Here is a 57,671-nt window from a genome sequence, read left to right on the forward strand (position 1 = left end):
ATCGCCGATCGCGCCTATGACAGTGACAAGCTGAGAAGCAACCTGCTGGCTAAGGGCTGGGACCTGGTCTGCCCTCATCGCCGAGGTCGTACGAAACCGAACACGCAAGACGGCCGAAAACTGCGACGATATCGTCGCCGCTGGAAGATCGAACGCACCATCGCCTGGCTGCACAACTTCCGCAGACTCGTCGTCCGCTACGAATACTACAGCAACGTCTACCAAGCCTTTATCCTCTTAGCCTGCATCACTATCTGTCTACGTAGGTTTTGAAACCGGCTCTAAGCAAGCGCTGCCAGGCGATGGATGTCCTGCGGTAACTCCCATGTCCCAGATGGAGAATGTGGCGACGCACGACCTCATGGGTGGTTAACACTTCTTCATATATCGCTAAATATGCATATTTAATGATTTCGGGAACGTTATAAAGTGTTACGTTGACACCAGACGGCCTTTCAGCGATCCTAAAATCGCTCTCCGCGTCGGCTGATCGGGGCAGGTCAGCCGATTGCGTCATGTCGGAGCATGACGTCGGAGGATTGTCGAGGGGGCTCGCGATGAACGCCGGTTTTTCCGTGGCGGTAGAGTCCTGCGAAAGTTTAGACGCACTGGTCGTTGCGGCGCAAGCCGGCTGCGAGAAGGCGCTGGACTTGCTGATCGAAGCGCTGTCCGCATCGCTGTGGGATGAGTTTCGCGCGCAGCGAAATGGGTTTGCCGTGAGTGCTTCACGCGGCCGGTCCGATTTAATTCAAGACACACTGGTCACGGCGCGCGAGCATTTCGGCCGTTTCGATCGATTGTCGTTCACGGCCTTTCGCCGCTGGGCGCGAACGATTTTGCGCAATCGGCGGCTGGAATGCGCACGAAATCATCGCTGCCGAAACAACCGTCCGCTATACGAAAAGTTATGGCGAAATATTTGCCAGCGTGTGGAAGCGGCGCCCCATCGGGCAACGCCGGACGACGCGCTGGAATGGAAACAAAACGTTGCGCGCATCGCCGAGCTGTACGAATTGCTACGCGTCGACGAGCGATTCATCATCAAGCTGCGGCTCTTCAAAACCCTTTCCTATCCCCAGATCGCGGCGTTGACCGGCTTTGCGCCCGACGCGATCCGCAAGTCGTACGACCGGGCAATTGCGCGGCTTGGCGACCGATTCTTTGCCGATGGTAAGCCGACAGCCTGACGACTCATCTCCGGACGAAGGGGACGCGGCCGAGGCGCTGCGCTTGTTGATCTGGCTGAGCCAATTGGCGCGCGACGTCCACCGGCGCGATGCGGTCGCGTGTGGGTTGCCTGAATTGCTCGATCCTCCGCGCACGATCGGCCGTTACCGGCTCGAGGCGTTGCTGGGAACGGGGGGCTTTGGCGCCGTGTTCCGCGCGTTCGACACGCATTTGACCAGGGTGGTGGCGCTGAAGCTCGCGTGGCCCAGCGTGCTGATGGACCCCGAGGCCAGCCGACGCTTCGTCGACGAGCCGCGGACAATGGCTTCGCTGCATCATCCAGGCATCGTCGAAATTTACGATTCAGGCGACTTCGATGTTGGTTGCTATATCGCGTTGGAACTGATCCACGGTCCGACCCTCGCGCAGTGGCTGCACGGGCATGGCCGCGCACCGTGCCGGCTGGCCGCGGGCATCATGAGTCGCGTTGCCAAAAGCGTACAGGCCGCGCACGCGCACGGCGTGCTGCACCGCGATCTGAAACCGAGCAATATCCTCCTGCGGCCGCGCGATGGCGAGCCGGAATTCGGCTACGAGCCGGTGGTGACCGACTTTGGCCTGGCGGCCCGGACAAGAGGGGCCGAGGCTTCGTTCGTCACTCACACAGGCACCGCGTTCGGCACCGAGTTCTACATGTCGCCCGAGCAAGCGGCCGGCAAGATGGAAGACGTCAAAGAACCCTCGGACGTTTTTTCGCTGGGCGTAATTCTTTATGAGCTGATCACCGGGCGGCGGCCGTTCGAAGGCGAGACCGCGGACCAGACGCGCCAGATGATTGTGAACAACGAGCCGAGAGCGATACGCAGTATTCGACCTGACGTGCCGAGTGACTTGGAAACGATTGTTCTCAAGTGCCTGGAGAAATCGCTGGGCGACCGCTATGGGTCGGCGCAGGCGCTCGCGGCCGACCTGGACCGATTCCTCGGCAACGAGCCGATCGAAGCGTCGCGGGCTTCGCTGCTTCGCCACGGCGTTAAGTACGCGCAGCGAAAACCGCAGACCGTGGCGCTGTTGCTTTCGACGGTTTTGGGGAGCCTGGCGCTGGCCGCGATCGTTGTCGCCTGGACATTGGATCGCGTCGAGGCTGGCAAGCGGTTGGCCGCCAGCGAAGCCGCCGCGGCCGTGGCTGAAACAATGGAGCGCGAGCATGAGTACGCCGCGAATATCCAACAAGCGGCCGCCGCATTGCACCGCTCGGGACGGCGCGAAGTGATGGCGTTGTTGGACGAATGCCAGACGATTGCACGCCCACCGCTGCGCTGCGGCGTGGAGTGGGACTTCCTGCGTACCGAGGCGGATCGCGCCGACGTGACCCGGCACGCCCACCCGACGGGTGTGCATTCGGTGCGCTTCTCGCCCGCCGGTGACATGGTGGCGTCGGGGGGCAAAGATGGCCGTGTTTGCTTGTGGGAGACAGAAGGTTGGGCCAAGAAAAGTGAACTACGCTTCGCGGACAATGACGAAGTCTCGGCGCTGGAATTCTCAGCCGATGGTTCGCTGCTGGCCGTGGCGGGTGAAACGGGGCGACTGGCCGTTTACCAATTATCGGACGCGAGCGTTGTTTTCGACAAGCCTCTCAACGAGGGGCGCATCTTTGCTTTGGCATGGATCGGGACCGGTCATGAAATCGCGCTCGGGGGTGACACAGGCGTGCTATCGATTGTCGACATCGACACCGGAGCCTGCCGCCGCCAACCGCTCTTGCCATCCGAGACGGGACTCCAGGCGGCCCCTGGCCATCCGGTCGAGATCGTTGAACTGACGTATGTCGCGGCCGATCAAAAGCTGGCGGTGTTTCTCGATCCTCCCTCGACCTTCCTGGTTGACCCTGCCACGCTCGACGAACAGCGGCTGTGGAACGATGGTCAAACGTCGATTCGCAATCGCTGCTACGTACCGATGGGACAGGGGTATGTGGCGTCGATCGATACGCAAGAAGGATTGCGGTTGCGTAACGTCTCGGATGGGTCGCTGGCCGGTTCCGGTCATCTTCCCGCCGGAGTCCGCTCGCTGCGTTATTCGCCGACCGGCGCGCTTTTGGCTACAGGCCGAGACGGCGCGGTGTACGTGTACCGGGTCGACGATCTGCTGCAGGCCCGGCCCAATAAAATTCGGAGGCTGCTGGGACACGTGGGGCAGACGGTCGACGTGGACACATCACCGGATGGTCGATGGCTCTGTTCCGGAGGCGTCGATGGAGATATCAAGATCTGGCGAGCGCCGCTGGATTACGATTTTTGCGATGCGCCGCTGGCCGCCGAGCCGGTTTTGACGAGGTTCTCGCCGTGTGGACGCTGGCTGGCCGTCGTCCAGGCGCTGGACGAGACGACCGGGCGATTGGACTTGGTCGATGCGCACACGGGACATTTACGATGGCGTAAGGAAATCACGCTCATCGAAGAAATCGAGGCCCTCACGGATCCCGCCTACTATTGCGCATTCGACCCGAACGGCAACGAATTCGCGGTTTTCGAGAATGGCCACACGGTCCGTCTGTTCTCGACCAGCGACGGCCAGAAGCAACGCGTTATATCCGACAATTTCGGCAATCGCGTCGCGGCCTTGCAGTTCTCGGCCGACGGCCAGTGGCTGATTCTGCGCCGCGCTTACGATAACGCGCTGGTACTGGATCCACAGTCCGGAAAGGTCGTCCAGGAGGTCACGGTAGGGCATCTAGCTGTTCTGCACACCTGGGCCGGTGATCTCTGGTTCGAACTGACCCCCGAGCGCCGACCATTGCTACATGGACTGCACGGTGAGCCCCCGGTCCTCGTGCTCGATCAATTGCCCGAGCGCGTCAGGGTCATTACCGCATCGCCGGATGGTCGCTACCTGGCGATGGCCGGAGCGGAGTCGATCGTTTACCTGGCCGATTTACGCAATCCCGGGCCGCTGGCGAAGCTCGTCGGGCACGAGGGGGCCGCCAGCGAATGTTGCTTTTCGTCCGATTCACGCACCTTGATCAGCCTTGGAGATGACGGCACCGTGCGGTTCTGGCATATTCCGACGCGCTCTGAACTTTTGAAGATCGGCTCGCCCGACATGCGCGCGTTGACGATGGGCTTTCACCCGTCCGGCAAACTGTTAGTCGTGGGGGTCGAGCATGAAGGACGCTATGGCCTGCAAATCTTTCGACTCGACGCCGAGCGCAGCTTGCTCAAGGATTTCGACCCCGCGTCACTCGACGCCGGATGAATCGCCGGTTTTGTCGAGTCGACGGGAATCGGGGATACTTAAGGAGGAACGATACTTACGAGTGCCCCAGCACGGGATGCGGCTGGTAAGGCTCGGCGAGTGCTTTCAATTCTTCAGCGTCGAGCTTTACGCCCAGCGCCGCCACGGCGTCTTCGAGGTGCTGCATTTTGCTGGCGCCGATGATCGGCGCCGTGACGCCCGGCTGGGCGAGCAACCAGGCCAGCGCAACTTGCGCATTAGGAATTCCGCGCCGGGCCGCGATCTCGCTTACCCGCTCGACTACCTGGAAATCAGAAGGGCGATAATACAGCTTGTGGCCGTAATCGTCGGTTTTGGCACGTAATGTTTCGCCGTAATCTTCCGGGCGACGATTTCCGGTCAGAAAGCCGCGCGCGAGTGGGCTCCAGGGAATGACGCCGATCCCCTCTTCACGGCAGAGCGGCAGCATTTCGCGCTCTTCCTCGCGGTAAATCAAATTGTAATGGTTCTGCATCGCGACAAACCGCGTCAGGCCAAGCTGTCGCGCGATGTACAGCATCTTGGCAAACTGCCAGGCGAACATCGATGAAGCGCCGACGTACAGCGCTTTGCCCGCCTTGACGACGTCATCCAGCGCACGGAGCGTCTCTTCGATCGGCGCCTCGTAATCGAAGCGGTGAATTTGATAAAGGTCGACGTGATCCCGTCCCAGACGACGCAAGCTGGCGTCGATCGAATGCATGATATGCTTACGTGAGAGTCCGCGATCGTTCGGAGCGTCGCTCATGGCATTGAAGACTTTGGTCGCCACGACGACTTTGTCGCGCGCCGGTCCGAAATCGCGCAGGGCACGGCCCAGGATCTCTTCGCTCACGCCCAGCGAGTACATATCGGCGGTGTCGAAGAAGTTGATTCCCAGCTCGAGGGCGCGGCGAATGAAGGGGCGCCCTTCCTCTTCCTCGAGCACCCACGGCCGCCAGCTTTTCGCGCCGTAGGTCATCGTCCCCAGGCACAACCGCGAGACGGTCAGCCCGCTCGTGCCGAGTCGTGTGAATTCCATGACGAAAAATCCTGCGAAAGTTCGCCGTCGTGATCTACAGCACGCGACAGATGAAGCACTTCAAGTATTCGCTTTCCAGGCAGGTGGCGCTGATGGGATGGTCGGGCGCGGCGCCGCGCTGGTCGAGGACCTGGATCTCGCGCCCCAACTGCTGCGCGACACCGGCCAGCATGTGCAAGAAGTCTTCGCGCATAACATTGCCCGAGCAACTGCACGTGACCAGGATTCCGCCCGGGGGCAACAGCGAAGCGGCCAGCCGGTTGATGCGATGATAGGCTCGCAGTGCGTCGTCGAGCGATTTGCGCGTGCGGGTGAATTTCGGCGGGTCGAGAATGACCATATCGAAGCGTTCGCGCCGACTGACCAGGGCATCGAGCGCATCGAACCCGTCGGAAACCTCGAAACGGACGCTGGCGAGCGAGTTCAACTCGGCGCCTGCCCGGGCGAGGGCGACGGCCTTTTCGCTCGAATCGATGCCGATGACTTCGGAGGCGCCGCCGAGCTTCGACGCGGCGAGGCTGAATCCGCCGGTGTAGCAGAATAGGTCGAGCACCCGCGCGCCGCGCGCGTATGCCGCGGCCGCTTTACGATTCTCGCGCTGATCGAGATAAAAGCCAGTCTTTTGGCCCAACCCCAGCTCGACGCCGTAGCGGATGCCATGTTCGGCGATGAACGTCGCGCCGTCGGGTAACTCGCCCCAGGTGCGCTCCTCGTCGACGGTCAGCCCTTCGAGCCGTGCCAGCGATCGATCGGCGCGGACCACGATGCCGCGCGCGCCCGAGGCCTCGGCCAGGATCGGCAACAGCTCGTCGATCCGTTTCTGCATGGCGAGCGCCGTCGCTTGAGCAACGAGGTAGGGGCCATATCGATCGACGACCAGCCCGCTCAGCCCGTCCGCTTCGCTGTAGATCAGCCGCGCGGCGCCGTTCTTATCGTCATAGCCCAGCCGGCGGCGATGCTCGACGGCGCGCTCGATGCGCGTTTGCCAGAAACTGGCGTCCAACCGATCTGCCGGTGACCAGGAATAGAGCCGGACGCGAATGCGGCTTTGCGAGTTGTACAAACCTCGGGCGACGAATTTGCCGTTGTCGGCCAACAGATCGACGACCGCGCCGTCGGCGGGTTGCCCTTCGACATGATCGACGGCCGAGTCGAGAACCCACGGATGGCGACCGAAAAATGGTCGTGCCTTGCGCGGTTTCAGAATGACTTGCGCTTCGGCCACTCCGGATGGGTCGGGGGTCGTGGAAAGTTCGCTATCCATATGATTTACCTGAATTTACTTGTTGGCGCCTTTGAGATGTTCGTCGTACCAGGCGAGCGCTTCTTGTTGCGCTTGCTTCTTTGCCTGCGTGTAGACGCCGTAATGCGTGATATTGGGAATCGTGACCAGTTTTTTCGGCCCAGTGGCCCGCTCGTAAGCCTTCAGCCCATGGTCCCGATTGTCGAAGAGTTCTTCTTTTTCGGCCAGTATGAACAGCATAGCGCAGTGCGGCGCCCGGGCGGCGTCCTCAACCGCGGCATATTGCATCAGCTTCTCTCGGATCGGCGCGCCGCGCAAATTGCCAACAACGCGCGCGCCGGGGGGCGGATAACCAAGCTCGCCGTGGGTGCGGGCCGAAGCTTCGCTGAATGTCTTAGCCGCTTCGTCCCCTAACAGCACAAAGCGCGAGTCGAAGGCCGGCACCTGGCTCACGGTGGCTTTGATGCGCGGATCGCGCGCGGCGACATAGACGACGTGGCCACCCGAATAGCTGCTTCCCCACAGGCCGAGGCGTTCGCGATCGCATTGCGGCTCGCCATAGATCCAACTGACGGCATTCGCCAGGTCCGTGGTCTGATCGATTGGATCAACGACCTCGCGAACTTCCTGCACTTCGGCCTTAAAGCGGAGGTCTTTGTTACGCGCGGGCGCGGGGCCGGTGAGGATTACGCGCGAATCGCTGGTCCCCCAGCCCCGATAGTCGAACGTCAGCACCAGGTAGCCTGCGCGAGCGAAGACCACGGCATCGCCGCGCAACTGCGCCGCCACTCCACCCCACCCGTGAGAAAGAACGATCGTGGGCAGCTTTTCTGTCGCCGGTGCTTTCGGTGCGAAAAGTTCCGCGGCCATGCGCGTGCCTTCGCTATAGATCGTGGCCGTGCGAAACGTGATGTCGTCCGGCGGCGAGAACTTTGTCCCGCTGTCCTGCGCAGCGGCAACCTGCACGAAGAGCGCGAACAGTAAGACGACTTGGCACAATAAATGACGATGAAGCCCCGGCATAGCGCACCTCGGCGATCGAACGAACGAGAAAAGGACAAACGAAATCGCGAGCGGCTATTGCAACTGCTTTCGCGAGCAGCAGCGGCGACACCCATAACAGACGACACGCCGCCTGTCTGACGAAATTCAAAAACTGCCTGCTGCCCTCTGCCGACTTATTTGGGCACGCCGAAGAAGCGGAAGCGAATGTGCTCGGCCAGAACGCGGCGGTATTCCTCGATGTCGACGTCGCGCTCGCTACAGACTAGGAACAGGTTGCCGTCGTCGCGGAAGTTGTCGTCCCAGGCCATCACTTCGTCATCGGTCCACAGTTGGTCGTACTCGCGCAACCGGTCGTCCGACATGCGGCTGAAATAGCTCCGCAAGTTGACGTCGGTCTCGTCCATTGCCATGCCGGCCGGCAGAACTTCGTAATTGATGTCTTTATCGGTCATGGAAACCTCGCTGAAACGTGGCAATGGACGATGCGTGGGTGATGTGATGACTGGCCCAGGGGCCTGCGGCCAGGCGCTGCATTCTACTCTGCCCGGGGACCGCACAATAGCGACCGTGGAATTGGTCGTGGGTCGGCTTAGTTACGAGGCATTCTGATGGACTGCCCGCCTCCTTGAGCGGCGTTTTAGGTCACTCCTCCAACCGGGTATTATGGGGTGATGAACGCGATACTGGCCCTCGCCATTTTCATTGTCCTGGTGGGCGTTCCTGCAGCTCTATTCTGGGTTTGCAAACGTGTTCCCAGCCCCTATCGGTGGGCACTGTTTGCTTTATTACTGACTCTTCGGTGGGGGATCTCGATCTTGCCGGCCGTATTGGAACTGCCAGATCTGATTGGGAGGATCGAGCAGAACAGCGCTGAACTTTTGGAAGGACATACCAGCGCGGCGCTGCCCGATTAGACCGATCCACGACCAGTTTTATGGCGGGTTCTCTCTTGTGTGGCATGAGGAAGCAATGAACCAAAAATCCATCTATTCCTGCAATTCGATTCTGAGTGACGGTGAACAGTTTTTTGAATGGGAATTGATGATTTCTGCCGTGAGCTGTGCTGAAGCAGCGGCGATTGCAGAACGCCACGTGACAGACCGTCGACCCGGCGCAGTGATTATTGAAATGGACCTCCAGCGACAGAGAATCGCGGAACATTACGATCCGGCCATCCGGTTCGAACAAGAACCTTTCGAGGTACGCAAAGTTATGGCTGACCCAAAACCGTTTTTTCTGCGGTGGCTTGATGCACTTCGCGGAGAGGCGCACTAACTGCTTTCAGACCCTTCGACACTGCTCCGTTGCTGAAAGATTCTTCCAGTCGTACTATTCCGCCCCTTCGGCCGTCTTGCCCCCGACGCAGTACAGCGCCTTGGTCGAGCGGATCAGTAGCTTTCCCTGGCAGGGAACGATCGCGGCGCGGAACAACTCGTCCCCTTCGGATGTCAGTTTGCTCTTGGCAACCGTCTTGATCGAGTCGCCCGCTTCGACGACCACGGTTTCGCCGGCGTCGTTCTGGAAGTAGGCGTGCCCTTCGGCCACCAGCGGTGTCGACGAATAGTTCGCCGCCAGGCGTTCCTTCCACAGTTCCTGCCCTGTTTGGCAGTCGTAGCAAAACAGGATGCCTGGCATGCTGATGGCCAGCATGTAGTTGCCGATCACAACGGGGGAAGGCAGGTCGCGGCCGCCGCGGCGCGGCGTGTGCCAGACGCGATGCGTTTCAGTTACATTGCCGTCGCCGCCGGGACGGACGGAATAGACGTCCCCGGCCAGGCCATTCACGACGTACAAATTGCCGTGCGCAAAGGCCGGCACCGGCTCGCCGCGGCCAGCAAACCCTTTGCAGAACCACAGTTCACGGCCCGTGGCGGGATCGTAACCGCGGACCCCCTTCTCGCCATTGAGCACGAGCTCGTCGCGCCCAGCCGTGTGAATCAACAGGGGTGTGCTCCAGCCGCGCACCGCTTCGCGCGGCGTGTTCCAAATGGTTTCGCCAGTGCGCGAATCGAAGGCCGCGATCGATGACTCTTTCGACTCGCTGTCACAGTTCTGTATGACTGTGTCGCCGTAAAACACGGGGCTAGCGGCCGTGCCCCAGGGGCCGTCGAACTGTCCCAAGTCGCGCGACCAGAGATGCTTTCCATCGAGCGAATAGCCGTGCAGGCCGCCGCGGCCGAAAAAGGCGATAACCACTTTGCCATTCGTGGCGCACGTGGCCGAGGCCCAGCCATTCATGCGGTGCGTTTCTTCCGGCTCGCCGGTCCAGGCCGTCTGCTCCCAAAGGATCTGGCCATCACGCCGATCAAGCGCCATGACGACCCGGCGATGTCCGTCCTCGGGCGCGGTGGTGAGAAAAATCTGGTCGCCCCAGATGGCCGGGCTCGACTGCCCCTCGCCTACGAGGGGCGTCTTCCAGATGATGTCGTCATCGCTCCAATTCAGGGGCAGTCCGGTTTCGGAAGTGTGATGGGTGCCTGTGGGACCGCCCCAGCCGGGCCAATTTGTTTCGCCGAATGCGGTCCGAACGCTGCCGAACATGACAATCGCGGTGATCAACCAGAGGGCGATCCGGCATGCACTTGCCTGGCCCCGCAGATCGGGACAAGCAGCCAACAGGGAGTTCGAGCTGCGAAGCATTCTCGATCGCATGCGAGAGTCTCCAAGAACGAAGGGGCGGCGGGTCAATTCCGTGGCGGGCGTGGGATGAAATTGCCGTTTGCGAGTTTCGCGACACGCTGCCGGGCGGGTTAAATTTCGCGGCGGGATAATACGGGGAAGCGGTGCGGCTGATTCTACCACGCACCTGGGCAGCATGCCTGCTAGCGGCGACGGCATTAAGCATTTGTAGTCATTGAGCTCCATCGGCACGGAAGGCAGCGCAGGCGACCTGGAATCGACCCTGCCTTAGAGCACTTGATTCGAACGTGACCGGCGTCTCGCTCATTTTTCTTGGCGCGATGTGATTTCCCACCTAGGATCGGACCGGGCGGCGATGGCATGCCGCCGATCCTTGACGACTGCGAGAAGGAAGCTGAGATGGCCAGGCGAGGCATTTGTTTCACGGGGGCCGCGAAACATTACTCTGCGATTGTCGAATTATGCCCTGGGCTCGTGAAAACCAATCGGCTTCGCGTCGTCCTTTGCCCCGTCGAGTAGCGCTACGTAAACTGTGCGTCGAACCGCTCGAGAGTCGACGTCTGCTCGCGGTCTTCAACGTGACGCCGGGCGTCGCCGATGGCGCGGCCGGCAGTCTTCGCGCGGCGCTTGTGCAGGCTGACGCCAACGCCGATACCTCGAACACGATCAACCTGGCGGCCGGCACCTACGCGCTCACCGACAGCGCGGACGGCAACCTGCTGATTCAAAACGCCGGGTCGGCGACGAAAACGTTTATCCTGGCCGGGGCCGGGCAATCGACCACGATCATCAGCGGTGGCGATTCGTGGAATGATCGCATCTTGCAGATTATCAGTGCGCCAACGGCGGGCGTCGCCGTGACGCTCAAGAATCTGACGGTCCAAGGAGGGAATGCCTTTACCGCAGGCGCCGTGGCCGGCACGGCGGCGCTGGGGGGCGGGCTACTCGTTGATGGCGGACAGGTCACCCTTAGCCATGTCAGCCTGAATAGCAATCACGCCTGGGGTACGACCGGCGCGGTGGGGGGCGCAGGCGGGATTGGCGCGGTAGGGAATGTCGGCGGTGCCGGAGGACGCGCCAGCGGCGGCGCGCTCTATCTCGCGGCAGGATCGTTGAGCATCCTGCACAGCAGCTTTAACAACAACTATGCCTTCGGCGGCGTCGGAGGTGTCGGCGGCGCTGGAGGCAACGCGGCAAATACCTCGTCGCCTCACGGAGCGCATGGCGCCACGGGCGGCGCCGGTGCAGCAGGTACTACTCCCGCCACGCCCGGCGCTAAAGGGGGCGCAGGAGGCGTCGGCGGCGCGGGGCACGTCGGCGGCAACGGCTCGAATGCCAATGCCCATGCGGGGCGCGGCGGCAACGGTGGCCAAGGGGGCGATGGTTCCGGGGGCGCGATCTATGTTGCCGCCGGACAGCTCACGTTGAGTGATACAACGCTTTTGAGCAACTCAGCCTACGGTGGAACCGGCGGGGCCGCAGGCGTGGGGGGCGCCGGGCGCGCGCTCATCGGTGGCTTCGGCGGCACTGGTGGCGCGGGAGGTATCGGCGGCGTCGGCGGACGCGGTGGACCAGCAATCGGCGGCGGCGTCGCACTGCACGGCGGCGGTGGCGGCGGAGACGGCGGCGCTGGCGGCGCGGGAGCGAACGGTGCTATCGGCGGCAATGGAGCCGTGGGCGCCGATGGTGGAGTCGGAGGCGCTGGGGGCAATGGATACGGCGGAGCCCTGTTCGTGGCGTCGGGCACCGTCGTTGCGCAGACCGCGACGTTGACCACGAATCAAGCGGTCGGTGGCGCCGGCGGCCGGGGCGGGGATGCCGGTCGCGGCGGCAACGGCGGTGATGGCGGCGCCGGAGGCAATGGTGGCCGGGGCGGTTCTGGCGGTCGTGGCGGCGGAGATCTCGGTACGAATGTCGGGAGCGGTGGACTAGGGCACGCCGGCGCAGCCGCAGGGCTTGGTGCCGCCGCAGGCATCGGAGGCAAGGGCGGTGTCGGCGGTGCAGGAGGCAATGGCGGCACCGGCGCTGGTGCGGGTGTGTATCTGTCGGCTGGATCGCTCTCCGTCTCGAGTTCGACTGTCAGTTCGAATGCTGCTTATGGCGGCAACGCCGGTGTCGGGGGCAATGGCGGAACCGGCGGTGCAGGAGGGAGTGGCGGAATCGGTGGAGATGGCGGCGGAGGCGGGCGTGGTGGCGCGGGCGCAAATAATGCCGTCGGCGTTGTGGGCGGCGTTGGAGGCAAAGGCGGCGCTGGTGCGGTGGGCGCTAACGGCGCGGCAGGCGCGCGTGGCGGCAACGCCGGAGTTGGTGGCGTTGGCGGGAACGGCGGTGACGCGTTCGGCGGTGGCATATCACTCAATGGAGGTAGCGCGACGCTGACGGCCGTATTGATGTCGAGCAATGCCGCGTACGGCGCGACCGGCTCGCCCGGCGGCGAAGGAGGCTTTGGCGGTGGCGGCGGCGCCGGAGGCCAAGGCGGACAAGGGGGCGCGGGCGGCGATGGTGGTTCCGCCGGCGCGAACGCCCAACTGCAATTGTTGCCCACCGGCGGCGATGCCGGCGCCGGGGGCAAAGGTGGGAATGGCGGTGCGGGAGGCGCAGGGGGAAATGGTGGAGTTGGCGGAAACGGCGGCGGCGGCGGGGACGCCGAAGGGGGCAGCCTGTTCCTCAATGGCGCGAGTCTCAGGCTCGGCGCGGGGACGACTTACCCCGGTACCGTCCTCGCTGGCGGAGGTGCGAGTGGCGGCAACGTCGGGCTGGCCGGAGCTGGCGGATTGGGCGGCAGCGCGGGTCCAGGGGGCGCTGGCGGACATGGCGGCGCAGGACTCACACATGTTGGCGCGAATGGCGCAGGGGGCGCGAGTGGCGGAGCAGGCGTCGCCGGTGGTAATGGCACCAGCGGCGGCTTTGGTCAATTCGGACCCATCGGCGTTGCGAAGGGAAGCGGCATTTACGTTGCGAGTGGCACCGTGACCACGGCCATGCCGGCGACGCACACGGCCGTGGTCGTTCAACCGCCGACGAGCGTGGCGGTCGTGACGCCGTTCTCGATCGAGGTCGACGCCTTGGACGCAAACGGCGATGTCGATCCTACCTACAACGGTCTGATCACTGTGTCGCTTGGCAATAATCCAGGGGGCGGTGCGCTCGCCGGCACGCTTGCGCTTACTGCCGTGCATGGTGTGGCGACATTTACGAATCTCGAATTGTTCAAGCCGGGCACCGGTTACGCGCTGCATGTCGCCGGCGCGGGATTGACGACAACGACAAGCAGCGTGTTTAACGTAACGGGTGCGACGAACATCCCGCCCAAGGTGATTCAAGTCGTGGTTGGCGGCACCGGATGGACGAGCAGCTATCGCAACGCTCTGGTGCTTGCCGGCCAGGGAAGCGGTGTCGGCTACAACATGCCGAGCGGTCCGGCAGAATTGAACACGCTACCTTGGAGCGGCATCAACCAGATTCAGATTGCGTTTAGCGAAGGAGTCACTGTCACGCAAGCAAGCCTGACGCTGACGGGCTTGGGGGGAACGTATGCGACCAGTGGCTTCAGCTATAACGCGTCGACCTTTACGGCGACGTGGACCTTGGCGCAGCCGATCGGCGCCGACAAGTTAAATCTCGTTTTGCACTCCACGGGCGCAAGCGCCGTTAAGGATGCGGCCGGCAATGCGCTCGACGGCGAGTGGACCAGCGGCACCAGCACCTACCCCTCGGGGAATGGAACGGCCGGCGGCGATTTCAATTTCGCGTTCCGCACGCTGCCGGGAGATGCCAATCGAGATGGCATTATCAATGGCCAGGATCTGGCGCTGGTATCTTCGGGCTGGTTAAGCTCGAGCCTTACTGGCGACGTTAACGCCGACGGCATTATCAATGGGCAGGATCTGGCCCTGGTTTCATCGCAGTGGCTGGCAACTTTACCAGCGGGGGGTAGCCAAGCCACCGCAATGGCGCTGACGACGCAAACTAACTCCGTGATCGTCAGCGCCGCGGTGCCGCCGGCATTCTTGCTTGGACCCAGGGCGTCTATGGTCGGGGCGACTTCGGTCGATTTCGACAGAGTGGCGACGTCTATTTCCACCGTTGCTGCATTCGGAAACACGACTGCTAATGAAGTTCGTAACGAGCGATTACACAAGGGATTTAACAACGCTACCAATTGGTTGTCAGCGCTGACCCCCCCGAATGCGCCCGGGATCGGACGCAAATCCGTCATCGATTTCGGTTCTCTCGGTGAACTCGAAAGTCGCTGGATTGATGAGCCGCTGGTTGCCCAATTGGCATCCGCGCGACCTTACGGACGGCGCTAGTGCGCGTTCCGTGCGGCGCACGCAGACCAGTTCCGATGATGTGCATCTGCCAGCATCGGCGCGGGCAACTCCTTATTTCTTGCATTCGGTTCGGCTGCCACGTACTATCGCAGCACGAGTTGCGCCTGGCCGGCATCGCTGCCCCCGATTGCGTCGTCAGCCGCACACGCTCCTGAGTTGAGTTAGCTCTCCAGCCGCGAGTGCCCCTGTTCATGCCGCTTCCCCAGCGAATCCGCCGCTTCATCTCCCGCCGCTTGGACCGTCGACGTCACGATCGGTGCGACACGACTTCCCGCCTGCACTTCGAGCCGCTCGAAGCACGCCGTCTGCTCGCCGTGTTCAATGCCAGCGACGTCGCGGGTTTGCTTGCCGCGGTTAACGCGGCGAACACTAACGGCGATACATCCAACACGATCAACTTGGCCGCCGGGACGTACGCCCTTAGTTCCTCGAGCGGCGAACTGCTCGTCCAGGATCAGAACAGCGCGATCGCCGGCAAGACGCTGGCGATCGTCGGCGCTAGTCAATCGGCGACGACCATCGACGGTGCGAATGTCACGCGTGTCTTCGAAGTCGTAAGCGCCACGAACGCCTCGATTAGTGTGAGCATCGACCACCTGACGATCGCGCATGGGAACGCGACCAATGGCAGCCTTTTCGGCGGAAACGACGCCATCGGCGGCGGTCTGCTGGTCGACGGTGGCGCGGTTACGGTCAGCGACGTGGCCTTCAAAAGCGATCGGGCCAATGGCGTCAACGGATCATCGGGCGCTGCGGGATTCATCGGCGGCACGGGCGGCACAGGCCGCAACGCCAGCGGCGGCGCGATCTACCTGAACGCCGGTTCGTTGAACCTCATTAATTCGAGCGTCGTTAACGCCGCCGCTTACGCGGGGCTCGGTGGTAAAGGGGGGAACGGAGTTATCACGGGACCTTCGGCCGCCAATGGTTTGCCGGGTAACCCGGGACTGAACGGCTCAAACGGCGCGATCGCCGGCGGCAACGGTCAGCGCGGGCAGAACGGCCTGCCTGGCACGGCGGGCAAGAACGGTACGCGCGGCTCGAACGCCTTTGCGAACGCCGGCCGTGGAGGTCTTGGCGGCGATGGTGGCGATGCCAAGGGGGGCGCCGTCTTTGTCGCCGGTGGTCAACTCGTCATACAGAACACGACGTTTCAAGCCGACGCCGTATTCGGCGGTAATGGCGGCGCCGGAGGTGCGGGCGGTAAGGGAACCAAACTTGACGGCGGTGACGGCGGCGCCGGAGGACTCGGCGGTCGCGGCGGTAACGGCGGCCGTGGCGGACCGAATATCGGCGCAAACGCGGCCGGCAACGGCGGCAGCGGGGCAGCAGGCGCCAACGGCGGCGCGGGAGCGATTGGTGGCGTCGGGGCCGTGGGAGGGAATGGCGGTTTCGGCGGCGACGGCGGCGGCGCTGCCGGCGGCGCGGTATACGTCGCCGGGGGCACCGTGACGATGCAAACCGGCGCGATTCAAGCGAACTACGCTTGGGGTGGTCGCGGCGGACCGGGCGGCGCTGGAGGTGGCGGCGGCTCTGGCGGCAATGGCGGCAACGGTGCGGCAGGCGGGCGCGGCGGCGCTGGCGGAGACGGCGGCGGCGTTGCTACGCACGGCGCAGCGGTAGGTGGTAACGGCGCTGCGGCCGGCAATGGCGGGGTCGGCGCCAATGGTGCGCGCGGTGCCTCGGCTGGCAATGGCGGCCTGGGAGGCAACGCGGGCACCGCAGCGGGCGGCGGTCTGTTTGTGGCAGGCGGAACCGTCACGATCACCAGTGTTGCGATCACGGCGAATCAGGCCGCCGGCGGCATCGGTGGCGTGGGCGGCGCTGGCGGAGCAGGCGGACATGGCGGCAACGGCGGCAACGGCGGCCGCGGTGGTTTCGGCGGATCGGGAGGAAGTGGCGGCCTGGTCTACAACAACCCGGCCCTGAATCAAAACGGTGGCCTCGGCGCCGCGGGCGGTCTCGGGCGACGTGGCGGCGCTGCTGGAGCAGGGGGCAACGGTGGCAATGGCGGCGCCGGCGGGGCGGGGAACAGCGCATTCGGGGCGGGTGTGGCGATCATTGCCGGTTCGCTGGAACTGGATGCCGTCGTGCTAGTGACGAATAGTGAATACGGTGGCGCTGGGGGACCGGCCGGCAATGGCGGCGCTGCAGGCGCCGCAGGTCATGGCGGCGCTGGCGGCGCGGGAGGATCGGGAGGGGCCGGCGGCGATGCCGGAACGACCCGGAACGGGAATTTGGTGGGGAGTGGCGGCGCCGGAGGTAATGGCGCCCTCGGCGGTAATGGCGGAAATGGTGCGGCAGGAGGCAACGGCGGATCGTCGGGCATCTCGGGCGCGGGAGGCAACGCGCTCGGAGGCAGCATCTTTGTCGGCGGCGGCAGCCTGCATTTGGGATTGGGTACCACATACGCAGGCAGCCAAGTTGCCGCGAGCGGCGGAGTGATCGGCGTCAAGGGAGCCGCAGGTTCAGGAGGCGCCGGGGGAAATGCCGGCGCCGGTGGACATGGCGGCATCGGAGGCATCGGCGGACGTGGTGTGCGGCCAGCTCAGGGCACGCGCGCGGCCAACGGAACTGACGCCATTGCCGGCGTGCCAGGTACGACGGGCGCTAATGGCGCTGCAGGAAACGTCGGGGTCATAGGCCCGGCGGGCATCGCGCAGGGGAGCGGCATCTATGTACAGAGCGGTACGGTAACGACCGACACCCCGGCCAATCACGTGGCCGTACTCACGCAACCGCCCGCAGGCATACACGCTGGTGTTCCGTTTACGCTGAAAGTCGAAGCCGAGAACAGCAACGGCAACACGGATCCGACTTACAACGGACCGCTGACTGTTTCGATTTCGACCAATCCCGGCGGAGGAGTCCTCGCAGGCACATTGACAGTGAACGCCGTTAACGGCGTAGCGCTGTTTAATAACCTTTTGATCTCCGCCGCTGGCGTCGGATATAAACTGAGCATCAGCGCCACCGGGCTGGCATCGGCGACGACCGCGGCGTTCAATGTCGCGCCCAGCGCAACTCAGGATGTGGCACCCACCGTCACGCATGTTTACGTGGCGGGTACGAGCTGGACAGGCAGCTTTCTCACTCAGTTGGCCGGTGTCGGCGAAGGAAGCGGAGCTGGGTACGCCATTCCCACTGGCGGGAAGCAATTGAATGCCCTGCCTTGGGGAAATGTCAACGAGATACTGGTCACCTTTAGTAAAGGGGTGATCGTTTCGCAGGCGAGTCTGAGCGTCGCCGGGCTGAGCGGAACGGTTCCCACGACGGGTTTCAGTTACGACCCTAATACGTTCACCGCGACCTGGACGCTGGCCAATCCGCTAGGCGCTAATCGTGTGAACTTAAACCTCTCATCGAGTGGCGCAAACGCCGTACAGGATATCGCCGGCAGTCCGCTAGACGGCGAGTGGACCAATGGTGTCACGGCCTTCCCCTCGGGCAATGGCACCGCGGGGGGTGATTTTAATTTTGCCATTCACGTTTTGCCAGCTGACGCCAACGGCGATGGCATCGTGAACGGGCAGGACCTGGCGCTCGCGTCGTCAGGATGGCTTACCGCGGGTCGTTCGGGCGATGTCAATGCCGACGGCATCGTCAACGGGCAAGATCTGGCGCTGATTTCGTCGCAGTGGCTGGCCACGCTGCCTGTCGGCGGACTGCAGGCGAATTCTCAGCAACAGATCGCGATTCCCACGGTGGATAGCAAAGTTGCCGCGCCTGCCGTGGGCGGAAGTGTCGTGACGCCTACCGTGGAACTTGGCGGAGTCGTGTCCGCCGCAACGGTGAAGGCCGCCGTGACCGCGTGGGGGCCTTTACAGCCGTCGGCGCCCTTTGGGGCGACTGGCGTGGCCAATCAATCGGCAATCATTGTTTCGACTTTAAGCGCCGTCTTAGGAACGGGCTCTTCGAAGTCTACGGGAGTCGTAGGTTCTGCCGGTCGGACAATTAGCACCGCAACAACGGTCACGCCAACCGAAGTGGCGACCAGGCTGGTTGATTTTGGCACGGTGAAGCTAGCCCGATTTGACCAAACGGCGTTTGACGTCGACGGTCTGACAGACGTTCACGCTTCGTTACTGGACGACGATTTGCTGGACGCACTGGCCGCCGCACGCCGCACGTAGTAGCCACGCGCTTCTATCCGACGTCGTTGCGCCGCCGCGCATCGTGCGATCAACACCCGGGCGATCGTCACGCGCTGAACTCGGCGGGTTCGCGCCGCTATACTCCTTGCACTCCGTGATTGCCATAATGCTGCGCCGACCGGCAGTGGCCCAAGGATTTGTTTTCGAAACTAGGCTTCGGCAGCAGGAACGCCTCGAACCATGACTACGCATGCAGACAAAGTTGCAATTGTCACGGGCAGCACGCAAGGACTGGGCGAGGCGGTCGCCCGGCGATTGATCACCGAGCAGATGATTGGAGGACTCGTGATCTGTGGACGCAACGAGGCCAATGGTACCCGATTGGCCAGCGAATGGACAAAGGCCGGCTGCCGCACCGAATTCGTGCGGGCCGATCTGGGTAAGGTCGACGATTGCCACGCCGTGGTCGCGGCGGCGCGAAGAACTTTCGGCCATGTCGATTATCTGGTGAATAGCGCCGCGATTACCGATCGCGGTACGATTCTCGATTCTTCGCCCGAGTTGTACGATCGCATCATGGCCGTCAACGTACGGGCACCGTTCTTCTTGATGCAGGAATCGTTGAAATTGATGATCGAGACCGGCATCCAGGGCTCGGTCGTGAACATCATCAGCATGTCGAGCCACGGCGGGCAGCCCTTCTTGTGCCCTTATTCAGTATCCAAGGGAGCGCTTGCCACGTTAACGAAAAACGTCGCCTTATCAGTGGTGAAACAGCGCATTCGCGTCAATGGTCTGAACATCGGCTGGATGGACACGCCGGGCGAGCACGCGATCCAGAAGAATTTTCACAACGCGGAGAGCGATTGGCTCGAACATGCCGAGGCAAGGCAGCCGTTTGGCCGGCTGCTGAAAGCGCCCGAGGTTGCCCAGGTGACGGCCTTCTTGCTTTCGGACCGCGCGGGCTTGATGACCGGCTCGATCATCGATTTCGATCAAACGATCGTCGGGACGCACGAGTAGGAGGTTTAAATAGTACACGAAGTCCGCATGTTTGATGCTCGATATGGCTGCGATGCCGTGCGAACATAAGTGGCATTTGCCGATTTGCGAACAAATCATTCGTCGTGGTCAAGGCTATTGTCGTTGCGTACAGCACTGCTTCGTAAAAAATGGCGCCGACCTCTTGGCGTTATGAGCCAAGTGGTATATCTCTGGCGATAGTTCGGCGTAATTTGGCGTTCCTCCGCCTGCAACTCAACAAATTCAAATGCAAGAAACTGCAATTTTATTTTCTCGAAGCTCGCGTCGGTGAGATGGTATGTTGACGAATTCATGGTTGATGTGAGTTCGCTAAATTCTCCCTTCGCGACATTGGTCAGTAAATTGCGGATGCGCGCTTCGCTGCATGGCGTAAAAATATCCTTAGCGATACCAAAGAATAATGCGTCCCACGTCGGGGATACGGTCGTGTCAACGGCATTATTTTCGCCTTGATTCACGACTAACTCGACATCGACGATGTCTTGTCCTGTGGAGAGGCCGCGTATAGCGTCGTCCGTATTTTGTAGTGACTGTTGGAGTCGAGCATTCTCAGCTGCCATATTGTCAAATCGCAGCTGCAGATCCGCTAAGCGCTTAAGAAGGTCCTGGTTATCGACTCCGTCGGCTCGGACCCATCCAACTCCCGGGTTCTCGGCGATCTCTGCGGTCAAGCCGACGATGGCGTGCATTTTCAACTCTTCAGTCGTTCTCCAGTACTTACAGTGGTGTTGCTCGACTTTCTGTCGAAACTTGACCAATCGATCGCGAGCGTTCTCATATAGCTCCGATTTCCCGACGGGAATGTTATCGGGATCGGCGTGAAGGAATGCGAGTACTGGTTTTCCAATCGAAACGGCGTAGTCATACTCCTTTTCGGTGTAGCTAATCCCGTCTGCATCAACCGAGCCATACTTTCCGCCGATTATCAGAAGGTAATAGTCAGACTCGCGAATTACGCGTTCGATGATGGCCCACGGTGTCGCGTCCGATGCGGGGAATACTTCCATTCCAGCGGGGAAATGATTGAGCCGCAGAACTGAGTCGAGAACTGCCTGCCGCTCCTCTTGAAGATCACGAAATGTCGAACTGACAAAAACTTGATACCGAGGCTGCGTCATTGCGGTGCAATCTTCCTGCCAGCCCTCTACTTCGCTTCGAGGCAATACAGATTCATCTTGCCGCGCAGGAAGAGTTGGCGGCCGACGATGGCGGGCGAGGCGTCGAAGCCGTCCTCGAGTGTGTTGGTGGTTAGCACTTCCAACTGTCGTCCATGCTTGAGCACCATCACGACGCCGTCGCGGCCGGCGATATAGATCCGCTCGGCGGCGCCGACGGGCGAGGCGTAGATGTTCTTCAATCCTTGCAGGCGCTGCCGCTCGAAGACCTCGTCGCCAGTCTTGGCGTCGAGGCAGGAAAGGATCGCGGCGTTTGAGCCGGTGAAGTAAAGCAGGTCGCCATACAGCAGTGGCGACGGCACGTAGGGTGTCCCTTGATGCTTGTGCCACGCGACGTGTTCGCTGTCCGTGATATCGCCGTGTGCGCTGAGCGGAATCGCGTACAGCGCGCTGCCGCGAAAGCCGGTCATGCAATAAACCAGTCCGTCGTAAGTGACCGGGCAGGGAATCGCGGCCGAAACCTGGCCGCCGCATTCCCAGATGACTTCGCCGGTTTTCAGGTCGTAGCTGCGAACCCGTTTCGTCCCGTTGACGATCAATTGAGTGCGCCCTTCGTACTCGACCACCAGCGGCGTGGCCCAACTGGTCACTGGTTCTCGGTCGACTTTCCAGCGCGTTTCGCCGGTCCGCGCGTCGAGCACGATCAGAAATGACTCGCCCTGATGGTCCCAGTTGACGATCAGCGAGTCGTTGTGGATGACTGGCGACGTCCCCTCGCCAAAGCTGGCATAGGTTTCCATGTCTCCCAGGTCCCGGTTCCAGACCTGACGCCCGCCGAGGTCGTAGCAGAAGATGCCACGCGAGCCGAACGACACGTACAGATGCTGGCCGTCGGTCGTGGGCGAGAACGACGCATAACCGTGGTCAGGATGATGACCCTCGTGCGGCACCTGCTCGGTGGCGACATGCTGCCAGAGGGTATTGCCGGTCGCACGGTCGAGGCACAACACGACAAACTGGTGAACGTTGCTGGGCCGCTTGGCCCGGCGCGGCGCCGGCGCACCGGGGACCGAGGGAACGACGGGCTTCTCGGGCTCGGCTGGCAATTCCACTTCGCGGTCGGTGGGGATCGCGGTGAGCAGAAAGATTTTGTCGTCCCAGATGATCGGCGTCGAACTTCCTTCGCCTGGCGGCGTTACCTTCCAGCGGACATTCGTGTTCTCGTCCCACGTGGTAGGAGGATCGCCTTGCGGGGCGATGCCGTTGGACAGCGGACCGCGCCACTGATGCCAGTTGGCCATTTGCGAATTGGCAAAGCCGGCCGCCGCGGAATCGTCCGCGTGGCAGATTCGAGCGGGTGAAGTGAGGCAACCGATCAGGCAGAACAAGACCGCCAGTTTCTCCAATCGCATCGTCGGCTCCTGCAAAAATATTTGAGTTGAGCTTTTGACGTGGTGCGGTTGGCTTGCATCCTTACCACACGACGCCCACGGGCCCCACGCCGAAGCCCATCATGCCGGGGATGCCGAAGCCGCCCGGATCCCGGTTATGCGGGGCATAATCGCGTGCGGGTTGAAAGTCGTTTTCCGCCTTCGAGCTGACCACGCCCGGAGCGCGGCCGCGCCGCTCGACGCTGCGGACGTGCGCATCTTGTCGCTGCTGCAGGCGAGCCTGGTTGGCGACCACGCGCTCTTGCCGGCTGTCGTCAAAACGCTGTTGCAAATCGCGGCGGCTCTGCCGGTGCGCCGCCAGGGCCACTAACTGCTGATTGATCTGCGCTGCACTGGCCGTTAATACGTCCGGCATCTTGTCGCGGATTCGTTTCATATATGCCGCCGAGGCCACGGCCGCTTTTTCCATCAGATACGTTTCCGCATCCTGGGCCAGGGTGCTGTACAGAATTTCGAGTTTGTTCTGCAGCCCGACCATGAACGTTTGCAATTGCTCGGCGGACATGCGTTCGACGCCGACGGCAAAGCGGGCCCGGGTTTCGGCGGTGCGCTGTTCGTCGTAAAACATTTGCGTATTCAGCCACTGATCGAAATCGCTGGCCGTCGTTTTCCATTCCTCGGTCGCCAAGAACTGCTGCTGAGCGAGGGTGTCGATCCGCGGGCGCGCCGGAGCGGGCGCTTTCGCGCCGCTGTTGCCGGGTGTCGCCTCTTTCGTCGCGCGGGACGAACTTTGCGCTGCATTCCCGCCGGGCTGCGCCTTCTTGGCTTGCAGCGCCACGGAAGGACCAGTCAAGGCAAATGCCAGCAGCAGGCAAGCCAGGGCCGCGGCCGCAATAGTGCGTCGCGAAGGCCAAGAAGACTTCGAATGTTGGAGAACGTTTTGTCGGGACACGACGCGGATCCTTTCTGCTCGCAAGAGATCTGCCCGCAGGGCGCGGTCTAACGCGACAATTGTTTTCGGGTGACGCGCAGATTGATTTCCGGCGCCGGCTGACCGTCGATATCGTCTTCGAGGGATTCGATGGTCCAGTTGTTTTCGTCAATGCGGCTGTACAACATCGTGGCTTCGCTACGATGACCGTCACGCATGATGCCCTTGGTGTGAACGACCCAGGCATCCTCTTCGTTCGTCCATTTTCCTTCGTTAAAGCCGCCGCGCGAGTCGAACAGGAACGAGCGCACCTTTTCCTGCACCGGGTCCCAGCCGATCCACTGCGTGGCCGAGATTGGTGTGCCGCTCTTGGGTTTCAGCGTGATTTGCCGCAGCAAGTAAGTCTTGTTCGGCCCCCAGGTGCAGGAAATATCGGCCGATTCCTCGGCGCCGGTGGCGATCCATTCGCCAACCATCCAGGCCAACTGCGGCAACGGATCGTCGACGACTTCGGCACGCACCGGCGATTCACGCTCGCCGTCGAGCAGCCATTTGCCGTCGCGCTTGACCCACACGGCCGTGTAGCGCCCCTCGTGCGATTCGTCCGGCCCGGCGCCGCTGCGTTCGAACGCGCCGTCTTCGAGCGCGACGTCGGGCGTGATGAAGCGGATCGACAGGGTCTCGCTCTTTCGCTGCGGCTGCGGAATGTTGCCGCCGTCGCTTAACGTTTGTCGGGCGCGTTCCAGCACGGCTTGCACCTTGTAGGCGTGGCCCGACTGGTCGACCAAGTCCGCATTTTTGGTCCAGAACGCAGCCACCGCTTCGACGTCCCCTTTGGCGAACGCGGCGCGATAGGCTTCGCCGGCGGCGCGAATCGCTTGTTCGTCCGCCGACATCGGGGCCGTGGCACCGGCCGGGGATTCCTCGGCCCTGGCATCGGTCGACTGCGTCATGAGGACCGCGGCGCAAACGAGAGCGCAAATCGCGAAACAGGAACGCATGAAAGGCACCTCACACGTTGAAACGATCCGTCGGGAAATAGGTCATCATTGTAGCCAGCGTGGGCGGCTGGCCACCAGTGCGGAGGCCTTCGTTGCGGCCATAAGGACGCTTTCCCACGGCGCGTCCGGTCGGACGGAAACGGTTTTGCAAGTCATACCGCGCGCGACGTGCAATTCATTTGCTTTTCGACGGCCTACCGCTCAAGATGGGCGGATCAATATTTCTGGCTTCCTCGGCGGCAGTGGGTGCCCGCCGACGGGAAATGCCGGGGCGATTCTATCCCGCCAGGCCTTGTCTCGCGGTTTCCGACGAGTTCGCCCGGCGATCGAGATTTCAAGGAGACGACGAATGTCTAGGCTCGTTTGGGCCGGAGCTGCGCTGGCGGCGCTTGTGCCGATCGTGGCAGTCGGGCAATGGTTCGCGCCGTATGGAGCTTCCACGGCTGCAGAAAGCTATCAGCGCGGCTTTGCCGACGTTGTACGCTCGACGGGGCAGGCGAACCTGATGGATTCCATGGCCGCGCAGAACTACGAGCAAGCGCGCTCGATGGACATCCAGAACCGGGTGCAGTGGACGCAGTCGTACTACCAGATGCGGCAGGAGAATCGCGCCTATCGGGCTGCGAAGCAGGGGCCGCGTATGACGCCCGAGCAAATCGCCCGCTTCGCCCGGGTGGGTATGCCCGATCGATTGACGTCCACGCAACTCGACCCGATCACGGGTCAGCTCAACTGGCCCATTATTCTGCGTGAGAAGCAGTACGACCCCGAGCGGAGGGAACTGGACAAGCTGTTCGAGCAGCGGGCGGCGGCCAGTTCGCTGGCTCCGAATCTGTATCGCGACGTGCAGCGCTACACGGGGGATTTGCTGACGGCGCTGAAGAAGAACATCAAAGAGTACCAGTCCAACGACTGGATAGCGGCCAAAAAGTTCGTCGAAAATCTGGCGTTTGACGTGAAATTTCCGGCCGGCTGACGACGCGGATCTTCCGCAATCGCCGCATCAACTCGCAAGCCTTGATCCTTTACGAGATGCTTTCCATGCGATTCAGGTTTTTTATCGTGGGCATGTTAGCGCCGCTCGCCGCCTTGGGCTGTGGGGCGCAGAAGACTGACCCGGCGCTTAAGGCGAACAGCGAGATCTTGAACAAAGATCCGCAAATCGCGATCGACTCGATCGACGCTGTGGCCGATTCCGGCGCCGCCGGTGCGACGGCCGTACCGGCGCTCATCAAGGCGCTCGCCAGCGACAACAAAGACGTGCGTTGGCGCGCGGCTCGAGCGCTCGAGAATATCGGGCCAAAGGCTTCGTTGTCCACCGCGGCATTGATTAAGACTCTGGGGGATGACGCCCCGGATGTCCGCGCTCACGCGGCGCGGGCACTAGGCGCATTGGGAGACAAAAACACGGCGACGATCGATGCGCTGGCGGCGCTCGTGACCGACAAGCACGCACGAGTGCGTCGCGCCGTGATTGGCGCAATCACGCAATTGAATCCCGGGCCCGAGGTAACCATTCCGCTGATGGTGAATGTGCTCGAGGATGCCGATCCGTCGGTGGTCGTGCCGGCCTTACAGACACTGGCCGAGCGAGGTCCCGAGGCGGTTCCCGGTTTGATCGAAGCGTTATCGCATCCGAAGGGGCGTTATTGGGCAACGCTGGTGTTGGCCGAAATGGGCCCGGCGGCGAAGAGCGCCGTGCCGGCGCTCGGCGGGCTACTCGACGATCCTGATCCGGAAGTTCGCATGCAGTCGGCCCTTGCGCTGGGGGAAATGGGGATCGATGCCGCGGCGGCCGAGGCCAGGCTGGTGAAGGGCCTGAGCGACAAGGCCGACGCCGTGCGATACGCCTGCACCTTTGCGCTGGGCAAGGTTGGCGCGACTGGCGCGATTGCGGAGTTGGAAAAGAGCGAGGCCGACAAAGATCCGTTCCTGGCCATGCTTTCGGCCTGGGCGGTTGCCAAGCTGAAGCCAGACGATCAGGCGGCAGTGAACAAGGCTGTCGAGCTGATCGTCGCGGCGCTGAAGAGCGAGAATGCCAACGTGCGGCACGGCGCGGCGAAGGCACTTATTGAGCTTAACGCACCTCGCGAGATAGTCGGGCCGCCGCTGGTTGCGGCGCTCGATGATTCCGATCCCGAAGTGCAGGAAAACATTTACGGCGCGCTGGCCTCGATGGGCGAAGCAATCTTGCCTCGCGTCGTCGAGCGGCTGCGCGATCCGGCCACGCGCGATAAGGCGCTGCACGTCTTGAGCCGGATGGGGCCGGCGGCGGCGGGGGGCGTGCCGGTCATTGTTGAATTGCTCGACAGTGTCGAGCCAGCACAGCGCCGCGAGATGCTATTTGCCTTGGCGAATGTAGGTCCGGCCGCGGCCGAGGCGACCGCCGCCTTGGTGAAGGCTCTCGATGATCCGGACGAAGACGTGCGCGTTGCCGCGGGTATTGCCTTGGGAGCTATCGGACCGGGGGCAACCGGCGCGGTCGAGGCATTGCAGAAAAACTTGAAATCGACCGACGAAGTACTGCGCCTGATCAGCGTCGAGGCGCTGCTGCACATTCAGCCCGACGATTCGCAGATCACCGGCAGCGCGATCCCGGTGCTGAGCGATCTATTGAAAGACGGTAAGACCGACGTCACCCGGATCGAGGCTGCCACGGCACTGGGCGATCTGGGCGCGAAGGCCAAGGGGGGCGTCCCGGCGCTTGAACGTGCGCTCAAGGACGAAGATCCGGCCGTGCGCGACGCGGCGACCGAAGCACTGAAAAAGATTCGCGGCTAAATACTTTCCTTTTGCGGATCGCTGCGCGCGGCAGGCTGATGGGTTTTGCAATGAGTTGGCCTGTCGCCGTCCGGATGCTGTGCCGTGCCTGGAAGCCGCTCGTGTTGTACGAGTTGGCCATGTCGCTGATCTCGGCCGCGGTGCTTGGCCCACTGGTGGCCAGCTGCACGTATCACGTTATCGGTCTGTCGGGCGAAGCGGTTCTGGGCAACTTCGAACTGTTCTCGTTTCTCATGTCGCCGCTGGGAGTGATGGCGCTCGTGCTCTTCTTGAGCATTAGCTTCGCGCTGTTACTGCTCGAATACGCCGGCTTGATAGTCTTGGCCGACGCGGCGCTTGCAGGCACCGCGGTGCCTACTTGGACGCTGGTTGGCTGCCTGTCTCGATCGCTGCCACGGCTGTTTCTGCTGGCGCTTGTGCAGACATTGTTTGCGCTGTTGGCGGCGTTGCCGTTCCTGGGTTTGGGCGCGCTCGCGTACTGGTTTTTGCTGAGCGATGCCGACATCAATTATTTCCTGGCCGAGCGGCCTCCCCGTTTCTGGGCTGCCGTGGCGATCGCCGTCGTACTGGGTCTAGGATTTGGATTGGTGTCCCTGTGGTTTTTTGCCCGTTGGGCGCTGGCCGTGCCGATTTGCGTGCTCGAGAAGCATTCCATCGCAGCGACCTTGCGCGCCAGCACGCGCCTGATGCATGGGCGAATCAGAAATCTGCTGCTTGCGGTTGGCGCGTGGCAATTGACGAAGTACATCGTGTTCCTCTTCGTCGTTGCGGTGCTGGACCTGAGCAACGTCCTGGCGCTCGGCAGGCTCGAATGGGGATTAACGACGCTGGTTTGGTTGACGGCGATCGTGCTGGTCGTCGACACGTTAATTCTGCAACTGTTGGCGGCGGTTTTCGCCATCGTTCTCGCCAGCCTGTTGGCGTATCAGTATCGACAGGGACGCGAGTCGATCGACGAACCGGGAAAACTCGCGTGGCAAAATTTCCGAACTAACTTGGCGACGCGGCCAGCCTGGCATGGGCGAGCGCCCTTGATCGCGCTTGTTTGTGCGGGGCCGCTGCTGTCGATCGGCTATGCCCTGTGGCTCGAGCGAGAGTTCATCGACCATCGACCCACGCTGGTTACGGCGCACCGCGCCGGGCCAAAGGCGGCGCCCGAGAATGGATTGTCGGCACTGGCGCTTTCGATCGATGCCGGCGCCGACTTCGCTGAAATCGATGTGCAGCAAACGGCCGACGGACACGTGATCCTGATGCATGATAGCGATCTCCGCCGCATGACGGGGGATCTTCGCAATGTGAAGGACGTCACCCTGGCCGACCTGGCGGACTTGCGTTTGAGAAACAACGGAGCGCCGACGGATGACGTGGTTCCCACACTCTCGCAATTCCTGGAGGCAAGTGCCGGCCATATCCGCTTGAACGTGGAGATCAAGGATTACGGCAGCGGTGCGAGCCTGGTGCCCGCCGTGCTCAAGGAGTTGCGCGCTCACGACTTTACAGGGCAGGCGATCATCTCTTCGTTGAAGCTTGCGCCGCTTGAACAGGCGCGACGCGAAGCCCCGGACGTTCCGGTAGGGATCATCCTCTCGGTCAGCAAAGGCGATCTGACGCGGCTGCCGGTCGGTTTTCTCAGTCTGCATCATCGTCTCGCAACGGCCAGCCTGGTGCGACGCGCCCATCGCCGTGACATGCAGGTCCACGTCTGGACAGTGTCCGATCGGGAGACCGTCTTACGGATGCTCGACCATGGTTGCGACAATCTGATCACCGATAATCCGGCGCTAGTGCGCGAAGTGGTCGATTGGTACGCTAACCTGGGCGATGTCGAGCGGATGCTGCTGCGAATGCGCCGCTGGATGCGCGAGTAGCCGTTGTTCCTGATGATTTACTTCCAGATTTGTGGGGCTTCCGCGGGAAGTCTCTCGAGAAATGTCTGCTTAGGCTGCCACTCAAAACCAACATTTCAGAAATAACTTCGAGGTGAAACGATGTCGAAACGATCATGGGGCGTGGCGAGTGTTTGCATCATTTGTGGCTGGTTGGTGAGCCAGGTGAATTCGCCTTTGTGGGGGCAGCAGGATGCCAAGCCGGTCATCGCGAACCCGGCCGAGGCGGCCCAGCAGGAAAAGGAACTCGACATTCGCGTCGCCGAGGCTTACTTGAATTTGATGGAAGCGACGCTGCGAAAGTATGAGGACACGAATCGGCGTGCGCCGAACACGATTCGGCCGACGATCATTCAGGGCGTTCAGGATGCGGTGCGCAAAGCACGCGAGCGCGTGCAATTGGCGCAAGGGGACGACATTAACGACTCGCAGATTTATGTATCGAGCGCCGAGGGCGATTTGCGCCTGGCCGAAGATGCTCTGAGCAAGGCCGAGGCGGCCAATCGGCGGCTGTCCGGCGCGATCAGCCAGGGAGAGGTCGACCGCCTGCGTGCCCAGCGTGACCTGGCCAAGGTCAAGATCGAAAAGGCAAAGCACCTGGCGGCCGAATCCCCGCTGTCGAATGTGCGCTTCGAGCTGGAACAACTTCGCGAAGAAGTGCAGGAATTGCGGCTGTTCGTAGCGCTGCTAAGGTTTAGAAACTAACGTCTTCGTGACATTCTCCGGAGGTTTACGTAAACCTCTAGATATCTTCGACGCGATTAAATTGCAGTGGCGCGCTTGCCAACCGGCTTTCGTTAGCCGAGACTGAGCGCATCTCCCGGCGCCGACCTGAGTTCGGCAGGCCAAACTGGGACGCGTGCGCTTGAACAGCGAAGTTGGCGGCAATTCTTGCGATACAAATGGTCGCGATCGCAATTCTCGGCCTTGGGGTGCCTGGTTATGCGCTCGCTCGCGCGCTGCGGGCGCCCTATGCCTGGGCCGCGGCGTTCCCGCTCTCGGCGTTATTGCTGGGCGAGATTGTTATTGCCTGCGCAATAACCGGCGCCTCTGTTCGCTTCGTAACCGTGCTTAGTGCTCTCGCCGTAATGACACTGCTTGCGCTGTTGATTGCCGCGCGATACGGGTCAGCGGAAGGTGGTGACGCAACCCCGGCCACGGCCGTGCCAGTTGCACGAACGACGATGTGGTGGCTCGCTTTGCCTGTCGCGGTCGTCGTGCTGCTGGTGCTGACCGGCATGGTCGTTCGCAGCAGTTTATCTCCGTTGAGCGGTGCCGATACGGCGTTCCGCTGGGAAGCCTTGGCGCGACAGATGCTTGCCGAGCAGAGCCTGGCGTTCTACCCACCGGTAAGTGATGCCGATTTCTCGCACTACACGTATCCGGACGGCTTTGTGCCGCTTGTATCGAGTGCATATTGGTGGTTGTACGCTAGCGTCGAAGAACCACGCCCCGCGACAACATCTGTGCTGATCGCCCTGCAGGCCGCGAGTTGTCTGGCATTGGTGTTTTACACGGCGCGGTCTTTGTTCGGCGTCACAGGCGGGCTCTTAGCGCTCTCGGCCCTGGCGAGCACGGCGCTGTTTAACACCGGGGTCGCGATCGGGCAGGAAACGGGTTACACGGCGCTTTCCTGTGCCGGGCAACTGGCATTTGCCTTTGCCACGCTGCGACAGCCACGGCTTAGTTGCGCGGTGATGGCCGGCATGTTCGCCGGGCTGGGGGCCATATCACGCGAGTATGGTCCTCTGTTGGCGGCGTGTGGATTCGTCGTGCTCGTCAGTGATCGAGCTACGCGCCGATACGTGTTCCCATTTTGCGCCGTGGCGATCGCGATCGGGGCGCCTTGGTATGTGCGTAACTGGATTCGCTCCGGTAATCCCTTGTACTCGATCGATATCGCCGGATTTCCTGTGAACGAGGGACACGCCCAGATCATGGCTTTCTATCAGGAAAGTCTCGGACTGCGGACCTTTTCCGCCGAGAAATGGGCGCAGATCGCCGACCAGTTGCGTGCTGGTGCGACGCTCGTCTTGTTCGCGGGGCTGACGGGTATCGCGCTCTCGCGCGAATATTGCCGCACGCTGGGGCCGCTAGCGCTCGGCGCTATTGGTCTGTGGCTGTGGTCGATTCCGTACACCTTAGGCGGAGTTACTTACAGCTTGCGCGTACTCACGCCGGCCTGGGTGGTACTAGCGATTGGCGCCGGCGCCTGGGGGCCCATGGTCAGCGAATGGCAAAAGCGCCGGCCGGTGCTGGTTCGCTGCGCCGTGTTGATTCCGATCCTGTGGTGCGGCGCCTCGGCAGTCGCCGCCATTTGGGCGCATCCGCGCGACGCGTCCGAAGTATGCACCGCGATGTTCAGCCGGCAATCGCACGAAGGCGGACTCATGAAGCAGTCGCTGATCACGGCCCGACTCTTGGAGGAGTCCGGCCTGCCGGTGGCTGGGGTGCTGACCGACGACTGTTATTTAGCCGTATCGCTGTTAGCGAATTCGCAGTTTCGACCGGTGATGGTCTGGAGCCCGCAGGTTGCTTTCGTCTTTGATCCGAAGTTGGATCAGGCGGCCGTGCATAGGCGCCTGCGCGAAGCAGGGATTTCGTACGCGTCGTTCCTGCCTGCCCATGATGAGTTCTGGGCGAAATACCCGTATTTCTTGATTGATGGTGATCATGGCTTTGTCGTTCCGGGCACGGCGCCCGACCAGCCGGTGCTGATCTTGCCCGCGGAGTTGCCGTGAAACCTGGGCAGCGAGATCGTAGAATGCGATCGAAGTCCCGGATGTAAGATGGCTCCATGACACGAGAACGCGAAGAGACCACGTCAACACCGGCTCGAGACGCGCCACCGTATGTAGTGGCGGCAGGCTGCCTGGGCATTGCCTTCGTGATTGCCGTGGTGACGTTGGTGCGCTTTTCGCCGCGCTATTCGGAATGGCGAGGATTGCTTGTGTCGCAGGAGTACAGCTTGTGTGATTGTTATCGCGCGTTTGATTCTCTGCAGCAATTGCGCGAACCGTGGGCCGAGATCGAGAATCCGACAAACCAGGTGATTGCCTGGCGGCTGCTGTTTCCCCTCGTTTGGCACTATGGCGATTTGCCGACGCCGCTATACATGGCCATGCCCTGGCTAGGGTGCCTGCTGACGTTATGGCTAGTCTCTTGGTGCAATTATCGGCGTTTGCACGATTGGTTCGAAACCTGCCTGGCCGCGATGGTGTTCGCGACGCTGCCGTGGTTTTTTGTATCAGCTGGCTGGCTGACGTATTTCGATTCGTGGCTCATGCTAGGGCTACTGGCGTTGGCGTTTGCCGAGTCGCGACTAGTGATCGCTCTGGTTTGCCTGGCGATACCCTGGATCGACGAACGCTTCGTCCTGGCGCTACCGCTGACGCTGTTGGTGCGCGCGATAGTCTTTCGCAATGCGGCACAACGTCAGCGAAACGACCTGGTGGTCGACTTGGCCGTGGCGCTCGCGGCCAGCGTGCCATACTTGGCCGTACGCGCAATCGCCTGGTTGGTGGGCGATCCCGAGACAACGGATTACGTGCAGCGGCACGGGAAAGAGGTGCTGCAGGTTCCCGTCGAATATTTTGCGATCGGTCTCTGGAGTGGATTTCGCGCTGCCTGGATACTGGTCGGCGCAGCGGTGTGGTTTACCTGGCGAAGCGTAGGCCGCAGCTGGGGAATATTGCTGGGGCTGGCGGTGTTCACTGCGTCCGTAGCGGCGCTTGTGGTGGCGAGAGATATGTCGCGGACGTTCATGATCCTGGCACCGGTCTTAATTATGGGCATCTGGCAATGGCACGATTACGCGCGTCCCAGCTTTAAAGCGGTCTTAGCATCTATCGCCGCGGCACAGCTTATTTTGCCGGCCTACCACGCGACCTGGTCATTCCCTGTGCCGATTCGCAGTGTGTATCGCGAGATCGAGGAATTCAATCATCCCCGCGATCCGCTGCAGCCGCGTTACTATGTGAACATGTCGATCGCGAGTGAACAGGGTCAGGATCGAACTCTAGCGTACTGGAGTTGCGACGCCGCCCTGAGATTGGATGAGCAGTTCGCGCCAGCCTACGGGCAGCGCGCCTATCTGCGCTTGCGGGACGGGGACCTCGACGCGGCGCTGGCCGACGCGGGCGAGGCGTTACGACTCGATCCGACGCAACCCGAGGCGTTGCTAGTGCGAGGCCAGGTGCACGCTGTGGGCGGCGCACTCGCGCAGTCTGCGGACGACGTGCGACAGGCCTTGATGACCGCACCCAGCGAGTGGCCGCACCGCCCCGAGGCGGAGCAACTCTTGAAACGCATCGAAGGGTCTTCCGCGGGCCACGAATAATTACCTCGAGCTTCATTTCACGTCGGCACGGATGCCGCGCTTTGATTCATGGGTCGAGGGGGTCATGCCGAACGACCTTCTTATCTCACGCCGTCCGCGGCTGGCAGATTGATTTCGCCGCTTCGTTGGCGTCGGCCGAACGAATGTAAGTTACCTGAGTTCACATTTCAAAACTGACAGAAGTTACATCCACCCCCCCGAATGTTTAATTAAAAATTTGCTGGAAAACGTCTCCGAACACCCCATAATGACGGTTCGGCGGCGCGCTTCATATTCTTGGTCCGTGCGCTCGCTGGGGAACAGGAGGGCGGAGATGGTTAGGTCGGTGCGCTGTTACGCCGGGCTGCGCGGATTCGTGCCCGCCACGGCTTTTCTTGCGACGTGTTTCCTGGCGATGCCCACCGCGTTATGGGCCGATCCACCGGCGGCGGCAGACCCAGCGTCCACGCAGCCGGCCACAGCACATTCAACTCCGGCGGCTGAGAAAACGCCACCGGTAGAGACGCCATCGTCAGATTCCGTCGCGCCGCTTTCTCTGAAATACCTTCCTGCCGACACGGTGGCATTGTTTGCGCTACGGCCGATTGGCTTCTTTAAACGCGATCAGTTGAAGGTGCTCGACCGACTGCTGAACATCAACGGTTCTGATTTTCGCAATCCGATTCCGGTTACGAAGATCGAGCAGTTGACGATGATCATGGTGCGCCCCGACCCCGAGCGGCCGGCACTTGAGAACGGGCAGCAGTTGATTTTCGACCTGGTGCATGTGCGCTCGACCGAGCCGGTCGATTGGGATAAGAAGCGCGCGGCGTTCCCCTACGAAATGCAAGTCGTTGAACATGCAGGCAAGCGTTATTACAAGATTCCCGAGCAACCCAATATTTGCTTCTTCCCGGCCGATGATCGTAACTACCTCGTCGGCGACGAGTGGAATCTGAAGCATGTCGTCGAGCAAGCGCCGGGCGACCCGGCCCAGCTGGCATGGGGCGATGTCTGGTCGCAGGTCGAGAACAGCTCGCTGGTGTTTGCTTTCGAACCGACATTCGCCGCGAAATCGATGAAGGAAGTTCGCGAGATTCCGGGCTTCGAGCAGTTGCTGAAGGATTCGAAATCGCTCGCGGCCACGCTCGACGGTGGTGTCGGTATGCGGTGGCGAATTCTGATCGATTGCCCAGACGAAAAAATTGCCAACGTGAAGGTTCAGGGTGCCAAGGCTTTGATCGCCGTGGCGCGGTTAGGCGTGAAGACCAAGCCAAAGCTCGACCCCGGCCCGGACGGCAAGGTCCCCCCGCCGACCGTGAACGATTTGACGTCGCAGTTGCTCGGCAGCGCCGAATTCGCACAAGTCGGCCGGACGGCCGTTGTGAACATGCGCACCGAGGCCGAAGTAGGGATGGCAATGCAGGTCGTTACCAACGCGGTCGGGGCGTTTTTCGGCAGCAAGGTCGCCGGTAACAGCGGTCAGTTCCGCTTCGCCGACGCGGCCCCGGCGGCGCCGACGGCGGTGCCCGGCGGGGTGATCAATTCTCCGGCCATGGTGAAGCGGCGCGGACTGTCAAAGCAGAACCTGGAACGCGTGGCGGCGGCGCTATTGAAGTACCAGGAACGCATGAAAACATTGCCGGCGCGAGGCAACGTGTCGGCTGACGGAAAACCGCTGTTGAGTTGGCGCGTCCACGTGCTTCCGGACTTGGGCTACGAAGAGTTGTACCGCGAATTCCATCTCGACGAGCCGTGGGATAGCGAGCACAACGCCAAGTTGGTTGCGAAGATGCCGCGCGAGTACGGCGGTTCGTTGGCCGCGGATACCAAGCCGGCCAATGGCAACTCGATGGTCCTGGCCGTCGTGGGGCCCACGACCTGCTTTCCCGAGCAAGGTACAAAAAGTTTGTCCGAGATCGCCGACGGTCCGGCGAATACGCTCTTGGTGACCGAAACGCGCCGCAACCTTCCTTGGACCAAGCCTGACGATTTGATGACCGATGCGACGGGCAAGCTCAGCGGCAAGTTCGGCGGTGTGCATCCGGGTGGTGTCATCTTTTGCACTGCCGACGGCAAGGCGCACTTCGTTCGTGACGCCGTGCTGGTGACGCTTACGCCCGCGCTGTTCACGATCGCCGGGCAGGAGCCACTCGACGCAGCACGTCTTGACGGCGAATGAGTGCGCGGCCAACGACTGCATGCGTCGAGTTGTGGCTAGGGGCAGATCAAAAGGATAGTAAAGTCGGAGTAGAGAAATGGGGACGGTGAAGATGAAAACCGTAATGGCCGAGCCGCGAAATTCGCTGGCACGTCATAGTCTGATTTCCGCCGTGGCGTTCGTCGTGACGATCGCAGTCGCGTTCAGCGGCAATACGCGATCGGCCCAGGCAGGCACCGAGCCGACGGGGCCCGTTTCCTGGGCCGAGGCTCGCGCCCTGGCCAAGACGATCGACGCCGAGCTATCCTCGCGCTGGCGCGCAGAAAAGGTGATCCCCGCGGCGCCGGCCTCGGACGCCGAGTTCTTGCGCCGTGTTTATCTCGACCTGGCAGGGCGAATTCCCTCGGTCGCCGAGACGCGAGATTTTCTCGAAGAGCCGTCACCGGATCGGCGTGAGCACCTGGTGGACCGGCTGCTCGACGGGCCGGCCTTTACGAATCACTTCGCGCGCACGTGGCGTACGACGTTGATGCCCGAGGCCGATTCGAATTTTCAGGTTCGCTACGTAGCGTCGACGGTCGAGGGGTGGTTTCGCAAGCAATTTCGCCAGGGGCGCGGCTACGACGAGATCACTCGTGAGTTGTTGACTACACCGGTAACGCAGAACGGCCAGCCCCTCAATCCTTACGATCGGCGCTCGACGACGCCGGTGGCGTTCTTTGTGGCTAAAGAAGGTAAGGCCGAGAACCTGGCCGCGACCACGGCCCGGACGTTTCTCGGCGTCCGGCTCGAATGTGCCCAATGCCACGACCATCCCTTTGCCCATTGGAAGCGCGAGCAATTCTGGCAACTGGCCAGCTTCTTTGCCGGCATCGAACGGCAGCAGAAGGATGCGGACTTCTCGCCGTTGACGGACAATGCGGCGAAGCATGAGCTGCGCATTCCAGATACCGAGCAGGATGTTTCGGCCACGTTCCTTGACGGGTCGGTCCCCAACTGGACGGCCGAGGCCACGGCACGTGGTAAGCTGGCCGAATGGGTGACGGCGCGCGAGAACACTTACTTCAGCCGCGCGCTTGCGAATCGGATGTGGGCCCACTTCTTCGGCATCGGTATCGTCGACCCTGTCGACGATTTAGACGAAAGCAATCCCGCCAGCCATCCCGCGCTGTTGGAGATCCTGGGCGAGCGTTTCGCGTCGCATGAATTTCGCATCGAGTATTTGATCCGCGCCATCACGAGCAGCCGGGCTTATCAACTGTCGAGCAGTGTCAGCGAGGAGTCGCAGCGCGATCCGCATCGGTTTGCCGTGATGCCGGTGCGGGGGCTCTCTCCGGATCAATTGTTCGACAGCTTGGCCGTGGCCGTCGGCTATCGTGACCAGAATCTGGCGAACGGCCAGGAAGCCTTTGCCAATGGCACGCCGCGCAGCACGTTCCTGGAAATGTTTGCCAACCAGCGCGACCGGACGATCGAGTACGACACTTCGATCATCCAGGCGATGGCGATCATGAACGGAGATTTCGTCGCCGACGCGACGTCGGTCAAGCGCAGCGCGATGCTGGGGGCGATTTCGCAGTTTCCGGCGTTCGACCTCCCGCAGCGACTGGAGACCATGTACCTGGCCACGGTGCAGCGACCTCCGACGACTGAGGAACTGGCCCGGCTGGAGAAATATCTCGCCGACGGCGGCGCACGCAAGAATGCCGACGAAGCGCTCGGCGATATCTTTTGGGCGCTACTGAATTCGAGTGAGTTTCTCTTCAACCATTAGCGCTGCTGTTGCGAGAGCATGCACGCGCTTCGCCCGACCACCACAATCAGGAGCCTCCTGACGGACAATTCGGAATGCAGGAGAACGAATGATGGATAACGATATCAGTTCTCGGTGGCATCGATTCCTCGGCTCGCGTCGCGAGTGGTTGCGCTCGATCGGTGGCGCGGCTCTCGGTGTCTCGGTCAGTGGATGGTTCGATGCGCTGGCAGCCAAGGCAGCCACGGACAAGCGTCGCAAGCGTTCGTGCATTCTGTTATGGATGTCGGGCGGGCCCAGCCAGACCGATACCTTCGATCTGAAGGCAGGCCACGCCAACGGCGGCCCCTTCAAGCCGATTCAGACGCCCGTGCCCGGGCTGGAGATTTGCGAGCACATGCCGCGGCTGGCAAAGATGGGCGATCATCTGACACTGATCCGCTCGATGAGTACCAAGGAGGGAGATCACTCGCGGGCCACGTACTTGCTGCGCACCGGCTACACGCCAGGAGGACCGGTGGCCTATCCGGCGCTGGGGGCGCTGGTGGGCAAATCATTGGGCGAGGAAACGGCCGAGTTGCCGAATTGCGTCAGCATCGGCGCCATGACGTTTCTCAGTCCGGCCGCGTTCGGGCCTGGCTTTCTTGGTCCTCGTCATGCACCACTGGTGGTCGGTGGCGGGCGGGCTGTTTTCCAGCAAGCGCAGGGAAACAATTACGAGCAGCAATTGAAAGTTCCCAACCTGACGCTGGCGAAAGACGTCGAGCGCGCGCAGGCTGACGCACGGCTGTCGTTGCTGTCGGATATGGAGCAGGGCTTCGGTGAAAGCCACCCCGGCCATGCGCCGCAAAGCCACGTTTCGGCCTATCGCCAGGCGGACCGATTGATGCGCTCGAGCGCCACCGCGGCCTTCGAACTCGGCGGAGAGCCCGATTATCTGCGCGATGCGTACGGGCGCAACACGTTCGGTCAGGGCTGCATGTTGGCGCGGCGGCTCATCGAGCGCGGGGTGCCGTTTGTCGAAGTTTCGTTCAACGGGCTGCCCGAGTCGAACGTCTTTGGCTGGGACACGCACCAGAATAATTTCGACGCGCTGAAGAAAATGCTGCCGGTGCTGGATGCCGCTTGGGCGACGCTGCTGGAAGATCTGAAGAACCGCGGGCTGCTTGATTCGACGATGGTTGTATGGATGGGTGAGTTTGGCCGCACGCCAAAAATCAACAGTAACCAAGGGCGCGATCATTTCCCCACCGCCTGGTCGACGGTTCTTGCCGGCGGCGGAATCACCGGCGGCCAAGTCGTGGGCCGCTCGAGCGAAGACGGCATGACCGTGGCCGATCGCCCGGTGTCCGTCCCCGATCTGTTGGGCACGATGGTGCTCAGCCTGGGACTCGATCCGATGGAGCAGAACATGTCGAACGTCGGCCGTCCAATCCGGCTGATCGATCCGAACGCCAAACCACTGCGCGAGTGCCTTGTATGAAAACGTGGTTGCTATCCTGTCGCCGGGCGAGTTTCGCCGGAATGTATTCGTGGCGCGAGCAACGAATTTGCGCCGCACTGCTGGCGGCTGTTGTCATGGCATTGTTTATGCCGACGGGCCGGTTATCGGCCGACGAAACTCAGCCTTCGGCGGAGAGCGCTGAAATACCGATTGCTGCCGCGGATGCGGGTGACTTGCAAGATCTGATTCTCTTGAACGCCGGCCGGCCGATCTTCTTGCGGTTGCACATTCGCCTGGGGGGACAAGGTTATCAGTCCACCTGGGGCGATTACTTGTGGGAGCGGTTTCAAGAGTTGGACGCGGACGCGAGCGGATCATTGGACAACGATGAGTTCAATCGCGGTGACTGGACGACTTTCGCCGAGCGGCGCACGCGGACCGGCACGACGCGATTCGAGCAATTGACGTTTCTCGATATCGACACCAATCCGCAGGACGACGCCATTTCGTTCGATGAGCTTGTCGAGCAGCTGGCGCAGTCCTGCTTTGGCATCAGCCGGGGAGGTCAACGACGGCCGGCCGCCGGAGGCGATCCGTTGTTCGTGATCCTTGACCATGACAATGACAAGATGCTCGACAAGACCGAGATGACTGCCGGCATCGATACGCTCTATCGTTACGATCGAGACGAAGACGAAGCGTATAGCGATTTCGAGCTGCGCGACGACGGCAATCCGTTCGGCAACAACTTCGAAGTGCAAAACCCAAACCAGCCCACACGCGAGTTGTTGCTGGCACCTGTTCCGGACCAGCCGCCAGCCACAATCTGCGAAGCGTTAATCGCTCGCTACGACGTGGCGCCTGCGGGGGGCAAAGCAGACGGCTTGCTGGATCGGGAAGAGTTGCGCCTGGGCGAACAGGAATTCGCCGCGGCGGACAAGGACGCCAACGGCAAGCTTGATGTGCCAGAATTATCGGCCTGGTATCAGGCGCAGCCGCCGGACGTCGAACTAGAAGCGCAGCTCGATCCCGACGTGAAGGGGCGCCGCGTGCAGGTGCTGAATCAGCCGGATGCCAAGGACGCTCATGTCCGCACCGAAATGGATAAGGACGGATCGATCATGATCCGCGGCATGTCGTTCGAGCTTGACATTCGCGGCAACGGTTCGGCCAAACCCGAAAACATCGAGAAGAACACCCGGCAAATGTTCAAGCAGCAAGCGGACCAGGATAAGAACGACTATCTCGACAAGAACGAGCTGAGGCGCATCAATGGTCGCGCCGAATTCGCAAAGATCGACAAGGATCACGACGGCAAGATCTTCGTCGATGAGTATGTCGAGTACGTCAAGCGGCAGAACGAAATCGCGGCCAAGCGCGTGAACGGACTGTTCACCGATCGCGGCAGCACGCTGTTCGAAATTCTGGACGCCAATCGCAACAATATGCTGGGAATGCGCGAACTTCGGCTGTTGGCGCAGACAGCTTCAGCGTGGGATCGGGACGGTGACGGCAAAATCAAGCCCGACGACATTCCTCGCCGCTATCAATTGCGGCTTGGGCCAGGTGGGCCGACGATGAACACCAACGGCACATTTGTCGTCGCCGCGTACGAGGCGAATCCCGGCGGCCCCCGCCGCACAGGCATTGGTCCGGAATGGTTCCAGCGGATGGACCGCAATCAGGACGGCGATCTTTCGCGGCGAGAATTCCTGGGCACGCGCGAGCAATTTCAAAATCTCGACGCCGATCGCGACGGTCTGCTGGATGCCAAGGAAGCCGTCGCGCTTGCGCCGAAGAAGTAAGAAGCGTGACGCCATGCGAACTTAAATGCACCCCCCCCTGGCGCATTGTCAAGGAACCGTCACGCCCGATGCGTCGGGGATCTCCTTCAAAGCATCGTCCCCTGTGGGGGACGATGGTCTGGTAACCGCTGGGCCGGTGGCGCTTCCTGCTTGGACGTTGTTGCTGGTTGCCGCGGGCACATTCGTCGCCTGCGTGCTATCCCCGTAGGCGCCAGCGCCGCCGCGGTAGCCGCTCATTTGTCGTGGTGATTGGTAGGCGGCTGCTGTTGGGCTTTGCATACCGGGTGCATACGGTTGCCAGCTTGCTCCGTTCCAGAGTTGCCACGTCTGGTTGGGCATCCAATACCAGTGGCGACCGTTCCGATAGACGTAACGCCAATCGCCGGCCAGCCGTCCCACGGCGCGACCGGCCGGGTTGGCGCTGTTCATCGTGTTTGCATTCTTCGTGGCCGAGTTCGTCGGTGCAGAGTTCATTGTCGCCGAGTTCATCGGGGCCGGAACTGGCACCGAATTGGATTGGATCGCGGTCGGCTGCGAGGCAGGGTCGATGACGGTTGGCGCCCCGATGTTTCCGACATTCGGTGACCCGAGTGGCGGACGCGGCGCAGGTGCCGCGGCGCTGGGACCTGCTTGACCCGAGCCCGAAGCACCGCCGCGTAATCCACTGCCGAGGCCCGAGCCTGCGCCAGGCGTGCCTGACAAGCCAGCGCCCGTCGCGCCCCCCATGGACGAACCACCGAGGCCGGGCGATCCTGCCGCGCCAGATGAACCTCCTGCCGAACCACCGCCGCCCGAGCCTTGGGCGAAAAGACTCTTAGGCCCTGTCGCGGTTGCGTTCAGCACGATTAACGACGCGAGAAGAATAGTGCATCGCATGATCGGTTCTCCATGAAAACTTCGAACACACGAGAAGCCATTTAACGCATTTCATGTGCCGGCCGCGAGAATCGGCAATCTATCGAATCGTGGAAGCAGCCCCCCCTCCCGGACAAGGGCGACTTCATTGGCGGTTACCGCCTAATTTGAACGGATTTCTTCCAGAATGGATGCAAAATGATCTTCTGTGCATCGCGCTTTACCGCATAGACGGTCTATGAGCGTGAACACTCGTGGATCAAACCGATAGAAATGCGGCCACTTCCCTGCAGCCGCTTTGAGATCCAATGTGGTCGGAGTGCGCCTTACTCAATACCGAGCGCGTGCTTGATCGTGGCGCGGCGCTTTTTGCGCCGGGCCTGCCGCCGCTTGACTCCCGTTTCCAAGACACCTTCGACCTTTTCGATGATCGCGCGAATCGGCCCTTTCTTGGCCTTCTTCGCGCTCTTTGTGACCTTAGCGCTCTTGGTCTTCTTCGCAGCCTTCTTCTTGACGACCTTCTTCGCGCTCTTCTTGGCAGCTTTTTTCTTCGCCACGGTACGATTCCTTTCTGGAATTGTGTTCCTCGATTTCGAGACTCGCTCGGCGCGGCCGGATGTGATGCGCGCCGGCCAACGAGCAATGGTAGGGGCGTGACAAGAAAACGGCCAGCCTCACGCAAGACTTCGAGCGGTAGCGCAATGGCGCTGCGCCATCATCGAGCAAGATTGCCGCACTTGCTTAGGAGCGTCGGAGCGCCAGTAGCGCGAGACTGCTGAGTGCGGCGAGGGCGAGCGTCGACGGTTCGGGCACCGCGGCCACAACCATGGGTGACGCGCTCGCCGCAGCATTACCTGCATTCTGCAACCAATTGGCACTGATCACGGCCAAGTCGGCGGAGTTTACTTCACCGTCGCCGTTGACATCCCCGGGAAGATTCGTGCCGGATTTCAACCATTCGCTCGCAACGACCGCGATGTCCTGCGCGTTTGCGAGGCCGTCCTGGTTCGCGTCGCCCGATACGACCGTTAGCGGACCTGAAATGGCGTAAAGCGTGTGCGTTCCCCCGGATTCGTAATATCCTCCGGTGTCGACCCAGTTGATCGTCGAGGTAGTGCTATCGCCCCAGGCTGGGGTCGGCGTCCCTAACGGATCATCGGGTTCGTCGGGCTTGCCGGTCGCTCCCGTGCCCGTCCAGACTTCGTTAAATCCCGATGGCACGGGGGTTCCATGTTCGTTATCCAAGATCGGCGCGGCGATGGCTCCGTCCCACAGATCGGAATTCGAAGTCGCGATCAGTTGACCCGCCAGACCGTAGATGGGTAGCCCGGCGGACATGGGATTCGTATTCGTGTTATCGTTTGCGGCGACCGTCGAGGTGCTCGCAAGCGCCGTCCAGGTCGTACCAAGCGTCTGCAGCAACGGCTCCAGGCTCGCGGCATTCGACACAAACGAGTTGTAGTAGCCAATGTCCGAGGACGCGGCTTCGGTCGTGGTGCTGGTGACGAACACCAATCGGTACTGATCACCAGGTTTCAGACCTGCGGGCACCGTCATCGGGCCAGCCCAGGCGACGTGTTGCGAAATGAGACATGTGGTGCAACCGAAAACCAGCAAAAGTAGACACTTCATGGGAAATGCATGCGGTGATCATTAGGTGCAGTATTCAAAGAAGCAGCAGTCGGGCCGCCCCGATCTAGAGTCGATATTGCCGGGAAGCGGCACTGCCAGGATGGCGGCTCTGGCGCATGGTACCTGCGTACTGCATTCCTAGCGAGTCTTGGCGAGGCAGCAAAGACTGTGCCGAATAGGGGGTAATGCCCGATCTGCGGTGAAAACGTCACCGGCCAGCAGCCATGCTCCCTGATTACTCAATCGGCAGACGTCGAATGGGCCCGATGTGACCAGAGTAGGTGGCCACTAATTGAACAGGAGGCGCATTAAATGCGCCCTGCGTCACGAGGGTCATGAGCGGGCAATCTACAGCACAATCTGCCCCAGTACGCCGGCCAGCCGTTCACCGGCCTTGCCGATGCAGACGCGGGCCACGAGGCCGGCCGTCTCGGCATAGCTGTCCGGCACCGCCGGCAGTGTGCTCGCATCCTTATGTCCCTCGGCGACCGCAGGAATCACGGAACCATTGGTGTAGGCGTATGCCACGGCCAGGGCGTAGCTCTCTTTCGCCCAAGATTCGAACGTGGGCGCCGCAATCTCCTCGCGCGTGACTTCGCTGCGGTTGGCGGCAACGGCGGTCTGTGCCTCTTGAGCGCCGTGGGCGATCGTAGTGGGCGTTGGTCCTTTGCCCAATAGGTCGTCCCACATGGGATGCAACTTAATCGTGCGATGGCCGCCGATCCGGTACACGGAATCGTTACCGCCGGCGTCTCCCTTCGGGCATTGCTCGCTGAAGAGCGTGGCGCAGTGCAGCGGCTGATGGATGTCGCCAATCAGGTGGATGACCCAACACAGGTTAATCGCTTTCTCCGAGCCTGAAGTGGCACGAGCCTTATCCACGCAAGTCGGTAGCGCGACCAAGATGTTTTGATGCTTGGGCGGGTGGTCGGTTGCGCGAACGGCCGAGCCTGGGGGAATGTACGGGAAGTCGATGTAGTGCCAATCCCCGTGACTGAATGACTCTTGATGATGCTTGACCCAATCGGGCCAGGTGGCTGCGCGCCAAAAGGCCCATTGCCCCTCCGGCACGCCTGCAGGCCGCTCGGCAGCGAGGAATTCCTTGTAATGCGGATGCTGCTGTAGGATCGCCGCGATCTTGTCGCGTTGGGCAGGGGTCAGCCGCTGGTACGCCAGCTCGGCGACAACCATGTGCCCCATGTCGTTCCAGGCATGAGCTTGCGAGGCGCAGCAGAGAATGACGAGCGACACCAAAGAGCGCAGCATGGCGAATCCTTTCGCGGGGCCGGGAAATCCGGCGGCCAATTTATCGGCCGCGGCGCCAAATCGGCAATGCCAATCCCGGCGGGGTACTAGCTGATTTTGGCGCCATCCATTGCTAGTTCAGCCGAGAATGGCCGCGGAGAACGCTCTCTAACCAAGACCGCCGCTTGCCCGCGCGAGACTATTCCACCTCATCGATCTGGGGCGGGTATTGAAGTAGCCTTATCCGTTGCGATTCGACCCGCTCCTTGCGAATGCGGGCCTCGAATTCGACGCGTTGCCGGCGCTCGCCCAGCCCCCATAGAAGTGCCGCGACGAGTGCTATGAGCAGCAGCATCGTCCCGAGCGAGAAGCGCAACCAGCGGTGTTTCTGCTCTTTATCCAAACCCGGATTCTACTGCGCTGTCGCGCGGCAATCACCGTCGACGTCGCAGCACCAGCAACGCCAGGCCACCGAGCGCGGCGAGGACAATCGTCGATGGCTCGGGCACATTCGGGATAACGACCGGATCCGCTACAGAAAGGAAGGACACGCCGGTGCCGTGAGTGCTATCGGAAAGGATCGTGCGATTGCCCGTGATGGGATCGATGGTATAGATCGCGCCCGAAGCAACTGCCGCCATCACTATGGTGCCGTTGGCATCGGTCGTGATCCCATACGGATTGCCTATGCTCCAGATGGGCCCTGATCCCACGGTGGAACTCGAAAGGATCGTACGATTGCCGGTAATAGGGTCGACGCGGTAGATCGCTGAAATGTCATCCGCGATCAGGCTACCGTCCGCGCCCAGGATCACATCGTTGGGGGCACGAAAGTTGGGACCAGTCCCCACGGTCGGCCCGGACAATATCGTGCGATCGCCAGTCGTCAGATCAATCGATAAAAGTTGGTTTGCACCGTTAAAAGCCACGACGGCGCTCGTCCCCACGATGACGGCTCCGGACGAACTGAACCCAGGCCCGGAGCCGACACCGTTGCCCGAGATGATCGTGCGATTTCCCGTGATCGGGTCGACGCCGAAAAGCGTGCCCTGGCTCTGCTGATCGAAGGCGACAATCGAATTGCCATAAGGCAGGCCGCCGAGCAAATCCTGGAAATCAGGGCCAGTGCCGATACCTGATCCGGAGAGGATGGTGCGATTACCTGTCGCGGGATCGACTTCAATCAGGCGGCTTTGCCTCAAGCTGGTGAACGAGTTCCCGTCCCCTACTAATAGATCGCCGTTCGGAAGCAGGGTGACGCCGCCGGGGCTGGTGAAATTCGGTCCGATGCCATGTGTGTTGTCGGACAAGATCGTTCGATTGCCGGTCACGGGGTCGATGACCATTAAACCAAAATCGGTGCTACTGAACTCCGTTGTAACGACGATGTCACCCGGCTGCAGCGCAGCAGCAACAGCGGTGTGAAATCGACCGCCGACGCTGACAATAAGACCGGCGAGCGCAATGCGGATGGTTGCGTGCATGAAATGCCCTCAGTTACCTAGTGCAAGAACAGGGGTGCGACCGCGCAGCACGAATGCGGGAATGGTGCAACGCGGAGAAGAAGCGATATCGCCGGCAAGAAACCTGCTACCGATCGACTACCAACGATCGGGCACGTCCGGCTTTGAGAAGAGGATCAGTGGCTCGCTCCGAGATAGATCAGCATTAGGCTGGAGTGTAATCTGGCCTGGGGTGGGTTGCAATAATTCGCGAAACACCCCGCCTAATACACGCACACTCCCCTGGCTCCGATGGTCATGTAAGCCTACGCAGTTGCGGGAAACTGATGTGCCGAACGTGGACCTTTCGTGGGCGCATAAAAAAGCCGTCAGGACCATGACAGTCCCGACGGCCTCCCCGTAGCGGCGCCCGTCGCGCGCCAGGGAAAGACTTCGGCGCGAAACCGGCGACGGCATCAGCGGCTCCTCGCCGATGAGCGAAGTGCGATTCGCCCGCCTGGCAGAAAGTCGACCAGGAGGCGGAGGCACGGATTGGTCGCGCTACCGCCGAACCACGAGCCGTTCCAGCAGTTGGGTTTGGCGCCATGTGCCGCGCGCGATGTTCACAAGCAACACGATCAACTCGGCTCCGGCGAAAAGCTGGACGCCGACAACCACCAATGCCGCGGCCGGTGCTAGAGGCACGAAGACAGACCGCTGTGGCGGCGCGAATCGCCCGCCAGGAATTGGCGCAGCCGCTTCGGCTGTCGCGAACATTGAGTAGGCGAAGATCACGAGAGCCAGAAGAAATGAAAGCGCTCCGATGACGCGCAGTATCGACGCGATGATGCGGAGAGCCCAGTAGCTTGGTCCGGGATCATCCAAGGGCGTTGGCTGACCATACGCCACTGGCTCTGGGTCCCAACGCTGCGGCGATTCCGGCGCCACGGCAGCAGCGGCAACCTCGGGCTGTATCGACGCGATAAAGTCATCGACGGGCGGCGCCGCCGGAAGAGTTATCGCGGCCTTGCATCGTGGGCATGCGATTGTGGCCCCCGCCTTCGTTGGCGGGTATTTGATCCTCGCCGCGCAGCCTGGACACGATATTGAAAGTTGATCCATGGCGAGCCCCTGTCCGCGGTTAACTACACCGCCGATTTTCGTCGGCCCGCAGTCGTGCCGCAAGCAAATCGTCGAGAGACGGGGGCTTGCCGGCGGGTATTCGTGCCGCGGAGCGTCGCAAGACTCGCGTCGAGCGCAATAACTGCGCATGCGCATAAACGGAGAGGGCACGATTCGAACGTGCGGATCGGCGTGACGTCGATCATGGGCCCCCGGAAAGAAAGCCCATTGCTTTAAACCAGCTCAGCCACCTCTCCCTAACAAGAGTGACTGGGGGCCATCGTAATCGGCGGGTCGTGAGAATTCAAATTTGCCGAGGCCGGCATTCCTGGCGCCAGGTATGGAAGGCGCAAGGCCGCCGATCTTGGGAAGGCGCATCGGTCGGCGACGACAACGCTTTTGAAAACGGCAGTCCGAATCAGCCCTTTCCGCGTCGCGCGTCGATCGACGCAACTCCATTCGGCGACGCGGATTCAGAAAATAGGCCCGGTGTGATTCGAACACACGACCAAGGGATTATGAGTCCCCTGCTCTAACCGCTGAGCTACGGGCCCGCGCAGGCCTTCTATCATAGGCCAGCTTTCGCGGGGCAGAAAGGCGGGATCGCCTTCGACGGAATTAATGCTCTACGCCGACGGATGACGCGCCATTAGCTCTGTACAATATGTGCACGTTGCCGATTCAGGTCGCCCTGACACCGATTTCAAAGTCCGCGGTGGCCCATGCTTCCACGGCAGTAAGGTCGTTGTAATCCCACGCGGCGGTGAAGAAGGAAGAACGCGTTAGGGTATGGCGAAATTCTTTGACTACGTCCAGCCTCGTTTCATTGCAGCAGCCATCACAACGGCCGTCGCCTTCCTGTGCATCGTGGAAGTTGGCAGGCGGTCTCTTAGCATTTTCGGCCTGTGGTGGTTCGGAAGTGGCGTTGAGGTTGGTCACGCGGCCATCGCTTTTTATCTAAAGTACGCGGGATCACTTGCTGTAGCGGCTGCGGCGTTGTTACCCGCAGTAGTGATGATTTCGAGACGGCGGTGGTGGGCTGGGGCCGTCCCCTTGGCTTGCGCTCTAGTGTTCTTGTTCTTCGCTGACCACACCCGTATTCGTGCGTGGTCTGATAGGCGCGAAGCGTTTATTGAATCGTTTTTCAATGTATTCCAAAAGCAATGCAGGTCGTTCACTGTAGCGGAAGATTGTCCTAGTCCAACGATGGTGTGGCTAGGCTTAAAAGCCCCGCCGATAACTCGATGGAGCGATGGGACCTCCTGGATTCCAGACCGATTGGTGTTTTGCGACGACGATCAAGAAGGCCTACTGCAAGTAGCCCGCGAGATATTTCCTGACGCACAAGTCAGTCGCTCATCCGAGAGTCGCGACTGAGGCGACGGTTTCTTCGCCCGATCAGTGTTTCTGGCTCAGAGCGGTACTGCCCGAGGTGATCGGCTGCGTAGTTGGTGATGCCATGGGGGCAAACGTGATCACGTGCGGTGTTTGCTCGACATGTCCCACGATGTCCTCCGACACTGCGGTGAGTGAGACAGGTTGGTCGGCCGGGATGTCGAGAAAGATTTCCCACTCGGCGAAGCTGCCGCGGGTCGAGCGAGCAGGTCGGTCATTTACAGTCACTCGCTTGACGTCGCTGGTATCCGCGACCGAGCCTCGCACTTGTACGAGGTTTCCATCGCGCACGGCGCTCGTGATGACCGTAACGGGGGGCATTTCGTCGCGGAAGCTCGAGACGCCTCCCATCCGGTTGGCTCTCCGCGGCGCTCCGGCGGCGCCCCCTTCCGTCGCGTTCTCGTTGGCGTACTCGCTCTCTTCCGGAAAGCCCATGCTGAGCGGATTGTGAATGTCGTTGACCCGCATTTCCTTGGATGTCAAACGGCGAAAGCCGGATCGATCCATGATCGAGCGCCAGATGGCCACGTCCGAACGGAACGTATCGAGACCGTCGACGAATACGCCGGTCGTTCCCAGGTGCAACGACCAGTTGGCTTCCCAGCATTTGAAGTCGCGAATCCAGAACGGCTTGCCAGGTTCTGGCATAGCCTCGGCCGCCTCGCGTGCGAGTGTCTGGTTTTGATTCGGAAAATCCAAGCCGCCGCCAACCGGTCGGGTGACGCCGCGGAGGTTCATGCAGAAGAATTTCATTGTGTGCGCTTCGTTGTCTTCGAAGCGGACGAACGGCAGGATTCGCGTGTCCTGGTTCTTGACCGTCCCGTCAGGCTGGCGAATGGGACGGATGGGATCGTAGCTGGCTGTTTTCTTGCAGTCGAATCGATAACCATATTCGGCGCACTCGACGGCCACGTTTCGCGTGATCTGGTTCTGACAGTTCGACCACCAGAAACCTGCTCCGCGATTCAGATCGAACGGCGCCACCTGATCCTTTTGCGTTTTGCCGGGCAGAACTAACGCCGCGAGGTTGTGGTCGAGTATGTTATTGACTTCGGTGCCGTCTTCCAGGAAGTAGCCGTGGCCTACGCTCTTGAAACCTACGCAGTCCCGGACCACCAGCGAATCCGTGCCATGGATCGTGATCCAACGGTTGTGGCTGTTCCAGATCGAGGCGCCGATCACCGAGCTGCCGCGCATCGTGTCGCCGCACAGATGGAAGTGAATGCTGTAGCGGCCCAACTCGTCGCGCTTGCCGAGGTGGCGAAACTCGGCATACGAGATCGATCCAGCCGAACCGCGGTGGTACATCGTATGCCCGCGCACGCCGTCCGGATCGGCCGATTCGACGACGACATTGCGCGTCAGGTTCGCCACTTCAGCCTGATGCTCGTCGTCGGCGAAGTGAGCATAAGTCAGCGGACTATCGAGAGAGATTGCATACCCGCCGGTGAAATCGCGACTGGCCGATGCGGGTCGAAACGCGCCATTGCCGCGACTTTCACCGTTGCCACGGTTTTCGCTATCGCCTCGACGTCCGCGCTCGCTTCGATCGCCCCCTTTGACGATCGTGCGTAGTTCGGTCTCGGCGCCTGCCAGAAAGTCGGATGATTGGCGATCGCGCTGCCGGTGCGTGCTGGTTACGATAATATTGTCCCCCTCTTTCCAACCTTCGACGCTTTCGGCCAAGGCCAGACTGGTGGCTCCTGGATCCGTTCCGCGCTTCAACTTGACCCAGGTTCGAGGCATCGGCGTGCCGTGCAATTCCATTCGCCCGCCACAGCAGACCAGCGCCGGGCAGGAGACCTTGTCCATGCCTTCGAGATATCGCAAGCGAATCACTGCCGTGAATTCCGCGGGGTGTGGTGCCCCGGGGCGACCGATGAACAGCGCTGGTCGAGAGTTGCCTTCGACCATCTCCTCCATCATGGCGTGGCAATCGAACCCCGCTTCCGATGGTTCTTCACTGGCCGTGATGGTGACCAACCCGGCATCGAGCACCGTGTTCCGATCGCGGGCGAATTCCAATTCGCCGGCAATCTGCACGACGCGAATGGTTTCGCGAGACGCGCTGACGTCATAGGTAACGTGATGCCCAGCGCGAACGACGACAACGTCGCCATTCATCGGCGCGCGGCCGAGATCCCACGTCTCCTTAGCAGACCACACTCCGGATTGTTTCGAGCGGACAACAGGCGGTTCTCCAGCTTCGACCGTCGTGAATGTGGATGCGAGCAAGGCGAAGACGCTCAGCAGGCGGCAGGTCGTTTTAAGTGACATAAGAACTTTGTCTCCAACGGATAAGTCGAATGTGTTGCATTGGAATAGTGTCAGCGTTTCAGATTGATCGGCGGGAGCGTGTTCTCTCCCGCTTGAATGGTGACTTTTAGAATGGGTTTGCCGGGGTTGGCGTGCTTTCCTCGAAAACGGTCTTCGCCCTCGATCTCTTCCCCGTGATCGACGGTGACCTGTGGCCATTTTGCCGTTACTGCGTGTTCTCCCGGTGCGGTGACAGACAAGGAGAAAGTGCCATTGGCGTCGGTCTTCGCGCCCAGCGTGGCGGCTTGTGCGTTTCCGATCTCAGAAAGGTAAACGTAAACGCCGGCCGTCGGCACGCCCGCGACTGTCACAACCCCCGTCGCGTTGTAGGCGGATCGCGGTGCTTCGAATTGGTCGCCACAGCCCAGCGCCATTCCTGCCGATGCGACAAGAAGAAAGCACACGGTGCGGTAGTTTGGCATCAAGGCTCTTTCCTTAATACTTGCGATGGCTGGCAATCGCTTGCAGTGGCTGGCGAAATCAATCCAACGACACGACTTCTCCGGCCCACTTGGTTGCCAGCGCAAACAGCAGGGTTGCCGGTATCTGTTCCTTGAGAAATCGTACGCTCCCATCGCACAACGCCACCTGCGCACCGCCGGGGTGAAAGCCGTATACGCCTTGCGAGTTATTACAATTGACGGCGCAATCGGTGCCGGCGGGGGTCGAACCAGCAGGATGGGGCGGCTGCGTGTAGTTGCCGGGGATGGTGTACATCGTGGCGTAGCCCTGCAGCGTGAACGAACAAATGCCAAGAGCCGAGCCCCAAAAGCCCGGCTGATCGAGCGTTAGGTCGCTGTCCGGTAGCCGCGCGCCACGAATCCAATGTTCGGGGTAACCGGCGTGCTCGGCGACGACCATCGTGTTCGAGAGGCCGTCGGTGACCGTGGCGAACCGACGATCGACAGCGGCGCTACCGCCGAGCGCCGTGTCGGTCTTGCCGCCGGGCACCGTGTACTGTCCGTTGATCGCGTGGTTTACCCAGTAGTCACCGGAATAACCTGTCATGTACGTGACCCCGGCCGTGCCCAACGTGGCCGTATCGCCCGTCGACGTATAGTAGTTGCCGTAGCTTCTGCCGGTCGAACTCGACTTTCGCAAGTTCATCAACGGGTCGACGGGACTCGACGGACAGTTCGTGAACGGAAGACGCGTATTCTGCGCCGGTTGATTGAGAACGTCCGAAAACATCAGATCAGCGCGATAGTTGACGGACGGTTGCTCGATGTAGGGCAACAGCTGGTACAAATAGCCATTGCCCAACGTGGTATTGCGGCTGACCGGAAGGACGTTCTGCGCCGATTCGAAATTCTGAATCGCCAGGGCGATTTGCTTCAGATTGTTGGCACATTGCTGGCGCCTGGCGGCCTCGCGCGCCGATTGCACCGCCGGCAGCAACAGCCCGATCAGAATGCCGATGATGGCGATGACGACGAGCAACTCGACTAACGTGAACCCGACGCGACGTCGCATTAACATCAACTGCCCCCACATTATGCCTGACTTGATCCTTTCAGCCGGTCAGGCACTGCCCGAACGCAAAGACCATACCAAGCGTCACACTTCCTCTGCGTCGGAGGTCGAAAGAACGTGGCCCCGCGTCCGTCTGCTATCAAAGGCCAGGACATACCTTGATGTCCGAGCAGATGGTCCCGACTGGAACTGGGAAGGGCGCGGCAATGAGAATCGTTTGTGTGCGCGGCGTGCCACTTATTTCGCCACGCGTGGCTATTTATTGACCGCGGCTGAAAGTTCACCTCGAATCTCGTCATTGATGCCGGATGATCGCTCGATTCCGGCGGCAACCTGCCCTGCGGACGGTCCAGTCGGTCTGCTAGCAGCGCTCGGACGATGTGCGTTGATGTTGCAGAGATTGCGAACTAACCACACAATTCCACCACGTCGTTCTGCATTCTCAGGGCGATTACTGGCGGAGGCGTGCCATGGCGAGGCGATTCTTCGTTGCTGCGTGCGGCCTGTTGCTTCTTGCGTTACCTGCTTTCGCCGATGACAAGTTGCCATCGGCAGCCGCGCCTGACGTCGAGGCTGTCGGCCTGTGGGCCGACGTCGATCGTGTGACGGTCACCGGAGCGCACACGTTTCGTCCCGAGCAAATTCGTAAGGCGTTGCGCACGGACCTTGAATTTCAGGTGGCCGGCAGCGTCACAGCTCTGCTTGCTCCGCTGCCCGGCGTTATTGCTCGGCGCGTGAGGGCCGGCTATCAGCTCGAGGGTTTTCCGCGTGCCGACGTGACGGCGCATTTGCAACGCGAAAAGTCCCAAATCGAACTCTCGATCGAGGAGGGTCCGCGTTTCACCTGCGGCGCGTTACGCATTGATGGAGCTAAGAAGATTGGCGCCGAGCGGCTGCGCGAGTGGCTCACCGTCAAGCATCCGCGCAGTGGGTCGCGGCTAGCGGGGTTCGAGATTGTCGGTGGTAAGTCCGAACCACGATGGCGGGCCGCCGCGGGAGGTCCAGCGACCTATGAGGATTTAGCGTGGGATGTCGGCGCACCGGCCTGTTTCGACGAATTATCGACTTCAGAATTGCTGAACAAAGTCACTCGCGGCTTGGCTGATCAGGGTTATCGGTCCGCAAAGTTCGACATGTCGTTGCCGCTGGACAATGCGGCCCGCAGCGCATCACTGCAAATTCACATCAGTGACGAAGGGCCGCAGGCCCTGATCGATCGAATCGAAGTCACGGGTAGCGAGCGCGACACGGCCGAGGACGTCTGTCACTACCTCAATGTGAAGGCAGGGAACCTGTACACAGACTTCGAGCGTCATCGAATCGTCTATCAGCTATCGAGCTCGGGCCGATACCTCGGGCAGCAAGTCAGCACAGTCGCCTCGGAGAATCCTCAGCGGCCGATCGTCCTGCGCATCAAACTGCTGGATTATGATCTGGCAACTCCCTTGCGAGATCCTCTTTTGCCGGCGGAAGAAGCGTTATTGAAATGTCGGGAGTGGGTTCTTGCGGCGACCGATCGCGGAGACGACCTGACGCTGCGATTTACATTGCCCGACGGCGAGGTGGCGGCGACGTATTCCGCCGCGCAAGGACTGATGCTGCAACTGCCCGCTCTGCCAACGAAAGATCTGGGCGGAAAAAGCGATGTACACGGCCAGCAGGTATTCATCGCCAGGCGTGGCGAGATTCTCTATCTGCACGCGCCGTGGACCAGGCGGTTTCAAGCGGCCGTCCCTTCGCAAAGCCAGATCATCGTAAATTTGCAAACCGCGGCCGCGCCGAAGCGCACACCTGAGGATCCGCAGTTCGCCTTCATGATGGGCATGGGGGCCAATTACAAGGGTGCGCGCAGCGAGCCGTCACCCATTCTGTTGTCTTTCGATCTGCTGCCGGCATCGATCCTCAGCCTGGCCCATTCGCGCGACGCGATCTGCCAAAGCGAGGACGGCGTCTTGACGATAACGTGGCCCGAATCGCCGGGGCGAATTCGCATCGAGGCGGCGACAGGCCGGTTGCTGGAGTTCTCGATGTTCGGCGACGAAGATGACTCGTCGTCTTTAGAAGTGTCGATCGAGCAGGGAGCTTTCACCAGGCATTGGCGAGAGATCGAAAAGCTGCTGCCTCGCGGGGTGGCCGATCTGCCCAACGACTATGACGCAAACCGCCCATTGAGTTCTTTGCTCACTACGTTGATGCACAGCCCACTGCTGGAATACGGACTGGTGGTTCTTGATGTCGATAAGCAGGGGGCTGGTCCGCTGCGCGAGACCTGCCAGGCGCTGGGCAAGTTGGTCGACAAAGGTGCCCTGGCGCCGCTCGACGACATGATTCGCAAGACATTTCAGGAGCCTGCAGATCAACCGTTGGCAATCTTCGTGATTCCCGCGGAACGCTGGCGCTTTGCCACACTCCTTGATTTGGCTTCGGTCGCGGGCTTGTTTTATGACGACGCGACGTTTTCCCAGGGATCCTGGCCGTGGCGGCTGTGGCGGGACGTGACCTTTCAAAAATTCGGCCGCGGGCAAGCGGGCAAGTACGACCTTGATATGCTGCGGTACTCGCGGCAATTAGGCCCTGTGGGCCGGTTGTTGGCCAGCTATTTGCCGATCGTCGATGCCGAGGTTGGTACGACACTGGCGATTTCGGGACTTGAGCGCCTGGATGCTGCCGACTTCGCTGCGGATTATTCACCCCTCTTGCAACGTGGCAAGCTGGCGGGCGATCTGCTTTGTACGTTGGCCGCCAGCCTGCGCGACTTGGACGATACCGACATCGCGGCGTTGGATTTGATGATCGGTGCAAACGACCAGCATGTACTGCGCACGGCTGCCCAGACTTTGCGCGACCGCTCGGATGAAAACATCGAGGACGTCTTGCCCCAGGTTCTCGACCAGCTATGGAGCGGCAGGCTGCGCGAGGTTGTCGAAAAACAGCTTCGCGCGACTCTGGAACGTAATTCGGCTCTGGCGGGCAGGCCACCTGTGGTTTATCCGACGACGGCGCCGAAGGCGGACGAAAAGGCGAAGACCGGCGAGAAATAGTCGGAGTCACGCCAGGGTGCCACTGATAGTTTGCCCAGTAGTGTCGATCTATGTATGGTGTTAAAACACTATACCGAAGCGCGAGCGAGGATTTTTGATGCGAGGTAGGGTGCGTCTGTGACGCACCTTCTTTTGTTTATCCGCAGATTGCGCCGATTGTCGAAGATGGGAATGTGGGGGAATCGAGAGATCGCGTGTCGGGGGCCCGTTCTGCGAGATGTTAGCAAGAACTCTCGCTCGCGCTTCGGACTAGTGTTTCTTTGCGACGATTGTTCTGGGCGGGTGTTTAACCCATCTGCCATTTGTGGCCGTTGATTCGGTATTTATCGGCCATCAATCGGCGCTCATTGCTTATTGCTGACGGCGTGAATGCTTTTTGGCCTGAAGAAGGGTGTGTCGAGGACACACCCTACAAGAAGATCGGGCACACCCTAGGAAATTCTCTGTGGCCTCGGTGGACTCTGTGGTGAGACATTTCGTGGTGAGAATCGTTTTCGGATTCGTGGTGCCCACAGGGCTATGCGCGTGGAAGGGCCACGGGAATATCAAGAAAGTTTGGGCGCTGCCGCCGTGATTCGGATCGAGCTTCCGGAAAGTTCTTTAAGGGGTTAGAGGGACGAAGTTTTGGAGTCGTCTGACCCACGGCAGCTTGATCTGCGCCTCGGGATGATTTTGGAGCATGACGCAGAGCACCCCTCGCACGTGGTGTTGCCGATCATCCCGGGGGCTTAAATCGGGGTCGGGCGGAGAAAGTATCGAGCCTCCGTTCTTGTAGCCCGCACAGTACGGGCGTACCATCAAGGAAGCCTGCCATCACCCCCGTTTGAGAACACGCATCATGGGACGCACCTTCGGCATTCGAATTTTGCTGACGGTTGTGCTGCTGGCCGGGTTACTGCTCTTTTTGATTCGGCAGACCCCGGAAAAGGCTAGCGAACTGCTGCCTGTCGGATCCCTGATGCCGCCGGTCTCGGCCGCAGGGTGGATCAACGATCCGGTTCCCACGCCCGAAAATCTGCGTGGCCAGGTGGTGGTGATCGACGTTTGGGCCTACTGGTGTGGTCCGTGCATTGAATCGATGCCCGAGATGGTCTCGGCGTACGACAAATACAAAGACCGAGGCGTGCGGTTCATCGGTCTAACGGCCGAAGGGGCCGAAACTTTGACCGAGACAAAGGCCATCGTCGAGAAAGCGAAACTCCCTTACCCGAATGGTTATGGCGCGGCCGACACGGTCGATGCCCTGCGCGTGGAAATGATTCCCTCGGTATTTGTCATTGGTCGGGACGGCCGCATCATCTGGCACACCGATCGGCCGGGAACGGTTGAAGAAGCCATCGAGTCAGCACTGGCTAAGAGCTGATGACGAGCAGCACGGCACTCATCGATCATCGCCAATCGGCGTCTTGCCGAGTGGTGAGTCGCGCTCTTGTGGCGATGGCGATTCTGGCATGTGCCGCGGGCAATGTCGTTGTTGCCGCCGAAATTTCCTTTCGCGCCGATGTGATGGCAGTCCTTTCCAAGGCCGGCTGTAACCAGGGAGTCTGCCACGGCAATCAAAACGGCAAGGGGGGATTCAAGCTGTCGCTGCGCGGGCAAGATCCGGCGCTCGACCTGACGGCGCTCGTACGTGATCAGGCGGGGCGCCGCATTGATCTTGTGAATCCGGACGAAAGCCTACTGCTCGAAAAGCCCACGATGCAAGTCGCTCATGAAGGGGGACGACGTTTTTCGCGCGATACAGCTGAATTCGCAATACTGCGGGACTGGATTCGCGCGGGCGCCACGGACGACGTTTCCAGCGCGCCGCAACTGGTGCGTCTGGAAGTGACGCCCGGCGGGCAGGTGATGGTCGAACCGCAGGCCAAGCTGCAAATGCACGTCGTAGCGCATTTTTCGGATGGCAGCGCGCGGGATGTTACGAATCTGGCCGTTTACGATCCAGCCGAGCGCATCGCCAGCGTGACCCACGACGGGCTTGTCGAGCACCAGGCATTTGGCGAAACGACATTGATCGTGCGGTATCTCGATCGGCAAGTCGGGGTGCCGCTGGCTTTCGTTCCGGCGCGCCCCGAATTCGTCTGGCCGGCTCCCCCGGCCGCGAATTTCATCGACGAACTGGTGTTTGCGAACCTCGAGCGACTGCGGGTCGCGCCCTCGGACCTCTGCAGCGACAGCGTTTTCGTACGGCGGGCTTTTCTGGACCTGCTCAATATTCTGCCCACGGCCGACGAGGCACGAACGTTCGTTCTCGATAGGAACCCAGCCAAGCGGCACGACCTAATCGAGCAATTGCTTGCGCGGCCGGAGTTTGCCACGGCCTGGGCGCTGAAGTGGTCGGACTTGCTGCGTAACGAAGAGAAGACGCTCGACCGCAAGGGAGTTCAGGCGTTTCACCATTGGATCGAGCGTTCGATCGCCGAGGGGAAACCGCTCAACGAGTTCGCCCGCGAGTTGATCGCGGCGCGAGGCAGCACCTACCAAGCGCCGCAAGCGAATTTCTATCGCGCGCTGCGCGATCCGGTTAGTCGTGCCGAGGCCACAGCTCAGGTCTTCTTGGGCTTGCGCCTGCAATGTGCGAAATGCCACAATCACCCGTTCGAGCGCTGGACGCAAGACGACTATTACGACTGGGCCGAACTCTTCGCGCGCGTCCAATACAAGATTATCGACAACGACCGCCGTGATCGAAACGATTCGCACGAATTCGACGGCGAGCAAATCGTTTGGATGGATGACG

The 57,671-nt window shown here is 61.2% G+C and carries 41 protein-coding genes and 2 tRNA genes (1 of these 43 running past the window's edge); 21 read left to right on the forward strand and 22 right to left on the reverse strand.

Features of this window, described 5'->3' with window-relative positions:
• From VGN12_02950 to VGN12_02960, 3 genes are all read left to right on the forward strand, one after another.
• A partial coding sequence (locus VGN12_02950) for a transposase (GenBank protein ID HEY4308388.1) occupies positions 1–273 on the forward strand: 273 nt, incomplete at its 5' end.
• Between the two features lie 242 nt (positions 274–515).
• Entirely contained in the window at positions 516–1,187 is a 672-nt protein-coding gene (locus tag VGN12_02955; protein ID HEY4308389.1) for a sigma-70 family RNA polymerase sigma factor, read from the forward strand.
• On the forward strand, positions 1,168–4,422 hold the full coding sequence (locus tag VGN12_02960) for a serine/threonine-protein kinase (GenBank protein ID HEY4308390.1): 3,255 nt from the start codon (positions 1,168–1,170) through the stop codon (positions 4,420–4,422). The genes VGN12_02955 and VGN12_02960 overlap by 20 nt, the downstream gene beginning before the upstream one ends.
• Positions 4,423–4,477: 55 nt before the next feature.
• On the opposite strand, the gene VGN12_02965 is transcribed toward VGN12_02960, so the two are convergent.
• From VGN12_02965 to VGN12_02980, 4 genes are all read right to left on the reverse strand, one after another.
• On the reverse strand, positions 4,478–5,461 hold the full coding sequence (locus VGN12_02965; protein ID HEY4308391.1) for an aldo/keto reductase: 984 nt from the start codon (positions 5,459–5,461) through the stop codon (positions 4,478–4,480).
• Positions 5,462–5,495: 34 nt separating this feature from the next.
• Positions 5,496–6,725 carry a class I SAM-dependent rRNA methyltransferase gene (locus tag VGN12_02970; GenBank protein HEY4308392.1) on the reverse strand — a complete coding sequence of 410 codons (1,230 nt, stop codon included), beginning with the start codon at positions 6,723–6,725 and terminating at the stop codon, positions 5,496–5,498.
• A 15-nt stretch (positions 6,726–6,740) separates the two neighbouring features.
• Positions 6,741–7,727: an alpha/beta fold hydrolase gene (locus VGN12_02975; protein ID HEY4308393.1), complete on the reverse strand. Its 987-nt coding sequence runs from the start codon at positions 7,725–7,727 to the stop codon at positions 6,741–6,743.
• A gap of 155 nt (positions 7,728–7,882) precedes the next feature.
• Positions 7,883–8,161 (reverse strand): hypothetical protein, encoded by a 279-nt coding sequence (locus tag VGN12_02980; GenBank protein HEY4308394.1) that lies wholly within the window; start codon positions 8,159–8,161, stop codon positions 7,883–7,885.
• Positions 8,162–8,678: 517 nt separating this feature from the next.
• Here VGN12_02980 and VGN12_02985 point away from each other — a divergent pair.
• A complete protein-coding gene (locus VGN12_02985) occupies positions 8,679–8,984 on the forward strand; it encodes a hypothetical protein (GenBank protein ID HEY4308395.1) in 306 nt (101 codons plus the stop codon).
• Between the two features lie 54 nt (positions 8,985–9,038).
• On the opposite strand, the gene VGN12_02990 is transcribed toward VGN12_02985, so the two are convergent.
• Positions 9,039–10,361, reverse strand: a complete 1,323-nt coding sequence (locus VGN12_02990) for a PQQ-binding-like beta-propeller repeat protein (protein ID HEY4308396.1) — start codon at positions 10,359–10,361, stop codon at positions 9,039–9,041.
• 491 nt (positions 10,362–10,852) lie between these two features.
• On the opposite strand from VGN12_02990, the gene VGN12_02995 reads away from it, so the two are divergent.
• The 3 genes from VGN12_02995 (at position 10,853) to VGN12_03005 (ending at position 19,800) form a co-directional block, all read left to right on the forward strand.
• Positions 10,853–14,662, forward strand: coding sequence for a dockerin type I domain-containing protein (locus VGN12_02995; GenBank protein HEY4308397.1), 3,810 nt, complete (start codon positions 10,853–10,855; stop codon positions 14,660–14,662).
• A gap of 212 nt (positions 14,663–14,874) precedes the next feature.
• On the forward strand, positions 14,875–18,816 hold the full coding sequence (locus VGN12_03000) for a hypothetical protein (GenBank protein HEY4308398.1): 3,942 nt from the start codon (positions 14,875–14,877) through the stop codon (positions 18,814–18,816).
• A gap of 201 nt (positions 18,817–19,017) precedes the next feature.
• The gene (locus VGN12_03005; GenBank protein ID HEY4308399.1) at positions 19,018–19,800 is read left to right on the forward strand and encodes an SDR family oxidoreductase; all 783 of its coding nucleotides are present in this window, start codon (positions 19,018–19,020) and stop codon (positions 19,798–19,800) included.
• A 95-nt stretch (positions 19,801–19,895) separates the two neighbouring features.
• Here VGN12_03005 and VGN12_03010 read toward each other — a convergent pair whose 3' ends face one another.
• The 4 genes from VGN12_03010 to VGN12_03025 all read right to left on the reverse strand — a co-directional run bounded on the left by VGN12_03010 (position 19,896) and on the right by VGN12_03025 (position 24,259).
• Positions 19,896–20,939 (reverse strand): DUF4062 domain-containing protein, encoded by a 1,044-nt coding sequence (locus tag VGN12_03010; protein HEY4308400.1) that lies wholly within the window; start codon positions 20,937–20,939, stop codon positions 19,896–19,898.
• 26 nt (positions 20,940–20,965) lie between these two features.
• Complete coding sequence (locus tag VGN12_03015) at positions 20,966–22,348, reverse strand: PQQ-binding-like beta-propeller repeat protein (GenBank protein HEY4308401.1); 1,383 nt, start codon at positions 22,346–22,348, stop codon at positions 20,966–20,968.
• Positions 22,349–22,409: 61 nt separating this feature from the next.
• Positions 22,410–23,279 (reverse strand): hypothetical protein, encoded by an 870-nt coding sequence (locus VGN12_03020; protein ID HEY4308402.1) that lies wholly within the window; start codon positions 23,277–23,279, stop codon positions 22,410–22,412.
• A 47-nt stretch (positions 23,280–23,326) separates the two neighbouring features.
• Positions 23,327–24,259 carry a nuclear transport factor 2 family protein gene (locus tag VGN12_03025; GenBank protein HEY4308403.1) on the reverse strand — a complete coding sequence of 311 codons (933 nt, stop codon included), beginning with the start codon at positions 24,257–24,259 and terminating at the stop codon, positions 23,327–23,329.
• A gap of 349 nt (positions 24,260–24,608) precedes the next feature.
• Between VGN12_03025 and VGN12_03030 the strand changes: the two genes are divergently transcribed.
• From VGN12_03030 to VGN12_03075, 10 genes are all read left to right on the forward strand, one after another.
• Positions 24,609–25,235, forward strand: coding sequence for a hypothetical protein (locus tag VGN12_03030; GenBank protein HEY4308404.1), 627 nt, complete (start codon positions 24,609–24,611; stop codon positions 25,233–25,235).
• 65 nt (positions 25,236–25,300) lie between these two features.
• On the forward strand, positions 25,301–27,040 hold the full coding sequence (locus tag VGN12_03035; protein HEY4308405.1) for a HEAT repeat domain-containing protein: 1,740 nt from the start codon (positions 25,301–25,303) through the stop codon (positions 27,038–27,040).
• A 50-nt stretch (positions 27,041–27,090) separates the two neighbouring features.
• Positions 27,091–28,911 carry a glycerophosphodiester phosphodiesterase family protein gene (locus VGN12_03040; protein ID HEY4308406.1) on the forward strand — a complete coding sequence of 607 codons (1,821 nt, stop codon included), beginning with the start codon at positions 27,091–27,093 and terminating at the stop codon, positions 28,909–28,911.
• A 120-nt stretch (positions 28,912–29,031) separates the two neighbouring features.
• Positions 29,032–29,634, forward strand: a complete 603-nt coding sequence (locus VGN12_03045) for a hypothetical protein (GenBank protein ID HEY4308407.1) — start codon at positions 29,032–29,034, stop codon at positions 29,632–29,634.
• Between the two features lie 197 nt (positions 29,635–29,831).
• Positions 29,832–31,670: a glycosyltransferase family 39 protein gene (locus VGN12_03050; GenBank protein HEY4308408.1), complete on the forward strand. Its 1,839-nt coding sequence runs from the start codon at positions 29,832–29,834 to the stop codon at positions 31,668–31,670.
• A 56-nt stretch (positions 31,671–31,726) separates the two neighbouring features.
• On the forward strand, positions 31,727–33,268 hold the full coding sequence (locus tag VGN12_03055; GenBank protein ID HEY4308409.1) for a hypothetical protein: 1,542 nt from the start codon (positions 31,727–31,729) through the stop codon (positions 33,266–33,268).
• Positions 33,269–33,581: 313 nt separating this feature from the next.
• Positions 33,582–35,429, forward strand: coding sequence for a DUF1559 domain-containing protein (locus tag VGN12_03060; protein HEY4308410.1), 1,848 nt, complete (start codon positions 33,582–33,584; stop codon positions 35,427–35,429).
• A 76-nt stretch (positions 35,430–35,505) separates the two neighbouring features.
• On the forward strand, positions 35,506–37,182 hold the full coding sequence (locus VGN12_03065; GenBank protein ID HEY4308411.1) for a DUF1549 and DUF1553 domain-containing protein: 1,677 nt from the start codon (positions 35,506–35,508) through the stop codon (positions 37,180–37,182).
• An 88-nt stretch (positions 37,183–37,270) separates the two neighbouring features.
• Positions 37,271–38,644, forward strand: coding sequence for a DUF1501 domain-containing protein (locus VGN12_03070; GenBank protein ID HEY4308412.1), 1,374 nt, complete (start codon positions 37,271–37,273; stop codon positions 38,642–38,644).
• On the forward strand, positions 38,641–40,410 hold the full coding sequence (locus tag VGN12_03075; protein HEY4308413.1) for a hypothetical protein: 1,770 nt from the start codon (positions 38,641–38,643) through the stop codon (positions 40,408–40,410). The genes VGN12_03070 and VGN12_03075 overlap by 4 nt, the downstream gene beginning before the upstream one ends.
• Positions 40,411–40,458: 48 nt before the next feature.
• Here VGN12_03075 and VGN12_03080 read toward each other — a convergent pair whose 3' ends face one another.
• The gene (locus VGN12_03080; protein ID HEY4308414.1) at positions 40,459–40,839 is read right to left on the reverse strand and encodes a hypothetical protein; all 381 of its coding nucleotides are present in this window, start codon (positions 40,837–40,839) and stop codon (positions 40,459–40,461) included.
• A 1-nt stretch (position 40,840) separates the two neighbouring features.
• Here VGN12_03080 and VGN12_03085 point away from each other — a divergent pair, with 1 nt between their 5' ends.
• Positions 40,841–41,044, forward strand: coding sequence for a hypothetical protein (locus VGN12_03085; protein HEY4308415.1), 204 nt, complete (start codon positions 40,841–40,843; stop codon positions 41,042–41,044).
• A 547-nt stretch (positions 41,045–41,591) separates the two neighbouring features.
• Here VGN12_03085 and VGN12_03090 read toward each other — a convergent pair.
• From VGN12_03090 to VGN12_03145, 12 genes are all read right to left on the reverse strand, one after another.
• The gene (locus tag VGN12_03090) at positions 41,592–41,822 is read right to left on the reverse strand and encodes a hypothetical protein (GenBank protein HEY4308416.1); all 231 of its coding nucleotides are present in this window, start codon (positions 41,820–41,822) and stop codon (positions 41,592–41,594) included.
• A 184-nt stretch (positions 41,823–42,006) separates the two neighbouring features.
• The gene (locus VGN12_03095; GenBank protein ID HEY4308417.1) at positions 42,007–42,822 is read right to left on the reverse strand and encodes a dockerin type I domain-containing protein; all 816 of its coding nucleotides are present in this window, start codon (positions 42,820–42,822) and stop codon (positions 42,007–42,009) included.
• 423 nt (positions 42,823–43,245) lie between these two features.
• A complete protein-coding gene (locus VGN12_03100; protein HEY4308418.1) occupies positions 43,246–44,163 on the reverse strand; it encodes a S1/P1 nuclease in 918 nt (305 codons plus the stop codon).
• Between the two features lie 178 nt (positions 44,164–44,341).
• Positions 44,342–44,545, reverse strand: coding sequence for a hypothetical protein (locus VGN12_03105; protein ID HEY4308419.1), 204 nt, complete (start codon positions 44,543–44,545; stop codon positions 44,342–44,344).
• A gap of 31 nt (positions 44,546–44,576) precedes the next feature.
• Positions 44,577–45,626, reverse strand: coding sequence for a PEP-CTERM sorting domain-containing protein (locus VGN12_03110; protein ID HEY4308420.1), 1,050 nt, complete (start codon positions 45,624–45,626; stop codon positions 44,577–44,579).
• 519 nt (positions 45,627–46,145) lie between these two features.
• A complete protein-coding gene (locus tag VGN12_03115) occupies positions 46,146–46,706 on the reverse strand; it encodes a hypothetical protein (protein ID HEY4308421.1) in 561 nt (186 codons plus the stop codon).
• Between the two features lie 159 nt (positions 46,707–46,865).
• Positions 46,866–46,963: transfer RNA gene (locus VGN12_03120), tRNA-OTHER, on the reverse strand.
• 224 nt (positions 46,964–47,187) lie between these two features.
• Positions 47,188–47,260 (reverse strand) — tRNA-Ile (locus VGN12_03125).
• A 127-nt stretch (positions 47,261–47,387) separates the two neighbouring features.
• The gene (locus tag VGN12_03130; GenBank protein HEY4308422.1) at positions 47,388–47,645 is read right to left on the reverse strand and encodes a hypothetical protein; all 258 of its coding nucleotides are present in this window, start codon (positions 47,643–47,645) and stop codon (positions 47,388–47,390) included.
• A 459-nt stretch (positions 47,646–48,104) separates the two neighbouring features.
• Complete coding sequence (locus tag VGN12_03135; GenBank protein ID HEY4308423.1) at positions 48,105–50,378, reverse strand: G8 domain-containing protein; 2,274 nt, start codon at positions 50,376–50,378, stop codon at positions 48,105–48,107.
• Between the two features lie 50 nt (positions 50,379–50,428).
• On the reverse strand, positions 50,429–50,875 hold the full coding sequence (locus tag VGN12_03140; GenBank protein HEY4308424.1) for a carboxypeptidase-like regulatory domain-containing protein: 447 nt from the start codon (positions 50,873–50,875) through the stop codon (positions 50,429–50,431).
• 22 nt (positions 50,876–50,897) lie between these two features.
• On the reverse strand, positions 50,898–51,890 hold the full coding sequence (locus VGN12_03145; protein ID HEY4308425.1) for a DUF1559 domain-containing protein: 993 nt from the start codon (positions 51,888–51,890) through the stop codon (positions 50,898–50,900).
• 470 nt (positions 51,891–52,360) lie between these two features.
• On the opposite strand from VGN12_03145, the gene VGN12_03150 reads away from it, so the two are divergent.
• The 3 genes from VGN12_03150 to VGN12_03160 all read left to right on the forward strand — a co-directional run.
• Entirely contained in the window at positions 52,361–54,931 is a 2,571-nt protein-coding gene (locus tag VGN12_03150) for a hypothetical protein (GenBank protein ID HEY4308426.1), read from the forward strand.
• A gap of 838 nt (positions 54,932–55,769) precedes the next feature.
• Entirely contained in the window at positions 55,770–56,294 is a 525-nt protein-coding gene (locus VGN12_03155; protein HEY4308427.1) for a TlpA disulfide reductase family protein, read from the forward strand.
• A gap of 53 nt (positions 56,295–56,347) precedes the next feature.
• Positions 56,348–57,671: the 5' portion of a DUF1549 and DUF1553 domain-containing protein gene (locus VGN12_03160; protein HEY4308428.1), read on the forward strand. It continues 893 nt past the right edge of the window; 1,324 of the gene's 2,217 nt are visible here — the first part of the coding sequence; the start codon lies at positions 56,348–56,350; its stop codon lies off the right edge, out of view.

This window comes from Pirellulales bacterium, from assembly GCA_036499395.1.
Classification (GTDB): Bacteria; Planctomycetota; Planctomycetia; order Pirellulales; family JACPPG01; genus JACPPG01.

Bases quoted from the DNA above. Each gene is read 5' to 3' on its own strand.
- VGN12_03115 (HEY4308421.1), bottom strand. From the start codon at position 46,706: ATGGATCAACTTTCAATATCGTGTCCAGGCTGCGCGGCGAGGATCAAA.
- VGN12_03035 (HEY4308405.1), top strand. From the start codon at position 25,301: ATGCGATTCAGGTTTTTTATCGTGGGCATGTTAGCGCCGCTCGCCGCC.
- VGN12_02980 (HEY4308394.1), bottom strand. From the start codon at position 8,161: ATGACCGATAAAGACATCAATTACGAAGTTCTGCCGGCCGGCATGGCA.
- VGN12_03030 (HEY4308404.1), top strand. From the start codon at position 24,609: ATGTCTAGGCTCGTTTGGGCCGGAGCTGCGCTGGCGGCGCTTGTGCCG.
- VGN12_03005 (HEY4308399.1), top strand. From the start codon at position 19,018: ATGACTACGCATGCAGACAAAGTTGCAATTGTCACGGGCAGCACGCAA.
- VGN12_02990 (HEY4308396.1), bottom strand. From the start codon at position 10,361: ATGCGATCGAGAATGCTTCGCAGCTCGAACTCCCTGTTGGCTGCTTGT.
- VGN12_02955 (HEY4308389.1), top strand. From the start codon at position 516: ATGTCGGAGCATGACGTCGGAGGATTGTCGAGGGGGCTCGCGATGAAC.
- VGN12_03040 (HEY4308406.1), top strand. From the start codon at position 27,091: ATGAGTTGGCCTGTCGCCGTCCGGATGCTGTGCCGTGCCTGGAAGCCG.
- VGN12_03145 (HEY4308425.1), bottom strand. From the start codon at position 51,890: ATGCGACGTCGCGTCGGGTTCACGTTAGTCGAGTTGCTCGTCGTCATC.
- VGN12_03045 (HEY4308407.1), top strand. From the start codon at position 29,032: ATGTCGAAACGATCATGGGGCGTGGCGAGTGTTTGCATCATTTGTGGC.
- VGN12_03075 (HEY4308413.1), top strand. From the start codon at position 38,641: ATGAAAACGTGGTTGCTATCCTGTCGCCGGGCGAGTTTCGCCGGAATG.
- VGN12_02975 (HEY4308393.1), bottom strand. From the start codon at position 7,727: ATGCCGGGGCTTCATCGTCATTTATTGTGCCAAGTCGTCTTACTGTTC.
- VGN12_02985 (HEY4308395.1), top strand. From the start codon at position 8,679: ATGAACCAAAAATCCATCTATTCCTGCAATTCGATTCTGAGTGACGGT.
- VGN12_03135 (HEY4308423.1), bottom strand. From the start codon at position 50,378: ATGTCACTTAAAACGACCTGCCGCCTGCTGAGCGTCTTCGCCTTGCTC.
- VGN12_03050 (HEY4308408.1), top strand. From the start codon at position 29,832: ATGGTCGCGATCGCAATTCTCGGCCTTGGGGTGCCTGGTTATGCGCTC.
- VGN12_03150 (HEY4308426.1), top strand. From the start codon at position 52,361: ATGGCGAGGCGATTCTTCGTTGCTGCGTGCGGCCTGTTGCTTCTTGCG.
- VGN12_03010 (HEY4308400.1), bottom strand. From the start codon at position 20,939: ATGACGCAGCCTCGGTATCAAGTTTTTGTCAGTTCGACATTTCGTGAT.
- VGN12_03025 (HEY4308403.1), bottom strand. From the start codon at position 24,259: ATGCGTTCCTGTTTCGCGATTTGCGCTCTCGTTTGCGCCGCGGTCCTC.
- VGN12_03055 (HEY4308409.1), top strand. From the start codon at position 31,727: ATGACACGAGAACGCGAAGAGACCACGTCAACACCGGCTCGAGACGCG.
- VGN12_03065 (HEY4308411.1), top strand. From the start codon at position 35,506: ATGGGGACGGTGAAGATGAAAACCGTAATGGCCGAGCCGCGAAATTCG.
- VGN12_03155 (HEY4308427.1), top strand. From the start codon at position 55,770: ATGGGACGCACCTTCGGCATTCGAATTTTGCTGACGGTTGTGCTGCTG.
- VGN12_03095 (HEY4308417.1), bottom strand. From the start codon at position 42,822: ATGACGGTGCCCGCAGGTCTGAAACCTGGTGATCAGTACCGATTGGTG.
- VGN12_03070 (HEY4308412.1), top strand. From the start codon at position 37,271: ATGATGGATAACGATATCAGTTCTCGGTGGCATCGATTCCTCGGCTCG.
- VGN12_03100 (HEY4308418.1), bottom strand. From the start codon at position 44,163: ATGCTGCGCTCTTTGGTGTCGCTCGTCATTCTCTGCTGCGCCTCGCAA.
- VGN12_03060 (HEY4308410.1), top strand. From the start codon at position 33,582: ATGGTTAGGTCGGTGCGCTGTTACGCCGGGCTGCGCGGATTCGTGCCC.
- VGN12_03015 (HEY4308401.1), bottom strand. From the start codon at position 22,348: ATGCGATTGGAGAAACTGGCGGTCTTGTTCTGCCTGATCGGTTGCCTC.
- VGN12_03000 (HEY4308398.1), top strand. From the start codon at position 14,875: ATGCCGCTTCCCCAGCGAATCCGCCGCTTCATCTCCCGCCGCTTGGAC.
- VGN12_02960 (HEY4308390.1), top strand. From the start codon at position 1,168: ATGGTAAGCCGACAGCCTGACGACTCATCTCCGGACGAAGGGGACGCG.
- VGN12_03110 (HEY4308420.1), bottom strand. From the start codon at position 45,626: ATGCACGCAACCATCCGCATTGCGCTCGCCGGTCTTATTGTCAGCGTC.
- VGN12_02965 (HEY4308391.1), bottom strand. From the start codon at position 5,461: ATGGAATTCACACGACTCGGCACGAGCGGGCTGACCGTCTCGCGGTTG.
- VGN12_03080 (HEY4308414.1), bottom strand. From the start codon at position 40,839: ATGAACAGCGCCAACCCGGCCGGTCGCGCCGTGGGACGGCTGGCCGGC.
- VGN12_02970 (HEY4308392.1), bottom strand. From the start codon at position 6,725: ATGGATAGCGAACTTTCCACGACCCCCGACCCATCCGGAGTGGCCGAA.